Source organism: Marinobacterium nitratireducens (genome assembly GCF_014645375.1).
GTDB lineage: Bacteria > Pseudomonadota > Gammaproteobacteria > Pseudomonadales > Balneatricaceae > Marinobacterium_A > Marinobacterium_A nitratireducens.
In genome coordinates this window covers 284333-341723 of record NZ_BMLT01000005.1, presented here as the reverse complement: position 1 = coordinate 341723, position 57391 = coordinate 284333, and the positions used below count along the sequence as shown (strand labels likewise).

At 63.9% G+C, this 57391-nt stretch carries 50 protein-coding genes (1 of these 50 only partly in view); 23 read left to right on the top strand and 27 right to left on the bottom strand.

Annotation, left to right across the window (positions count from 1 at the left end; genetic code table 11):
• Nucleotides 1-424 precede the first annotated feature (424 nt).
• The 5 genes from adk (at nucleotide 425) to rlmB (ending at nucleotide 3961) form a co-directional block, all read left to right on the top strand.
• On the top strand, nucleotides 425-1075 hold the full coding sequence (adk, locus tag IEX85_RS11890) for an adenylate kinase (RefSeq protein WP_188860810.1): 651 nt from the start codon (nucleotides 425-427) through the stop codon (nucleotides 1073-1075).
• A gap of 251 nt (nucleotides 1076-1326) precedes the next feature.
• Nucleotides 1327-1794 (top strand): thiosulfate oxidation carrier protein SoxY, encoded by a 468-nt coding sequence (locus IEX85_RS11885; protein WP_188860809.1) that lies wholly within the window; start codon nucleotides 1327-1329, stop codon nucleotides 1792-1794.
• Entirely contained in the window at nucleotides 1791-2078 is a 288-nt protein-coding gene (locus tag IEX85_RS11880) for a thiosulfate oxidation carrier complex protein SoxZ (RefSeq protein WP_188860808.1), read from the top strand. The genes IEX85_RS11885 and IEX85_RS11880 overlap by 4 nt, the downstream gene beginning before the upstream one ends.
• Nucleotides 2079-2181: 103 nt before the next feature.
• On the top strand, nucleotides 2182-3210 hold the full coding sequence (gene hemH, locus IEX85_RS11875) for a ferrochelatase (RefSeq protein ID WP_188860807.1): 1029 nt from the start codon (nucleotides 2182-2184) through the stop codon (nucleotides 3208-3210).
• Nucleotides 3200-3961, top strand: coding sequence for a 23S rRNA (guanosine(2251)-2'-O)-methyltransferase RlmB (gene rlmB / locus IEX85_RS11870; protein WP_188860806.1), 762 nt, complete (start codon nucleotides 3200-3202; stop codon nucleotides 3959-3961). The genes hemH and rlmB overlap by 11 nt, the downstream gene beginning before the upstream one ends.
• 192 nt (nucleotides 3962-4153) lie before the next feature.
• Here rlmB and IEX85_RS11865 read toward each other — a convergent pair whose 3' ends face one another.
• The 3 genes from IEX85_RS11865 to IEX85_RS11855 form a co-directional block, all read right to left on the bottom strand.
• Nucleotides 4154-5332 (bottom strand): acetate/propionate family kinase, encoded by a 1179-nt coding sequence (locus tag IEX85_RS11865; protein WP_188860805.1) that lies wholly within the window; start codon nucleotides 5330-5332, stop codon nucleotides 4154-4156.
• On the bottom strand, nucleotides 5329-6279 hold the full coding sequence (locus tag IEX85_RS11860) for a bifunctional enoyl-CoA hydratase/phosphate acetyltransferase (RefSeq protein ID WP_188860804.1): 951 nt from the start codon (nucleotides 6277-6279) through the stop codon (nucleotides 5329-5331). Before IEX85_RS11860 ends, IEX85_RS11865 begins: the two co-directional genes overlap by 4 nt.
• A gap of 192 nt (nucleotides 6280-6471) precedes the next feature.
• Nucleotides 6472-7392: a LysR family transcriptional regulator ArgP gene (locus tag IEX85_RS11855; RefSeq protein WP_188860803.1), complete on the bottom strand. Its 921-nt coding sequence runs from the start codon at nucleotides 7390-7392 to the stop codon at nucleotides 6472-6474.
• A 130-nt stretch (nucleotides 7393-7522) separates the two neighbouring features.
• Here IEX85_RS11855 and IEX85_RS11850 point away from each other — a divergent pair, with 130 nt between their 5' ends.
• The 5 genes from IEX85_RS11850 to IEX85_RS11830 all read left to right on the top strand — a co-directional run bounded on the left by IEX85_RS11850 (nucleotide 7523) and on the right by IEX85_RS11830 (nucleotide 13955).
• On the top strand, nucleotides 7523-8137 hold the full coding sequence (locus IEX85_RS11850; protein ID WP_188860802.1) for a LysE/ArgO family amino acid transporter: 615 nt from the start codon (nucleotides 7523-7525) through the stop codon (nucleotides 8135-8137).
• 97 nt (nucleotides 8138-8234) lie between these two features.
• Entirely contained in the window at nucleotides 8235-8645 is a 411-nt protein-coding gene (locus IEX85_RS11845; RefSeq protein WP_188860801.1) for a VOC family protein, read from the top strand.
• 86 nt (nucleotides 8646-8731) lie between these two features.
• Nucleotides 8732-11431 carry an aconitate hydratase AcnA gene (acnA, locus tag IEX85_RS11840; protein ID WP_188860800.1) on the top strand — a complete coding sequence of 900 codons (2700 nt, stop codon included), beginning with the start codon at nucleotides 8732-8734 and terminating at the stop codon, nucleotides 11429-11431.
• 142 nt (nucleotides 11432-11573) lie between these two features.
• Entirely contained in the window at nucleotides 11574-13106 is a 1533-nt protein-coding gene (locus IEX85_RS11835) for an esterase/lipase family protein (RefSeq protein ID WP_188860799.1), read from the top strand.
• A 12-nt stretch (nucleotides 13107-13118) separates the two neighbouring features.
• Nucleotides 13119-13955 (top strand): hypothetical protein, encoded by an 837-nt coding sequence (locus IEX85_RS11830; protein ID WP_188860798.1) that lies wholly within the window; start codon nucleotides 13119-13121, stop codon nucleotides 13953-13955.
• Nucleotides 13956-14188: 233 nt separating this feature from the next.
• Here the strand turns inward: IEX85_RS11830 and IEX85_RS11825 are convergent, their stop codons facing one another.
• Nucleotides 14189-15409 (bottom strand): Bcr/CflA family multidrug efflux MFS transporter, encoded by a 1221-nt coding sequence (locus IEX85_RS11825; protein ID WP_188860797.1) that lies wholly within the window; start codon nucleotides 15407-15409, stop codon nucleotides 14189-14191.
• A gap of 307 nt (nucleotides 15410-15716) precedes the next feature.
• Here IEX85_RS11825 and IEX85_RS11820 point away from each other — a divergent pair, with 307 nt between their 5' ends.
• Nucleotides 15717-16457 (top strand): glycerophosphodiester phosphodiesterase family protein, encoded by a 741-nt coding sequence (locus tag IEX85_RS11820; RefSeq protein ID WP_188860796.1) that lies wholly within the window; start codon nucleotides 15717-15719, stop codon nucleotides 16455-16457.
• A gap of 82 nt (nucleotides 16458-16539) precedes the next feature.
• Here IEX85_RS11820 and IEX85_RS11815 read toward each other — a convergent pair whose 3' ends face one another.
• From IEX85_RS11815 to IEX85_RS11730, 18 genes are all read right to left on the bottom strand, one after another.
• Entirely contained in the window at nucleotides 16540-16905 is a 366-nt protein-coding gene (locus IEX85_RS11815; protein ID WP_188860795.1) for a histidine triad nucleotide-binding protein, read from the bottom strand.
• 399 nt (nucleotides 16906-17304) lie between these two features.
• A complete protein-coding gene (locus tag IEX85_RS11810; protein WP_188860794.1) occupies nucleotides 17305-18834 on the bottom strand; it encodes a SpoVR family protein in 1530 nt (509 codons plus the stop codon).
• On the bottom strand, nucleotides 18831-20117 hold the full coding sequence (locus tag IEX85_RS11805) for a YeaH/YhbH family protein (RefSeq protein WP_188860793.1): 1287 nt from the start codon (nucleotides 20115-20117) through the stop codon (nucleotides 18831-18833). The genes IEX85_RS11810 and IEX85_RS11805 overlap by 4 nt, the downstream gene beginning before the upstream one ends.
• A gap of 95 nt (nucleotides 20118-20212) precedes the next feature.
• Nucleotides 20213-22135: a PrkA family serine protein kinase gene (locus IEX85_RS11800; protein ID WP_188860792.1), complete on the bottom strand. Its 1923-nt coding sequence runs from the start codon at nucleotides 22133-22135 to the stop codon at nucleotides 20213-20215.
• 179 nt (nucleotides 22136-22314) lie between these two features.
• Nucleotides 22315-23436, bottom strand: coding sequence for a dihydrolipoamide acetyltransferase family protein (locus IEX85_RS11795; protein WP_188860791.1), 1122 nt, complete (start codon nucleotides 23434-23436; stop codon nucleotides 22315-22317).
• Complete coding sequence (locus IEX85_RS11790) at nucleotides 23433-24416, bottom strand: alpha-ketoacid dehydrogenase subunit beta (protein ID WP_188860790.1); 984 nt, start codon at nucleotides 24414-24416, stop codon at nucleotides 23433-23435. The genes IEX85_RS11795 and IEX85_RS11790 overlap by 4 nt, the downstream gene beginning before the upstream one ends.
• 17 nt (nucleotides 24417-24433) lie before the next feature.
• On the bottom strand, nucleotides 24434-25531 hold the full coding sequence (gene pdhA, locus IEX85_RS11785; RefSeq protein ID WP_188860789.1) for a pyruvate dehydrogenase (acetyl-transferring) E1 component subunit alpha: 1098 nt from the start codon (nucleotides 25529-25531) through the stop codon (nucleotides 24434-24436).
• Between the two features lie 30 nt (nucleotides 25532-25561).
• Nucleotides 25562-26620 carry a Leu/Phe/Val dehydrogenase gene (locus IEX85_RS11780; protein ID WP_188860788.1) on the bottom strand — a complete coding sequence of 353 codons (1059 nt, stop codon included), beginning with the start codon at nucleotides 26618-26620 and terminating at the stop codon, nucleotides 25562-25564.
• 321 nt (nucleotides 26621-26941) lie between these two features.
• Complete coding sequence (locus IEX85_RS11775) at nucleotides 26942-27982, bottom strand: tetratricopeptide repeat protein (protein WP_188860787.1); 1041 nt, start codon at nucleotides 27980-27982, stop codon at nucleotides 26942-26944.
• 58 nt (nucleotides 27983-28040) lie between these two features.
• Nucleotides 28041-28658 (bottom strand): homoserine/homoserine lactone efflux protein, encoded by a 618-nt coding sequence (rhtB, locus tag IEX85_RS11770; protein WP_188860786.1) that lies wholly within the window; start codon nucleotides 28656-28658, stop codon nucleotides 28041-28043.
• Nucleotides 28659-28846: 188 nt separating this feature from the next.
• Nucleotides 28847-30136, bottom strand: a complete 1290-nt coding sequence (purD, locus tag IEX85_RS11765; RefSeq protein ID WP_188860785.1) for a phosphoribosylamine--glycine ligase — start codon at nucleotides 30134-30136, stop codon at nucleotides 28847-28849.
• Nucleotides 30137-30157: 21 nt separating this feature from the next.
• A complete protein-coding gene (purH, locus tag IEX85_RS11760; protein ID WP_188860784.1) occupies nucleotides 30158-31747 on the bottom strand; it encodes a bifunctional phosphoribosylaminoimidazolecarboxamide formyltransferase/IMP cyclohydrolase in 1590 nt (529 codons plus the stop codon).
• Between the two features lie 35 nt (nucleotides 31748-31782).
• On the bottom strand, nucleotides 31783-32064 hold the full coding sequence (fis, locus tag IEX85_RS11755) for a DNA-binding transcriptional regulator Fis (RefSeq protein ID WP_188860917.1): 282 nt from the start codon (nucleotides 32062-32064) through the stop codon (nucleotides 31783-31785).
• A gap of 32 nt (nucleotides 32065-32096) precedes the next feature.
• Entirely contained in the window at nucleotides 32097-33083 is a 987-nt protein-coding gene (gene dusB, locus IEX85_RS11750; RefSeq protein WP_188860783.1) for a tRNA dihydrouridine synthase DusB, read from the bottom strand.
• Between the two features lie 162 nt (nucleotides 33084-33245).
• Nucleotides 33246-34205 carry a DUF3426 domain-containing protein gene (locus IEX85_RS11745; RefSeq protein WP_188860782.1) on the bottom strand — a complete coding sequence of 320 codons (960 nt, stop codon included), beginning with the start codon at nucleotides 34203-34205 and terminating at the stop codon, nucleotides 33246-33248.
• Nucleotides 34206-34231: 26 nt separating this feature from the next.
• Nucleotides 34232-35125: a 50S ribosomal protein L11 methyltransferase gene (gene prmA / locus IEX85_RS11740; RefSeq protein ID WP_188860781.1), complete on the bottom strand. Its 894-nt coding sequence runs from the start codon at nucleotides 35123-35125 to the stop codon at nucleotides 34232-34234.
• Nucleotides 35126-35236: 111 nt separating this feature from the next.
• Nucleotides 35237-36637: an FAD-dependent oxidoreductase gene (locus tag IEX85_RS11735; protein WP_188860780.1), complete on the bottom strand. Its 1401-nt coding sequence runs from the start codon at nucleotides 36635-36637 to the stop codon at nucleotides 35237-35239.
• Nucleotides 36638-36659: 22 nt separating this feature from the next.
• Nucleotides 36660-38027: an aspartate aminotransferase family protein gene (locus IEX85_RS11730; protein ID WP_188860779.1), complete on the bottom strand. Its 1368-nt coding sequence runs from the start codon at nucleotides 38025-38027 to the stop codon at nucleotides 36660-36662.
• Nucleotides 38028-38201: 174 nt separating this feature from the next.
• On the opposite strand from IEX85_RS11730, the gene IEX85_RS11725 reads away from it, so the two are divergent.
• From IEX85_RS11725 to phnX, 6 genes are all read left to right on the top strand, one after another.
• A complete protein-coding gene (locus IEX85_RS11725) occupies nucleotides 38202-38921 on the top strand; it encodes a UTRA domain-containing protein (RefSeq protein ID WP_188860778.1) in 720 nt (239 codons plus the stop codon).
• A 104-nt stretch (nucleotides 38922-39025) separates the two neighbouring features.
• Complete coding sequence (locus IEX85_RS11720; protein ID WP_188860777.1) at nucleotides 39026-40066, top strand: putative 2-aminoethylphosphonate ABC transporter substrate-binding protein; 1041 nt, start codon at nucleotides 39026-39028, stop codon at nucleotides 40064-40066.
• 62 nt (nucleotides 40067-40128) lie between these two features.
• Complete coding sequence (locus IEX85_RS11715; RefSeq protein ID WP_188860776.1) at nucleotides 40129-41193, top strand: putative 2-aminoethylphosphonate ABC transporter ATP-binding protein; 1065 nt, start codon at nucleotides 40129-40131, stop codon at nucleotides 41191-41193.
• 2 nt (nucleotides 41194-41195) lie between these two features.
• Nucleotides 41196-42911 carry a putative 2-aminoethylphosphonate ABC transporter permease subunit gene (locus tag IEX85_RS11710; protein WP_188860775.1) on the top strand — a complete coding sequence of 572 codons (1716 nt, stop codon included), beginning with the start codon at nucleotides 41196-41198 and terminating at the stop codon, nucleotides 42909-42911.
• Between the two features lie 155 nt (nucleotides 42912-43066).
• Entirely contained in the window at nucleotides 43067-44185 is a 1119-nt protein-coding gene (locus IEX85_RS11705) for a 2-aminoethylphosphonate--pyruvate transaminase (RefSeq protein ID WP_188860774.1), read from the top strand.
• A 51-nt stretch (nucleotides 44186-44236) separates the two neighbouring features.
• Nucleotides 44237-45067, top strand: coding sequence for a phosphonoacetaldehyde hydrolase (phnX, locus tag IEX85_RS11700; RefSeq protein WP_188860773.1), 831 nt, complete (start codon nucleotides 44237-44239; stop codon nucleotides 45065-45067).
• Between the two features lie 121 nt (nucleotides 45068-45188).
• On the opposite strand, the gene accC is transcribed toward phnX, so the two are convergent.
• Both accC and accB read right to left on the bottom strand, forming a co-directional pair.
• Complete coding sequence (accC, locus tag IEX85_RS11695; RefSeq protein WP_188860772.1) at nucleotides 45189-46529, bottom strand: acetyl-CoA carboxylase biotin carboxylase subunit; 1341 nt, start codon at nucleotides 46527-46529, stop codon at nucleotides 45189-45191.
• A 35-nt stretch (nucleotides 46530-46564) separates the two neighbouring features.
• Entirely contained in the window at nucleotides 46565-47035 is a 471-nt protein-coding gene (gene accB / locus IEX85_RS11690; protein WP_188860771.1) for an acetyl-CoA carboxylase biotin carboxyl carrier protein, read from the bottom strand.
• Between the two features lie 513 nt (nucleotides 47036-47548).
• Here accB and IEX85_RS11685 point away from each other — a divergent pair.
• Nucleotides 47549-48559 carry a DUF2333 family protein gene (locus tag IEX85_RS11685; RefSeq protein WP_188860770.1) on the top strand — a complete coding sequence of 337 codons (1011 nt, stop codon included), beginning with the start codon at nucleotides 47549-47551 and terminating at the stop codon, nucleotides 48557-48559.
• A 174-nt stretch (nucleotides 48560-48733) separates the two neighbouring features.
• The gene (locus IEX85_RS11680) at nucleotides 48734-49498 is read left to right on the top strand and encodes a ParA family protein (protein ID WP_188860769.1); all 765 of its coding nucleotides are present in this window, start codon (nucleotides 48734-48736) and stop codon (nucleotides 49496-49498) included.
• A gap of 185 nt (nucleotides 49499-49683) precedes the next feature.
• On the opposite strand, the gene IEX85_RS11675 is transcribed toward IEX85_RS11680, so the two are convergent.
• Nucleotides 49684-50244 (bottom strand): hypoxanthine-guanine phosphoribosyltransferase, encoded by a 561-nt coding sequence (locus IEX85_RS11675; protein ID WP_188860768.1) that lies wholly within the window; start codon nucleotides 50242-50244, stop codon nucleotides 49684-49686.
• 413 nt (nucleotides 50245-50657) lie between these two features.
• Between IEX85_RS11675 and upp the strand changes: the two genes are divergently transcribed.
• The 4 genes from upp to IEX85_RS11655 all read left to right on the top strand — a co-directional run bounded on the left by upp (nucleotide 50658) and on the right by IEX85_RS11655 (nucleotide 55296).
• Nucleotides 50658-51284: a uracil phosphoribosyltransferase gene (upp, locus tag IEX85_RS11670; RefSeq protein WP_188860767.1), complete on the top strand. Its 627-nt coding sequence runs from the start codon at nucleotides 50658-50660 to the stop codon at nucleotides 51282-51284.
• Nucleotides 51285-51293: 9 nt separating this feature from the next.
• Entirely contained in the window at nucleotides 51294-52592 is a 1299-nt protein-coding gene (locus IEX85_RS11665) for a uracil-xanthine permease family protein (RefSeq protein WP_188860766.1), read from the top strand.
• 271 nt (nucleotides 52593-52863) lie between these two features.
• Nucleotides 52864-54342 carry a SulP family inorganic anion transporter gene (locus tag IEX85_RS11660; RefSeq protein ID WP_188860765.1) on the top strand — a complete coding sequence of 493 codons (1479 nt, stop codon included), beginning with the start codon at nucleotides 52864-52866 and terminating at the stop codon, nucleotides 54340-54342.
• Nucleotides 54343-54444: 102 nt separating this feature from the next.
• Nucleotides 54445-55296 carry a universal stress protein gene (locus IEX85_RS11655; protein ID WP_188860764.1) on the top strand — a complete coding sequence of 284 codons (852 nt, stop codon included), beginning with the start codon at nucleotides 54445-54447 and terminating at the stop codon, nucleotides 55294-55296.
• 202 nt (nucleotides 55297-55498) lie between these two features.
• Here the strand turns inward: IEX85_RS11655 and IEX85_RS11650 are convergent, their stop codons facing one another.
• Both IEX85_RS11650 and IEX85_RS11645 read right to left on the bottom strand, forming a co-directional pair.
• Complete coding sequence (locus IEX85_RS11650; RefSeq protein WP_188860763.1) at nucleotides 55499-56674, bottom strand: vWA domain-containing protein; 1176 nt, start codon at nucleotides 56672-56674, stop codon at nucleotides 55499-55501.
• Nucleotides 56674-57391: the 3' portion of an AAA family ATPase gene (locus tag IEX85_RS11645; protein WP_188860762.1), read on the bottom strand. The gene runs 128 nt beyond the window's last position; 718 of the gene's 846 nt are visible here — the last part of the coding sequence; its start codon lies off the right edge, out of view; its stop codon occupies nucleotides 56674-56676. Before IEX85_RS11645 ends, IEX85_RS11650 begins: the two co-directional genes overlap by 1 nt.

The window sequence follows — 57391 nt, the reverse complement described above, 5'->3', positions numbered from 1 at the left end:
GGTCCATTCGCGGCGAGACGCCGCTCCCACAGCCAGTTTCGCGTAGGAGCCGCGCCCCGTGGCGAAGTCTTGTCGGGCTCCATGCCGGGTCCATTCGCGGCGAGGCGCCGCTCCCATCGCCGGCTGTTCACTCGTTAGTCAGCTCCGGGCTTGATGCCAACCCTGTTTATAGCGTAACCTCAGTACCCTTTTGCGCTCTGCGTCCGGCCGCAAGCCTGGCGCTCTCGTAGCGTGCTGACGAAAAATCGCGTGGGTTAGCGCCCGATCTGCCGCCTTTTTCCTCAGTGCGTTAGGGCTAATGTCCAATTGTGACCTCGCTTCCGGCCCGTTACCGTGCGGAACAAGGGTTAGCAATCGCCTTTGGCCACGCCGCCTACGCGAACAGTTTTTTACAATTACAACTTGAAACTTAGGAGTAAATTCCATGCGTATTATCCTTCTGGGCGCTCCGGGCGCCGGTAAAGGTACTCAGGCGCAGTACATCACCGAGAAGTACGGCATCCCGCAGATCTCCACCGGCGACATGCTGCGTGCAGCGGTCAAGGCGGGCACCCCGCTGGGTATCAAGGCCAAGGAAGTCATGGATGCCGGTCAGCTGGTTTCCGACGAGATCATCATCGGCCTGGTGAAGGAACGCATCGCCCAGGACGACTGCGCCAAAGGTTTTCTGTTCGATGGTTTTCCGCGCACCATTCCGCAGGCCGACGCGCTCAAGGAAGCCGGTGTCAAGATTGACGCTGTGGTCGAGATCGACGTAGCTGATGAAGAAATCATCAAGCGCATGAGCGGTCGTCGCGTGCACCCGGGTTCGGGGCGTACCTACCACGTCGTTTTCAACCCGCCGAAGACCGAAGGCAAGGACGACGTCACCGGTGAAGACCTGATCCAGCGCGACGACGACCAGGAAGACACCGTACGTGCCCGCCTGAAGGTCTACCACGACCAGACCGCGCCGCTGGTCAGCTACTACAAGGGCTGGGCGGAAGAAGACGCGGGCGCGGCGCCGCGCTACGTATACATTCCGGGTGTGGGTTCCGTCGAAGACATTCGCGACAGCATCTTCGCCGCACTCTGAGCCGGCACTGATGCCTATGGGGGCCGCTGTCGCACAGCGGCCCTTATTTTTTGTTCCACCAGAAATCAGAGTGAAACAGGGCGCTAAACCTTAGGATGGGTGGAGCCGCCATAGGTACTGCCTTGCCGCCAGGCAGGGGCCCGGGGGCGGCGCAACCCATCGAAGATACCGCAAAGCTCATTTTGACTCGCATGCCAGGTCAGTTGGGATATCCTTTCAGCCTGGCCGATATGCAACAGCAGGAACACGGAATGAAGCGTCGGGTACTGATCAGTCGACTGGCAACCACCGCCGCATTGTTGCTGGCGCCGTTGCGTGCACTGGCGACCTGGAACCGCTCGGCCTTCGAGAGCGCCCTGCCGGATGAGGCCCTGCGGGCGGCGTTCGGCAGAAGCGACACCCAGCCTGCAGTCGAAATTGAACTGAAACTGCCAACCAATGCGTATCACGGCGACCTGGTTCCGGTCATGGTGTCGACGCGCCTGCCGCAGGTGACCCGCATGGCCCTGCTGGTGCACGACAACCCCAGGCCGCTGGCGGCGCTGGTGGTATTCGGGCCGCGGGCGCTGCCGGAGCTGGCCACCCGTCTGCGCCTGACGGGGTCGAGCCTGGTGTCGGTGGTGGTGGAGTCCAATGGCAGTCTCTATCGCAACAGCCAGCCGGTTCGGGTGATACTCGATGGCTGTCGCGGTGAGCCATTCGAGGCGGCGCGTTCGTGAAGATCAAGGCGTCGGAAGAGAACGGTATCGTTACGGTGCAGCTGTTCCTGAATCATCCGATGGTGCCCGGTCGCATCTGTGGCCCCGGAGCCGGGGAGGCGGATTTCATCCAGCAGCTGGAAGTGCGTTACGACGGCGAGCGTATCTTCAGTGCGGACCTGTCGGACGCACTGTCCCGGGATCCATTCCTGCGCTTTCGCTTCAACGGCGCCCGGGGCGGTCAGCTGGAAGTGCTCTGGCGCGACAATCAGGGGCGGGACCGGCGCGAACTGCACCGGCTCTGACCGGGCCGGCAGTTGGGGTTTGGCGCGGAGCCTGGTCGCAGGCGCCGGCAGACCATTCGAACAGGGGACCGGCCGACAGGGGCCGGAGACAGCAAGGGCAGGCATGAAGCAGCAAAAGACAGCGATTATCCTGGTCAATCTGGGTACGCCGGACGCGCCGGAACCGGGCGCGGTGCGCCGGTATCTGAAGCAGTTTCTCTCCGATCCGCGGGTGGTCGAAGGGCGTGGACCGCGACGCTGGCTGTGGCTGGCGGTGCTCAATCTGATCATTCTCAATCTGCGCCCCCGCCGGGTGGCGCGCCTTTATGCGTCGATCTGGGATGGGGATTCGCCGATGCGGCGCATCCTCAACGGCCAGGTCGCGGCACTGGGGCGCGAGCTGCAAAAGCGCTTCGCGGACCGGAGTCCCGATGTGTTCGCCGCCATGACCTACGGTGCGCCGGGACTTGAGTCGCGGCTGCGGGAGTTGGCTGACAGCGGCTACGGCCGGGTGCTGGTGATTCCGCTCTATCCGCAGTATTCGGGCACCACCACGGCGCCGATCTACGATGTGCTGGCGCGTTTTCAGCAGCAGCGCAGGGAAGTGCTCGATATCCGCGTGGTGAAGCAGTTTTACGACCACCCCGCCTATATAGAAGCGCTGGCGCAGAGCGTTCGCGAGCATCGCAGCCGGCATGGCGACGCTGACCGGCTGATCCTGTCCTATCACGGTATTCCTCAGGAGTACGTCGATCGCGGCGACCCCTACGGCGACCAGTGCCTGGCAACCAGCGAGGGGCTCAGGCAGGCGCTCGGCCTGTCGTCGGAGCAGTGCCTGACGACCTTCCAGTCCCGCTTCGGTCCCAAGGCCTGGCTGCAGCCCTACACGGACAAGACCCTGGAGTCGCTGCCGGCAAAGGGCATCAAACGGGTGGATATCATTTCGCCGGCCTTCACCGCCGATTGCCTGGAAACACTGGAAGAGATCGCGGTCGAGAACCGGGATATCTTCCTCGGGGCCGGCGGCAGTGAATATCGCTATATTGCGGCGCTGAACGAGGCGCCTGCCTTTATTGGACTGCTGGCGCAGCTGGTATCAGAGCAGGCGGGCGACTGGATCGGTGTCAACAAGGAGCTGCGTGATGCAGGATGAAATTCTATTCGGTCAGCATGCGGTTCGCACCGCACTGAAAAAGGACGCCCGGCGCATCAAGCGTCTGCTGGTGCAGAAGGGTCGCCGCGACGAGCGCATGCAGCAGCTGCTCTCTCTGGCCGCAGAGGTGCATATCCGGCCGCAGGAAGTCGACCGGCGGGAGCTGGAGCGTCTTGCCGGCGACGGAGTCCATCAGGGCGTGCTGGTGGTCTGCGAGCCGATGCGCTCGCACGACGAATCCTTCCTCGAGCAGCTGCTCGACAGCCTCGAAGGTCAGCCGCTGCTGCTGGTGCTCGATGGTGTCACCGACCCGCACAATCTCGGCGCCTGTCTGCGTACCGCCGACGCGGCCGGGGTGCAGGCGGTGATTGCGCCCAAGGACAAATCGGCGCCGCTCAATGCCACGGTGTCCAAGGTCGCCTGCGGCGCTGCGGAAGTGGTGCCCTACGTCCAGGTCACAAACCTGGCGCGAACCCTGCAGTCGTTGCAGCAGCGCGGTATCTGGATCACCGGTACCGCCGGCGAGGCCGAGCAGCTGGTGTACGAGGCCGATCTGAAGGGCCCCATGGCGCTGGTTATGGGGGCCGAGGGCAAGGGCATGCGGCGTCTGACCCGCGAGCACTGCGACCAGTTGGTGAAGATCCCGATGGCCGGCGAGGTCAGCAGCCTCAACGTCTCGGTCGCGACCGGCGTGTGCCTGTTCGAGGCGGTGCGCCAGCGGTGCGTAGGAGCGGCGCCTCGCCGCGAATGAGGGTTGGCTCCTGGCAGGGGTAGTTGTGGGCCGCGCCCCGCTCGGGCATCCTGCAACCCATCTGGCGTCACTGCGCCCGTCAGGGGGGGCGAACGGATCCAATCCAGGTCGCCTGCGACGCCCATGACGGGTTTCGCCGCCAAAGGTGCCGTGCGCTTCTGAAACTACGCGGTATTGGCGGCTCCACCCATCCTACAACAGTTGCTCCAGCACATGCTGCGCGATCATCGCGCCCTCGTGGGTATGGATGACGAACGCCCGTACCGGGCTGTCAGGCAGACTGATCAGCTCGTCGCCGCGGGCGTTGGCGTCCTCGTCCAGGCGTACACCAAGCCAGCCCAGCCGCCTGAGCATACGGGCGCGTACATCGGCATCGTTCTCACCGACTCCGCCGGTAAACAATATCCGGTCGCAGCCTTCCAGCGCCGCGCTCAGCCGTCCCGCCTCCAGCGCCGCGCGGTAGGCGAACATCTCGATCGCTTCATCGGCGCGGGGATCCGGGCTCCGGTGAAGTTCCAGCATTTCGGCGCTGACGCCGGAGACGCCGAGCCAGCCGCTTTCCTTGTACAGCAGGCGCTCCAGAGCGTCGGGGTCGAGGCCATGCTGGCGCATCAGGTAGATCAGAACACCGGGGTCGATATTGCCGCAACGACTGCCCATGGGCAGGCCTTCGAGGGCGGTAAAGCCCATGCTCGAGGCGATCGAGCGTCCATCCTGGACCGCGCACATGCTGGCGCCGGCGCCGAAGTGGCATAGCAGCGAGCGGCCGCGGCCCTCGTTCCGCTGTTCCAGCCGGCGCTGTACGTATTCGTAGGACAGACCGTGGAAGCCGTAGCGCTGCACGCCCTCGTCGGCGAAATGCCGGGGCAGGGCATAGCGCCGCTCCAGTGGGCTCTGGCCGACGTGGAACATGGTGTCGAAGCAGGCGACCTGCAGCAATGCCGGCAGACGCCGGCGGCAGGCCTGGATCAGCTCCAGGTTGAACGGCTGGTGCAGCGGGGCCAGCGGGTTGAAGCCGCGCAGCCTTTCCATCAGGTCGTCGTCGACCGGCATCGGTCGCGCCAGCTCGGCGCCGCCGTGCACCACCCGGTGGCCGACCGCGAGCAGTTCGCAGTGGGACAGCTCCGACCCGATCCAGTCCAGCACCAGGTTGAGCGCCGCCACCAGGCGTCGTCCCGGTTCGATACGGCTGAAATCGGGCGCCCGCTGCTCGAGCGCGGCGCCGTCGCCGTGCCGTATTTCCAGTCGGGCGGCGCCGAGCGCATCCTTGAGCTGCAGCCGGTAGCGCAGCTGCGGCACGCCGTCGACGGGCTCGTAAAGGCCGCACTTGAGACTGGATGAACCGCCGTTGACCGCCAGTACCAGCTTCATTCGTCACCCCGTGCGGTCAGCGGCTGATGCACCTGGTGGGATGCCAGGGCGCAGGATGCCAGCCGGGTCAGCAGTTTGTCGGAACGGCTGGTGAGAATGATCGGCACGCGGGCGCCGAGGGCAAGGCCGGCGGACTTGGCGTTGGCCAGATAAACCAGCTGCTTGGCGATCATGTTGGCGGCTTCGAGGTCAGGCGCCAGCAGGATATCGGCGTCGCCCGACACCGGCGATGTGATGTGCTTGTCATCCGCCGCCTCGCGGGAGATGGCATTGTCGAAGGCCAGGGGGCCGTCGACGATGCCACCGCTGATCTGGCCCCGGTCCGCCATTTTGCACAGCGCCGCGGCATCGAGGGTGCTCTGCATGCTCGATTTCACCTTTTCCACCGCGGCGAGCACCGCCACCTTTGGCATCTGGATGCCGAGGCCGCGGCAGAAGTCGATGGCGTTCTGGACGATATGACGCTTGATATCCAGATCCGGCGTCACGTTGATCGCCGCATCGGTGATCACCAGCGGCTTCGGATAGCTGGGGATATCGAATACGAAAACATGGCTCAAACGCCGTTCCGTGCGGATGCCGCGGGTCTTGTGCAGCACGGCCCCGAGCAGCTCGGAAGTGCCGAGCCCGCCCTTCATCAGCGCATCGGCGCTGCCGCTGCGTATCCGATCGCAGGCTATTTCGGCGGCCGCGTGGCTGTGGGGGCTGTCGATGATCTCTGTATCGTCAAGGTTCAGGTCCAGCTCCTCGGCGGTGGCGCGGATACGGGCTTCGGGGCCGACCAGCGTCGGTGTGATCAGTCCCTGGGCTGCGGCTTCCAGTGCGCCGCAGAGACTGTTGGCGTCCACCGGATGCACGACCAGAGTGCGAATCGGGCGCACCCTGCGTGCCTGTTCGATGAAGAACTCGAGCTGATCGTGCGGCGGTGGCGTTGGCGTCTCGGGCATTGGATACCTCTGTGGTTAAGTTCCGTCTTCAATATAGGGGTATAGCAGTATTATGTTGCAGTGCAACAGCGGCGGCGCTGACGCCGGTCAACTCGGGCGTCGTATTGACCGGCCGGTGCGAATCATCGCGCCTCGCGGCGCGAGCCCCTGCAAAAAAGTGATGGTCCGCTCGCGGAGGGAGCTCCTGCGAGCTCACGGATGCGTCAGTACCGGGTGTGCGGCGAAGGGCTCGAGAAACTGCTCGGCGCCCCGCAGCAGGGCGTCAGTCAGGCGCCGTGCCAGCGGTGTTTTCAGGTTCCAGACGTGCCAGTAAAGCGGCACGGCCAGATAGTTGCCGGGTGCCATGTCGACCACAAGTCCACGTTCGATAAAGGGTCTGCTCTGCTGGTCCGGCACCATGCCGCCGCCGAAGCCGCGCACGATCAGATCGAGAAAGGCCTCGGGCGAGGGCACCCGGTGGCGCGGAAAGTCGCCGGGTGCAAGTCCGTAGAAACGCTCTAGGTAGCGGCAGTGCAGCGCATCCTTGTGGTTGTACTCGACCGCCGGGGCCTGACGCAGCGCCTCGGCGCTGACGCCGTCTGCGAGGTAGGTGCGGATGTAGCGGGCCGAGACCAGGCAGCGGTACGACATCACGCCCAGCGGGATGCAGTTGCAGCCCTGCATCGCCTCGGGGCTCGCCGTGATGCAGCCGATGACCTCGCCGGTGCGCAGCAGATGGTGGGTCTGGTCCTGGTCGTCGACCTTGAGCTCCAGCAGCAGCTGCTCCTGCTCCAGCAGGCTGTTCAGGGCCGGCAGGAACCAGGTGCTGAGGCTGTCGGCGTTGAGACCGATGGCCAGGCGGGTGAAACCGCCATCGCCACCATCGTAGATTTCCTGCAACAACTCCTTTTGCAGCAGGCTGACCTGACGATAGTGCTTGAGCAGCTGCTGTCCGGCGGGCGTCGCGCGGACCGGGCTGGAGCGAATGACCAGCGCCTGGCCCAGACGCTCCTCCAGCTGCTTCAGGCGCTGCGATACCGCGGACTGGGTGATATGCAGCTTGGTGGCGGCGCGCTCGAAGCTCTGCTCTTCGATCACGGCGGCCAGCGCCTGAATTTGACGATAATCGAGCATGATCAGTTTCGCTAATGGATTATCAAAATCATTAGTTTCACTTTAGGTTCCGCCGGGGTCAAGATGGCCGCCTCGATTCGCTTGCCGTCGTCAAAAACGCCAACCGCCACTATAGGGAGACTTGCCGAAGATGATCAGCGCACTTCAATCCACCGTCATGCTGCAGGGCTTCCTGACCGGGGGCGGCCTGATCATCGCGATCGGCGCGCAGAATGCCTTTCTGCTCGCCCAGGGGGTACGACGCCAGTATCACTGGCCGGTGGCGCTGCTGTGCAGTCTCAGCGATGCCCTGCTGATCTGCCTGGGGGTGCTGGGCATGGGGGCGCTGATCAGCGACTCGCCGCTGCTGATGCAGATCGCCCGTGGCGGTGGTGCGCTGTTCCTGTTCTGCTACGGGTATCGCGCGCTGCGCTCGGCGCTGAAGCCGGTCGGCATGGAAAGCGGGGGCGGTGGCGCCCGGTCGCTGAAATCGGCGCTGCTGACGACCCTGGCGGTGAGCCTGCTCAATCCCCATGCCTATCTCGATACCGTGGTGCTGGTCGGTGGCATCGCCACCCAGCACGGCGAGCAGCTGCGCTACTGGTTCGGCGCCGGCGCGGTGGTCGCATCCTGCTGCTGGTTCATGCTGCTGGGCTTCGGCGCCCCGAGGCTGGCGCCGTTGCTCCGCGAGCCGCGCGCCTGGCGCGTACTCGACGGCTTCATCTGCCTGGTGATGTGGTCGATCGCTATCGGTCTGCTGATCTGAAGCCGGCGCCGGGCTGCTATCCTTTAGTGATTGCAATTCAAGCGAGCAGGCGTTTGGGTAACTTCGGACCCGGCTCGCCGCGTTTACTGGAGGCGACATGATCCATATCACCGCGCTCGACCACCTGGTTCTGAGGGTCGAACGTCTCGAGCCGATGCTGGCTTTCTACCGCGATATTCTCGGCTGTACGCTGGAGCGGGTGAAGGAAGATCTCGGTCTCTACCAGCTTCGCGCCGGCAGCAGCCTGATCGATCTGGTCACGCTGGACGGCCCCCTGGGGCGGGCCGGCGGCGGTGTGCCGGATCCCGAGGCCCGCAATCTCGACCACTTCTGCCTGCGCCTGAATCCTTTCGATGCCGACGGCATCCGGCGTTACCTGGCGGCCAGGGGCGTCGAGGCCGGGCCTGTGGAACGGCGCTATGGCGCCGAGGGTGAGGGCCCCTCCATCTACATCAGCGACCCCGAGGGCAACACCGTCGAACTCAAGGGGCCTGCAGAGGCTTCCTGAAAGACTGAACGGGCCGCCGCATTCGCGGTCACTTTTCGAAAGCCTGCCAGTCGAACCCACCACGCCAGGCTGCAACGGAGGGAATCATGCACGACAGTTTCGACGCCCTGGATACGTTCGAAGTCGCCGGTCGCGAATACCGGTTGTACCGCCTCGATGCGCTCGAGCACCTGTACGACATCGAACGGCTGCCTTATGCGATGAAAATTCTGCTTGAGAACCTGTTGCGCTGCGAGGACGGCGTGACGGTTCGGCGCGAGGATATCGACGCACTGTGCCGCTGGGATCCGGATTATGATCCCACGGTACAGATCGCCTTCACCCCGGCAAGGGTGGTGCTGCAGGACTTTACCGGCGTACCGGCGGTGGTGGATCTGGCGGCGATGCGGGACGCCATGCGCGAGCTTGGCGGCGACCCCGAGCTGATCAATCCGCAGGAGCCGGTCGACCTGGTGATCGACCACTCGGTGATGGTCGACCACTACGGCAGCAGGGAGGCGCTGGATCTCAACACCCGCATCGAGTTCGAGCGCAACGCCGAGCGATACAAGTTTCTGCGCTGGGGCCAGAAGGCCTTCGCCAACTTCCGCGTGGTGCCACCGGGCACCGGTATCGTGCATCAGGTCAACCTCGAGTATCTGGCCTCGGTGGTGACTGCGCGCGAAACGGAGGGGGAGCCGCCGCTGGTCTATCCCGATACCCTGGTCGGCACCGACTCCCATACCACCATGATCAACGGGCTCGGCGTGCTGGGCTGGGGCGTTGGCGGCATCGAGGCGGAAGCGGCGATGCTGGGCCAGCCGGTGACCATGCTGCTGCCGCAGGTGGTGGGGTTTCGCCTCGAAGGCCGTCTGTCGGAAGGCGCCACCGCCACCGACCTGGTGTTGACCGTCACCCAGATGCTGCGCCGCCACGGAGTGGTGGGCAAGTTCGTCGAGTTCTTCGGCGACGGTCTGGACGAACTGCCGCTGGCGGATCGCGCCACCATCGCCAACATGGCGCCCGAGTATGGCGCCACCTGCGGTATTTTTCCGATCGATGCCGAAACCCTGCGTTACCTCGAACAGACCGGCCGCAGCGAGGAGCAGCGGGCGCTGGTCGAAGCCTATGCCCGGCGTCAGGGGCTGTGGCGCGAAAGCGGCGCCAGGGTGGCCGAATACAGCGATATCCTCGAGCTCGATCTGAGCCAGGTGGTGCCGAGCCTGGCCGGACCCCGGCGTCCCCAGGACCGGGTGCCGCTGGCGGATTCGAAACGCTCCTTCCTGGCCGCGCTGCGGCAGGAGCGCGGCCAGGGCGATGCCGCTGCCGTGCTTCACAACGGCGGCGAAGCCTTCGAACTCGATGGCGAGCAGCACATGCTGCGCGATGGCGATGTGGTGATCGCCGCGATCACCTCCTGCACCAATACCTCCAACCCGGCGGTAATGCTGGCCGCCGGCCTGGTGGCGCAGAAGGCGGTGGCGCTGGGGCTGAAGACCCGGCCCTGGGTCAAGACGTCGCTGGCGCCGGGCTCCCAGGTGGTAACCGCCTACCTGGAACGCTCGGGGCTGCTCGAGCCGCTGGCGGCGCTGGGTTTCAACCTGGTGGGCTACGGCTGCACCACCTGTATCGGCAACTCGGGCCCGCTGCGGGCGCCGATCGGCGAGGCGATTCGCAAGGGCTCGCTGGTGGTCGGCTCGGTACTGTCCGGCAATCGCAATTTCGAGGGGCGCATCCACCCCGACGTGCGCCTCAACTATCTGGCGTCGCCACCGCTGGTGGTGGCCTTCGCGCTTGCCGGCACGCTGGCGTTCGATCCCTACGTCGACCCGATCGGGCGTGACGGCCAGGGGCGCGATGTCTATCTCAAGGACCTCTGGCCCCGCCAGCAGGAGGTGCAGGCGCTGATGGCGCGCTGCATCGACTCCGAAATGTACCGAAGCCGCTATGCCGAGGTGTTCACCGGGCCCGAGTTCTGGCGCCAGCTGCCGCTGCCGGACGGCAAAACCTACGACTGGCCGGAGTCGAGCTATATCCGGCATCCACCCTATTTCGAGGGCATGGGGAAGCAGCCGCAGCCGCTGCAGCCCATCGCCGCGGCGCGTTGTCTGGTCAAGGTGGGGGACTCCATTACCACCGACCATATCTCGCCGGCCGGCAGTATCAAGCCCGACAGCCCGGCCGGAGTCTACCTCCAGGAACAGGGCGTGGAGCCCGGCGACTTCAACAGCTATGGTTCGCGGCGCGGCAATCACGAAGTCATGATGCGGGGGACCTTCGCCAACGTGCGGCTGCGCAACGAGCTCGCGCCGGGTACCGAGGGCAGCTGGACCACCCACTATCCTTCCGGTGAGCGGCTGAGCATCTTCGATGCGGCCATGCGCTACCGAGACGAGCAGGTGCCGCTGGTGGTGCTGGCCGGCGAGGAATACGGTACCGGCTCGAGCCGGGACTGGGCGGCCAAGGGCACCCGCCTGCTCGGCGTTGGTGCCGTTATCGCCCGCAGCTTCGAGCGCATACACCGCTCCAACCTGGTCGGTTTCGGCGTCTTGCCGCTGCAGTTCCTCGACGGCGAGTCGGCCGAAAGCCTGGGACTCAGCGGCGAGGAGAGCTTCGATCTCGGCACGCTGGACGATCAGCCGGACGAACTCGAGGTGACCGTGACGGCTCCCGATGGCGGCAAGACGGCTTTCCGGGTGAAGGTGCGCATCGATACGCCGGTAGAGTGGGATTACTACCGCCATGGCGGCATCCTGCATTATGTGCTGCGCCAACTGGCGTCCGGGACTGCCGCAGTCGATGAGTAAAATTCAAACGAATGTTTATCGCCGGGTCTACACTTAGGCTCAGCGGGCGCCGGTCGCGCTGCCAAGGCGCGCCGGCGTTTATTTGGTCTTGCTGTCGTCCGGGGTGCCGGGCGAAGACCTCCATCGGCACGGAGGCCCTTGCATGGCTGAGCGTATCGAAGCACCCCATTATCCCATCATCTATGTGCGCGGCTATGCCGCCACCATGCAGGAAGTGGAAGACACCACAGCCGATCCCTACATGGGCTTCAACCTGGGTTCCACCCTGCTGCGGCAGGATTACAGCAAGCGGCCGCGCAAGTTCATTTTCGAATCACCGTTGCTGCGACTGATCAAGGATCATCATTACCAGGACGCCTACCGTCAGGGCAACGACGAATACGAGCCCGGAACCGCGCCGGCGCGCTCGATCTGGGTGTTCCGTTATTACGAGAAAGTCTCCGAGTCACTGGGCAGTGGCGGACGGCGCAGCATGGAGCAGTTCGGCGCCGATCTGCGTGCCTTCATTCTGCGGGTACGCGATGCCGTCTGTGCCGGCGACGCGGCGAAGAAGGCGTTTCGTGTGCACCTGGTGGCGCACTCGATGGGAGGCCTGGTGTGCCGCTGCTACCTGCAGCGGACCTGTCGTGCCGGGGCGCCGGACCCGGCCGACAACGTTGCGCTCGAACTGGTGCCGGGAAAGCAAAACGACAGTCTGGTCGAGAAAGTGTTTACCTATGCGACGCCGCACAACGGTATCGACATCTTCGGCATCAACGTCCCGAATCTCGGCGACTTCGACCGGCTGCAACTGGGCAACTTCGACCGCGACCGTATCCGCGAGTACCTCGGACTGCCCGAAGGCAGTCCCGCCAATGACCTGGGCGGCGCTTTCCCGCCGCAGCGCTTCTTTTCCTTTATCGGCTCGAATTACCGCGACTACAAGGCATTCTTCGGGCTGGCGCGGCATACCACCGGGCCGCTGAGCGACGGCCTGGTGCTGATGGAAAACGCCTGGGTGCGGAATACGCCCCGCGCGGTGGCCCATCGCAGCCACTCCGGGCACTACGGTATCGTCAACTCCGAGTCCGGCTACCAGAACCTGCAACGCTTTCTGTTTGGCGACCTGAGGGTCAGCGCAACGCTGGAATTTCGCGAACTGCTGCTGCCAAAGGCGGTGCAGGAGCATAAAGACCGGGGGCGCAAAATTCGCGGCTCCTATTATATCGACGCCACGACACGGGTCAGGGGCGCGGCGACCTATGTGCTGAACGAGCGTCGCTTCGACCAGGAGTCGGCGATTCTCAAGACCTACGATGAACTCATCGGCGAGGGCAAGGCGGTGTACCTGTTCAGCGGCTACCTGTCCCGCGCCGCCATCACGCACGGCACCGGCCTGACGTTCGGGCTGGATCTGGCGGTAAGGGTGCCGCAGTTCGAGATCGACAACCGTTTCTGGTTCGACGAGCACGTCGAGGGCTTTCTGTTCAGCGAAAGCTATACCTTTGCGGTGCGGGACAGCACGGTGCGCTACGGCAGCGCCAGGGAGCAGGGGCACGGCGTGGCAACGCGCCTGCTGAAGATCAGGGATCTCGGCCAGGGCTGTCGCGAGGTGCGGGTACCGGTTGCCACCGGCGCCCGGGTACGGCCGGGCCTGCGTGCGGAGCTGGTGCTGCGCATCGATCCCTGGAACTGATCGGAGAAGGGTATGACAGTCAAACTGAGCGAGGCACTGGCGGCGGAGTACCGGCGCCTGTTCGACGAGTGCCGTATCCGGCCCGAGCGGCAGGCTGCGGTCGACGCCACCGTCGACAAGCTGATTGCCAATCGTGGCCGCTACGAGGCCGCGGTCGAGGGTCTGGGCATTCCCTGGGCGTTCGTGGCGGTGATACACAATATGGAATCGTCGCTCAACTTCAGCCGCCATCTTCATAATGGCGACAGTCTCAAGCGCCGTACCGTCAGAGTGCCCAAGGGGCGGCCGTCAGAGGGCTCGCCACCTTTTACCTGGGAAGAAAGCGCTCACGATGCACTGACGTTCAAGGGGCTGGACGACTGGCACGACTGGAGTCTTGCAGGCACCCTTTACCAGATCGAGCGCTACAACGGCTGGGGTTATCGCAAATATCATCCGGACGTACTGAGCCCGTACCTCTGGAGCGGCTCGCAGCTCTACAGCGCGGGCAAGTATGTTGCCGATGGACGCTGGTCGGACAGCGCGGTGTCGCAACAGCTTGGGGCTGCCGTGCTGCTGCGGCGTCTCGAGGAACGTGAAGCCGGTTCGGCGATGGCGACGGCAGCCGGCGCCGGCGCCGAAGCCGAGGCGGTGCCCGCCGTCGCTGCCAAACCGAAGGGGCCGGCAGGGCCGCTGGTGGTCTGGGGGCCAGAGGCCTACGACGACAAGGCCCTGTTGCTGCAGCAGGGGCTCAATCGCTTTCCCGGCGTTTTTCTGCGTGAAGACGGCCTGGCCGGCCGTCATACCTCGGATGCGGCTTTTCGCGTGCTGGGGGCGTACCTGCAAGGCGACCCCGACCATCCCGCCTGATTTGGGGACGAATTTTGCGATGGGTGCAGTGTATTGTCGCAGGATGGGGGCAGCCGCCGATGTCACCGAATTGCAGGGTCGCACGTCCTGTATGACGGCGTAACCCATCTTGGGCGCCGCAGACGACCTCGGTTGGAGTCTTGCGAGCGCCGGTTTCACGATGGGTTACAGGATGCCCGGGTTACGCAGAAACCGGCCGGGCTTTCAGCTGGCATCCTTTCACCCACCCTGCGTCAGATACCGCCGCAACCCTCTTCCTTCGCGGCCTCGGTGCTGCGCGCGGGCGCCGCTTGCAACGCGCAGACAAACGACAGCAGCGCCAGGATGCCGCATGCCGCCATTGCCAGGGTCATGGCCGAGGCGCTGTCGTCGTGCAGCAGCCCGACCGCAGCGCCGCCGAATGAGCCGGTACCGAAGCGCAGGGTGCCGCCGAGCGCCGAGACGCTGCCGGAAATGGCGGGGAAGCGGTTCATCACCACCGACAGGGTGTGCGCGCTGATAACGCCGTAGGTACCGATGAACAGCATCGAGGCGATGACCAGGGCCGCGAGCGGCGGGCGCGACAGCAGGGAGAGCGAAAGCAGCAGCACCACCACCAGCGCGATCAGGCCGAAGGCGATGGTCAGAATGCGACGGGAGCCCAGCGTGATAAACCGGTTGGCCAGCATGGACAGCGACATCAGCGTCAGTACATTGAGCCCGAACAGCAGGCCGTAGTACTGCGCGGGCACAGCGTAGAGTTCGATATAGACAAAAGGAGAGGCCGCGACAAAGGCCATCATGCCGGCGAACATGAAGCCGGCGCTGAGCATGTGGCAGAAGGCGTGGCGGTCGCACAGCAGTTGGCGATAGTTGCGCAGCTGCGGGCGAATACGCAGCGGCGTGCGCTTCTGCCGTTGCAGGGTTTCGGGTATCGAGCCACAGAACAGCAGCAATCCGATGACGGCGATCAGCGTCAGGGTGCCGAACACCAGGCGCCAGGAGCCGAAGTTCAGTACCAGTCCGCCGAGCAGCGGCGCCAGCAGCGGCGCCACGGCCATCACCATCATGATGAAGCTCATGGTACGGGCGAAGGCCTCGTTGCTGTATCGGTCCTTGACCAGCGCCGGTACCGAGACGGCAATCGCCGCCGCGCCTGCGGCCTGCACCGCCCGGGCTGCCAGCAACCAGCCGATGCCCGGGGCCATCGCGCAGAGCAGGCTGCCGCCGACGAACAGCACCAGTCCGAGCATGATCACCGGTCGCCGGCCGAGGGCATCCGACAGCGGTCCGAACAGCAGTTGCGGCAGCGAAAAGGCGATCAGGAACACCGTCAGCGTCTGTTGCACGGCTTCGGCCGAGGCACCCAGACCGGCGGCGATGGCAGGCATGCTGGGCAGATACATGTCGATGGCCAGCGGCGTCAGGCCGATCAGCAGGCCGAGTATGGGGATAAAGGCTTTTTCCGTTTTCATCGATATCATTCCGGAAGTTCGGGTCGCAGCGCAATCCGCCGTCGGGTTGTATTTTCGCCGGCCCGGTGGGCAGGTTCGGTTATTCGGGGGCAGAGACCGAAAGAGTGGGTCCGGAATACGGCGGCAGTTCGCGGTAACAGAAGGCGGCACCGGAATGGTCAGCGAAAACAGAACTATGCTGGAAGACGGTCCGGGCGATCGACACCGATATTACCATTGCCGCCTTGTATCGGGGGGATGCGTTCGAGCAATTGACTGTTGCGTATTTTGTTCTAATTGGCATGATTTCGGATTGGAGAGTCCTAACTTGGAACCAACTATCGCGGCACCGGCGGAGCGTCTGGTGGCCCACAGGGGATACGCTGCACGGTATCCGGAGAATACGCTACTGGCCGTTAAAGAGGCGCTGAAGGCGGGGGCCCACTATGTCGAGGTGGATATTCAGCTGACGGCGGATAGGGTCGCGGTGGTGTTTCACGACTCTGACCTCGGGCGCCTGTGCGGACGGTCGGAGAGCATACATAGCTTTCACAGTGACCGGCTCGATTCGCTTAGCTGCAGTTATCCGTCCCGCTTTGGCGAGCGCTACCGGAACGAGCCGCTGGCGACGCTGGCGGCACTGGCTGAGCTGATCGCGGACTGGCCGCAGGTACAGTTCTTTATCGAACTCAAACCCGAGTCCATCGGGCATTTCGGTGTCGAAGCCATGCTGGCGGCGGTTGCTGCACCGCTGGAAGGCTGTCGGGAGCAGGTGGTGCTGATCAGTTACGATCGTGCGGTGCTGCACCTGGCCAGCCAGAGCGGCTGGCGTATCGGCGCCGTCGAACATCACTGGCCGGACCCGGCGGATGACGAATGGCGACAGCTGGACCCGGAGTATCTGTTTCTGGACTTTCGAGAACTGCCGAATGGCGCGCTGGAACTTGGCAACACCCGGCTGGCGCTGTTCGAGATTGCCGAACCCGGGCTTGCCAGGACGCTGATGGCGCGCGGCGCCGACCTGATCGAGACCTTCGAGATCGGCACCATGCTTACGGCGTTGCGGTGAAAGTTGATCGATATTTCCCTGCGCAGGGCACCTTGAGTGAAACGAAACGTGCCACCCCTCGGTGCCGTTCGCTCAGGGCACCCTACACCGGCGTTTTGAGCACATCGGTATAGGGCGGCCAGCCCATCGGCTTGCCGCCGAGCACGTGCAGGTGAATGTGGTAGACGGTCTGGCCGCCGTGGCTGTTGCAGTTGAACAGGGTACGGTAGCCTTGCTCGGCGAAGCCGTGCTCCTCGGCCAGTTTCGACGCCACCATCACCAGGTGGCCGACGGTTTCGCGGTCGTCCGGCTGCAGCTCGTTGAGGCTGTGGATATGGCGGCGCGGAATCACCAGCGCGTGGAAGGGGGCCTGGGGATTGATGTCACGGAATGCGATGGCCTGATCGTCTTCGTAGATCACTTCGGCCGGTATCTCTTTATCCAGTATCTTGCAGAACAGACAGTCCATGGGGTCCTCTCAATGAATCCGTTAACAGGCTGTTGAAAATCTATCTGCGTTGCCGAATGCTGCGTTCAACACAGGTTTCAGACAGGGTATCACGCTCAGGGCAAATCGTAGGATGGGTGGAGCCGCGGTGGCACTTCATATCGGGATGCTCCTGGTTCGATGCGGCGAAACCGCCACGGACGGCGGAAATCCTGATATTGCAGGAGCCAATATCAGGAAACCCATCAACAGCGTCCGATGTTCTCGTGGTGTTCTGAGAGCACGCGATGGGTTCCACGACGCTCTGGGCCGAGTCAGCATCGGGTGCCCCGTACCAAGCGTCGTTTCACCCATCCTACTACTGCGCTTTTCGCCTGCTTTGGTCTAGGCGGCGTTCCGTCGGGCGGCGCTGTGACACGATCAGAGCGTTTCCAGTACTTCCCGTGGCGGGCAGTGATGCTGGGCACAGACGGTGCCGTCCGGCTTGACCGATTCCAGGTGCACGTCGAAACCCCAGAGGCGGTGCAGGTGCTTGAGCACCTCGTCGGCGCTCTCGCCCAGCGGCTGGTTATTGTACATGTAGTGACGCAGGGTCAGCGAGCGGTCACCACGCACATTGACGTTGTAAACCTGGATATTGGGCTCGCGGTTACCGAGGTTGTACTGCGCCGAAAGATCCTCGCGGATACGCTGGTAACCGGACTCGTTGTGGATCGCGGACACCTTGAGCGTCGGGCTCTCGGAATCATCCATTATGGTGAACAGCTTGAGTTCGCGGATCAGCGTCGGCGACAGGTACTGCTGGATAAAGCTTTCGTCCTTGAAGTTGTGCATGGCGTAGTGCATCGCGTCGAGCCAGGGCTTGCCGGCCAGCTCCGGGAACCATTCGCGGTCTTCGTCGGTCGGCCTTTCGCAGATGCGACGTATGTCCTGCATCATGTTGTAGCCCAGGGTATAGGGGTTGATACCGTTGAAGTAGGGCGAGTCGAATGGCGGCTGATAGACCACGCTCGAGTGGCTGTGCAGGAACTCCATCATGAAGCCGTCGGTGACCAGGCCCTCGTCGTACAGACCGTGCAACAGGTTGTAGTGCCAGAAGCATGCCCAGCCCTCGTTCATCACCTGGGTCTGTTTCTGCGGATAGAAATATTGCGAGACCTTGCGCACGATCCTCACGATTTCGCGCTGCCAGGGTTCCAGCAGCGGGGCATTTTTCTCGACAAAGTAGAGAATATTTTCTTCCGGTTCCTTCGGGAAGTGGATCTCCTGTGCCTCCTCGTGTGTGTCTTTCTGCGGAATAGTGTTCCACAGCTGGTTGAGGTGGCGCTGGATGTACTCTTCCCGCGCCCGCTGACGCTTGCGCTCCTCGTCGGCGGTGATCGGCTTGGGGCGCTTGTAGCGGTTGACGCCGTAGTTCATCAGCGCGTGGCAGGAGTCCAGCAATTCCTCGACATTTTCGGCGCCGTAGCGCTCCTCGCAGTCGGTGATGTACTTCTTGGCGAACAGCAGATAATCGATGATCGCGGTGGCGTCGGTCCAGGTCTGGAACAGGTAATTGCCCTTGAAGAAGGAGTTGTGACCGTAGCAGGCATGGGCGATCACCAGCGCCTGCATCGTCATGGTGTTCTCCTCCATCAGATAGGCGATGCAGGGATTGGAGTTGATGACGATCTCGTACGCCAGCCCCATCTGGCCGCGCTTGTAGCGCTGCTCGGTTTCGACGAACTGCTTGCCGAACGACCAGTGGTTGTAGTTGAGCGGCATGCCGATGGACGAGTAGGCGTCCATCATCTGCTCCGAGGTGATCACTTCGATCTGATTGGGGTAGGTATCGAGCCCGAACCCGTTCGCGATGCGCCCGATTTCACGATCGTAGGCTTCGATCAGCTCGAAGGTCCACTCGGATCCCGTCGACAGTGGCTGCTTTCGTTTCTTCTTGGTCGCGCTCATGCAGCACCCTCCATCTTGCGGGCGAAGAGCTTGCGGAACACTGGATAGATATCCGAGGCATCTTCTATCTGATGCATCGCGAAGGTTTCCGGGAAGGCTTCGCGCACCCGTTCGTATTCGAGCCACAGATTCTGGTGCGGACCTGTGGTGATCTCGACGTAGGCGAAATACTGAACGTGGGGGAGTACCCGGTTGATCAGGATTTGTCGGCAGGCGTCGGAATCGCCGTCCCAGTTGTCGCCGTCCGAGGCCTGGGCGACGTAGATGTTCCAGTCGCCGGCCGGATAGCGGTCGCGTATGACGTCGCCGGTCAGCGTCAGGGCGCTGGAGACGATGGTGCCGCCGGTTTCGCGGGAGTAGAAGAACTCCTCCTCGTCCACTTCCTTGGCATGGGTATGATGGCGAATGAAAACCACTTCAATCTGCTTGTAGTTGCGGGTCAGGAACAGGTAGAGCAGCAGGAAGAAGCGCTTGGCCATGTCCTTGATGGCCTGGGTCATCGAGCCCGACACGTCCATGACGCAGAACATCACGGCCTTGCTCGACGGTACCGGAATCCGCACCAGGTTGTTGAACTTGAGGTCGAAGTCGTCGATGAAGGGCATGCGACGCACCTTCTTCTCGAGGGCCTCGATCTCGGCCCGCAGGGCGTCGGCCCGGGCCTTGGTCTCGAGGTCGGTGGTGGCCTCCTCGAGCGCCCAGAGTTCTTTCTTGAGCTCGCGAATCAGCTTGCGGTCCGAGCCCGAAAGCGCGATGCGGCGGGCGTGTGCGGCACGCAGCGAGCGCACGATATGAAGCTTTTCCGGCGAGCCGGAGTTGGTGAAGCCGGCGCGCCGGGTTTCGAACTGGGTGGCGTCGCGCAGTTTCTTCTTGACCATATAGGGCAGTTCGAGCCCTTCGAACAGGAAATCGAGAAATTCGTCCTGGTTGATGCTGAAGGTGAAGTCGTCCATGCCATCACCCTGGTTGCTGGCTTTGCCCTTGCCGGCACCGCCACCACCACCGCCCTGGGGGCGGCGAAACTCGTCGCCTTCAACAAACTCCTTGTTACCGGGATAGACGCGCTTGCGCTGGCCGCCGTCGCCGTGGTGGAACACAGGCTCCGAAATGTCCCGGCTCGGGATCGTTACCTGGCCACCCTGGTCGATATCCCGGATTGAGCGCTGATTGACCGCCTCTTCGACAGCACGCTTGATATGCTTGCGATAGCGACGCAGGAAGCGCTGCCGGTTGACGGTGCTCTTCTTCTTTGCGTTCAGGCGACGATCAATGATGTAGCTCATACCCTACTCCTTAACCGGTCGAGGCCCTGACGCCGGAGGATACGGCGTCGGTGGAGCGGGCCCCGACACGACCGGACAGAACGCGTCCGGTACTGTTACTGGGATTTACGTACCCGGATGTACCATTCGCACAGCAGCCGCACCTGCTTCTCGGTGTAGCCGCGGTTGATCATGCGCTTGACGAACTCTCCGTGCTTGCGCTGGTCCTCCGAGGAGGCCTTGGCGTTGAAGGAAATGACCGGCAGAAGATCCTCGGTATTGGAGAACATCTTCTTCTCGATGACCGTACGCATTTTCTCGTAGCTCATCCAGGTCGGGTTCTTGCCGTTGTTGTTGGCGCGGGCGCGCAGCACGAAGTTGACGATCTCGTGGCGGAAGTCCTTCGGGTTGCTGATGCCGGCCGGTTTTTCGATCTTCTCGAGCTCCTCATTGATGGCCTGACGGTCGAGAATGTCGCCGGTTTCGGGATCCCGGTACTCCTGATCCTGAATCCAGAAGTCGGCGTAGGTGCAGTAGCGGTCGAAGATGTTCTGACCGTACTCCGAATAGGACTCGAGGTAGGCGGTCTGGATTTCCTTGCCCAGGAAGTCGATGTACTTCGGTGCGATATACTCCTTGAGGAAGCCGATATAGCGGTCCTGGGTTTCCGTCGGGAACTGCTGCTGTTCGATTTCCTTCTCCAGCACATAAAGCAGGTGGACAGGGTTCGCCGACACTTCGGTCGGGTCGAAGTTGAACACCTTGGACAGGATCTTGAATGCGAAACGGGTCGAGAGGCCGTTCATGCCCTCGTCGACGCCGGCGGAGTCCTTGTATTCCTGCAGCGACTTGGCCTTGGGGTCCGTGTCCTTGAGATTTTCGCCGTCGTAGATGCGCATCTTGGAGTAGATGCTGGAGTTTTCCGGTTCCTTGATGCGCGAGAGGGTGGTGAACTGCGCCAGCATGTTCAGGGTGTCCGGCGCGCAGGGCGATTCGTTCAGCGAGCTGTTCTCGAGCAGTTTTTCGTAAATGCGGACCTCTTCCGAGACGCGGGTGCAGTAGGGCACCTTGACGATGTAGACGCGGTCGATGAAGGCCTCGTTGGTCTTGTTGTTCTTGAAGGTCTGCCACTCGGATTCGTTCGAGTGCGCCAGCACGATGCCGTCGTAGGGTATGGCCCCCATGCCTTCGGTGCTGTTGTAGTTGGCTTCCTGGGTCGCGGTCAGCAGCGGGTGCAGGACCTTGATCGGCGCCTTGAACATCTCGACGAATTCCATCATGCCCTGGTTGGCGCGGCACAGGGCGCCGGAGAAGCTGTAGGCATCGGGATCGTGCTGCGGGAATTCTTCCAGCTTGCGGATATCCACCTTGCCCACCAGGCTCGAAATGTCCTGGTTGTTCTCGTCGCCCGGTTCGGTCTTGGCGATGGCGATCTGGTTCAGGATCGAGGGGTAGAGCTTGACCACGCGGAACTGGCCGATGTCGCCGCCGAACTCGCGCAGGCGCTTGACGGCCCAGGGCGACATGATGCCCTTGAGGTAGCGGCGCGGAATGCCGTATTCCTGCTCCAGGATATCGGCGTCCTCTTCGGGATTGAAAAGGCCGAGCGGGGACTCGAACACCGGCGAGCCCTTGATGGCGTAGAAGGGGACATGCTCCATCAGGTGCTTGAGTTTTTCCGCCAGCGAGGACTTGCCGCCGCCGACCGGGCCGAGCAGGTAAAGAATCTGCTTGCGTTCCTCGAGACCCTGGGCGGCATGCCTGAAGTAGGAAACGATGTTTTCGATCGCCTCCTCCATGCCATAGAAATCGCAGAAGGCCGGATAGCGCTTGATCACTTTGTTGGAAAAGATGCGGCTAAGGCGTGAATCCCTCGAGGTATCCACTGTTTCCGGCTCCCCGATCGCCTTGAGCATGCGTTCGGCGGCGTTGGCGTAAGCCAGCGAATCCGTCTTGCACAGTGCCAGGTACTCATGCAGGCTCATCTCTTCCTGCTGCGTCGCTGAATAGCGCGCTTTGAAGTGCTCAAAAATACTCATATTGGCTACCTTCCTGTCTCATTACCACTTGATTGGCAAGGTTTTTACAGCTCCGTTCGGTCCCGAGTGCCCTCCTTTGTTTCAAGTGTAGCCCAGCTTTGGTGAGCTCATGCGGGTCCGCCCGATAAAAGCGAAATCCGTTTTTCTTCAACCCTTTGATACGATGCGCCGGAGCAAGTTCAGGAGGCGTTTGCCCCCAGTGTCTCGATAATGGCCTGCATAAATCGGGCCGCCTCACCGCCGGTGGCCGCGCGATGATCGAAAGTCACTGACAGCGGCAGTAGCCGGTGGCCTTCGACGTGGTCGCCCAGCCACACCGGTTCGCAGCGGATTTTGCCGGCGCCGACGATGGCGACCTGGGGGGGCACCACCACCGGAGTTGCATAGCGTCCGCAGAAGGTACCGAAGTTGCTGAGGGTGATGGTGGCGCCCTGCAGCTCCGACGGCGGTATGGTGCGGGCCCTGACATCGGCCCGCATCCGGTCGAGACCGGCCCGCAGGTCATCGCTGCCGCGATTGCCGATATCGCGCAGCACCGGCACGAACAGCCCCTGCTCGGTATCCACGGCGACACCCAGGTGTACGCTGTCCTGCAGGCGCCGGTTCAGGTGCTGACCGTCGAACCGGGCATTGAGTGACGGCTCGCGCGCGCAGGCCACGGCGATAGCCAGTGCCAGGCGCATGGTAATGTCGGTGCCCTCCGGCCAGTGGTGGATGTCGACGTCGTCGAACAGGGTGACCGGCACCACCTGGGCGTGGGCCTCGGCCATATTGCGGGCCATCTGTTTGCGCACGCCGCGCAGCGGCTCTGGCGCGCCCAGGTCGCGGTTCATCCGGGCGGCCTGCTCGACGTCGTCGACGGTGATCAGGCCGTTGCGACCGCTGCCGCTGATGCTGCCGATATCCACCTCGAGTCGCTGCGCCAGACTGCGCACAGCCGGCGTGGCGCGGCCGGACTGGTGCGCGCGGGTGCTCGGCGATGCGCCGATGATGAAGTCATCGCGGCTGCTGTCGTCGCGGGCGCGCGCAATCGAGCCGACCACGGTGCCGGCATCGCCCGAGGCGTCATCGCCCTCGAACTCGATCAGCGGCTCGCCGGTATGAATGGTGTCGCCGGGAGCACCAAAAAGGTGCGCTATGGTGCCGTCCTGGGGCGAGGGCACCTCGATGATGGCCTTGGCGGTTTCGACGGAGACGACGACCTGGTCCGTCTTGACGCTGTCGCCCTCCTTGACGTGCCATTCCAGGATTTCGGCCTCGGGCAGGCCTTCGCCCAGGTCCGGTAACTTGAAATATTTCATGCGAACTCCAGGGTCTGGCGGGCGGCATCGACAATGTCACTCGCCTGCGGCATGTAATGGTCTTCCATTCGGTAATACGGCATGACCGTGTCATAGCCGGTCACCCGGGCAATGGGGGCCTGCAGGTCGAGCAGGCCGCGTTCGGACAGCGTGGCGGCGATCTCTGCGCCCATGGCGCCGTGGCGTGGCGCTTCATGAATGATGACGGCGCGGCCGGTCTTGCTGACCGATGCCAGCAGGGTGTCGCGGTCCAGCAGGTTAAGGGTGGCGACATCGATCACTTCGCAGCTGACGCCGTCGCCTGCGAGCGTATCGGCCGCTTCCAGGGTTTCTTTCACCATTGCGCCCCAGCTGATCAGGGTGATGTCGCTGCCTTCGCGCAGGGTGAAGCAGGTGTCGAGGGGAAGGGCCTGGCCGTTGTCCTCGACCGGTTGCTTCACGGCGCGGTAGATGCGCTTGGGCTCGAGGAAGATCACCGGGTCCGGCGAGCGGATCGCCGCCAGCAGCAGTCCGTAGGCCCGCGCCGGCGAGGAGGGTATGACCACCCGCAGTCCCGGGATCTGCGCCAGCAGTGCTTCGGTGCTTTCGGAGTGGTGCTCCGGCGCATGGATGCCGCCGCCGAAAGGCGCGCGCAGCACCAGCGGACAGCTCAGCCGGCCGCGGGTGCGATTGCGCATGCGCGCGGCGTGGCCGATGATCTGCTCCATGACCGGGAAGATAAAGCCCATGAACTGAATCTCCGCGACCGGTTTGAGGCCCTGGGTGGCCATGCCGACGGCGAGGCCGGCGATCAGGTTCTCGGCCAGCGGCGTATCCATGACGCGGCGCGGGCCGAACCGCTCCAGCAGGCCGACGGTGGCGCGGAAGACGCCGCCATTGACGCCAACATCCTCGCCCAGCAGAACGACATTCTCATCGGCGCCCATTTCGTGCATCAGTGCAAGGTTGACGGCTTCGACGAGGGTAATTGACTGACTCATGCCGCTTTCCTCCTGTCTCAGTCCTGTTCCCGCCGTGCGGCCCGGGCAGCCGCCCGGGCGCGAACCTGCTCGCGCTGCGCCTCGAGCGATGCGGGCAGTTCGGCGTAAAGGTGGTCGAACATGGCGCCGGGATCGTCGGGCGCGGTGGCGAGATAGGCGTCGACGGCCTGCTGGACGCGCCGGCTGATATCGGCCTGCCAGGCCTGCTCCTGTTCCTCGTTCCACCAGCCGCGACCGTGCAGGAAGTTGCGCAGCCGCTTGACCGGTTCGTGTTCCCAGCCGGCTCTGAGCTCGTCGCTGCTGCGATAGCGGGTGGCATCGTCGGCGGTGGTGTGGTCCGACAGGCGATAGCTGACGGCTTCGATCAGGCTAGGCCCCTTGCCACCGCGGGCGCGCTCCAGGGCCAGCGCAACCGCCTCATGCACCGCGATGACATCGTTGCCGTCGACCTGCTCGCCGCGGATGCCCGCGCCGATCGCTTTCTGCGCCAGCGTCGGCGCGCCGCACTGCATCGCCCGCGGTACCGAAATCGCCCACTGATTGTTGTTGACGATGAACACCAGCGGCAGTTGCCAGGTGCCGGCGACGTTGAGCGCCTCGAGAAAGTCGCCCTTGGAGGTGGCGCCATCGCCGCACAGGGTCACGGCGACGCGTTTCTCACCGCGGATGCGAAAGGCCGCCGCGACGCCGCAGGCATGCAGGCACTGGGTCGCGATCGGCACGCAGTTGGGCAGGTCCTGACGCAGCGCCGGGCTGGCGCTGCCGCGTTCGTCGCCGCCCCAGTACAGCAGTACGTCGCGCCAGTCGCAGCCGCGCATCACCTGCATGGCGTGATTGCGGTAGTAGGGCACCAGCACGTCCTCGTCATCCATCAGGCTGGCGGTGGGTATATCGATGGCTTCGCCCCCGAGCAGCGACGGGTAGGTGCCGAGCTGTCCGGTGCGCTGCAGCGCGATGGCCTTGGTATCGAACTGGCGCGCCAGGGTCATCTGGCGGTAGTACTCGACCAGGGTGTCGGGTTTCCCGGCCCAGTCCGGCAGCTCGCCGACCGGTTGGCCGGCGGCATCGAGATAGCGGCAAAAGCGGATCTCTCCCTGGTAGGCAATGGTCGTCATCTGCGTTTCCTCCGGTAGCGGTCGGATCGTTCACAGGGTCTCGAGAGGGTGCTGGCCGGCATGACGGCCGGCCCGGGCGATAATCGCTTCGGCACGGCTGTCGGCGACTTCGCTGGTGGGCCGGCCCTCCCGGTCGGCCTGCTCGAACAGTGCGGTCAGCTGGTTGCCGATACCCTGGACCTTGGCGGCAATGGCGCTGGCCGGGGCCCCGGCATGGTGCAGTGCAACGAAGATCAGACCGCCGGCATTGATCAGGTAGTCGGGGGCGTAGAGGATGCCGCGTTGGCGCAGCAGCTCGCCGTGTCGTGCCTCCGCCAGCTGGTTGTTGGCGGAGCCGGCGACGATGGCGCAGTTGAGCTGCGCGATGCTGTCATCGTTGATGATCGCACCGAGGCCGCAGGGGCAGAAAACATCGGCCGGAGCTGCATAGATCTCTTCCGGCGCCAGGGCGCGGGCGCCGAAGGCCTGCACCGCCTGGCCGACCCGGGTCCGGTCGAGGTCGCTGACCAGCAGCTGCGCGCCGGCGGCATGAAGCTGCCGCGCCAGTGCAAGGCCGACATGACCGAGCCCCTGCAGCGCAATCCTGACGCCGGTCAGACGGTCGCGCTCGAGACGGTGGTGCACGGCGGCGCAGATGCCCTCGAACACGCCCTGAGCGGTGTAGGGCGAGGGATCGCCGGCCTGGCTGGTGCAGCTCACCCAGCGGGTCTGGGTGGCGATGGCGTCCATATCGGTCACCTGGGTACCGCTGTCCATTGCCGTGATGTAGCGACCGCCGAGGCTGTCGACGAAGCGGCCGAAGCTCTGCATCAGCGCACTGCGGTCGAAATTCCCCGCAGGCTTGAGTACCACCGCCTTGCCGCCACCGTGGGGCAGGTCCGCCAGTGCCGCTTTGTAACTCATGCCGCGGGCCAGCCGTATGGCGTCGGTGATGGCCTCGTCGTCGGAGGCATATTCGATGAAGCGACAGCCGCCGATGGCGGGGCCGCGCTTGGTGGAGTGGATGGCGACAATGGCCCTGAGGCCGGTTTCGGGATCGGATGCGAAATGAAGATCGGCCAGACCTGCGTTTTCCAGCTGTCTGAACATGACGGGGTCCTCCGTATGCCTGGGGTGCCCGTTGCACCTGGTCAATCGGGCCTTGTGAGCCCGCGGCGCCGTCGGCTCGTCACCCGGGGTATGGGTGACGCAAAATGCGATGGCGCCCGTCCGCAACTTGCGATTGCTGTACCTTTTGGATAGCACAGCTTTTGCTAAAGTTCAGGGGCGAAATCGAAAATAAGTGTTTGATTTTGCAAGTGCGAAATGAACCGGGCGCGGGGAGTTGGCGGGCCGGAGCGGCGTCGGAGAAGATGCGCGGGAGGGCTGGCGCGGCCCGAAGGCCGGCCGGTGTACGGGCGTTCTGGAGAGTTATCGTTCGGAGCTGATAAGCCAGCGACTGCCGTTTCGCACCAGCGTCAGGACATGCTGCTCGGGCTTGTCGGAACCGGGCCGGGTGGCGCTCACCCGTACCTCGATCCAGTCGGGACTCATGATCGCCAGCTCGTATTCCTGCAGCCGGAAGGTACGGTCGTCCTGCGCCAGCGACTCCAGCCAGAGGCGGTGGCTGGTTTCGTCGTCGGGGCGGTATCCGGGCAGGTACAGCGATGCCTGCTGCTCGGGCGTATAGCCGGGCGCCTCGGCCCAGAGTTCGATCTGGGCGCCGACGCGGGCGGCGATGCTGTCGTCGTCCCCGGCGTCCTGCGCTGCATCCAGGGTCTGCAGTTGCGGCGGCGCCCTGCGGCGGCGCATGCCCATTGCGTCGGTGTAGGTGCTGTCGGCAATGGCGCCGTAGAGGTCGCGCAGGTTTTCGTGAATGCGGGCATAGTGGGGGTGGGTTGCCAGCGCGAGCTGCAGCTGCTCGATGGCCTCGCTGTACTGGCCGTTGGCGGCGAGCATCACGCCGAGATTGTTGTAGGCCTCGGGGCGGCGCGGATACTGCTGGCTGAGCTGGCGCAGCAGCTGTCGGGCGTGCTCCGGGTAGCCCCGTCGCTCCAGTTCGGCGGCTTTCGCCAGCGCCTCGCGGTAGGGCGTATCGGGCAGCAGGCTCGGCAGCGGTGGCGCGACCTTCTCGGTCGCGGGAGCCGGCTCCGGGGTGGGGGGAGGCAGGCGTACGTCCGACTCGTCGCCGTTGCCCGGCTGGCTCTGCAGCGCGGCTTTTTCGCTGCGTAGCCAGCTCTTGATTTCAGCCAGCCGTGCATCCAGATCGGCCCGGGCGTAGTCCGGTTGCTGCCCGGTGCTGTCGAGCGGTTCCCGGCTGGCCTCGTCGCAGCTGTAGACGTCGTCGCTGCCGCCGCGCAGGCAGTACGGAGACTGCGGCGCTGGAACCTCGTCACGCCGCGCATCGCTGCTGCAGGCGGCGAGCGTAAGGGCCAGAAGTATGGAAAGCGAGCTTCGTACCGCGGTCAACATTGCGATTACATCCCTGTCGGCTTGTCGATCTTTCGCAAAGCCCCGATTGTACAAAAGTTCAGGCGTGCTGCGCACCGGACAGCACCAGCCCCGCGCCGATCAGGGCGCTGCCGGTGACCCGGTTCTGCGCGCGGCGGGCGCGGGCGTCGCGCATCCAGGCGCGCAGACGCGAAGCCAGCAGGCTGTAGCCGGTCATCACGCACCAGTCCACCGCCACCAGGGTGGTACCGATAATCAGCAGCTGCGGCGCCTGGGGGGCGTGCGGATCGAGGAACTGCGGAATGAGCGCCACCAGGAACACCAGACCCTTGGGGTTGGTGATATTGATCAGCAGGCTCTGCAGATAGGCGCGGCGCCAGTGTACCGGTTTGGCCTCGCCGAGCTGGAAGTCGCCCTTTTCGCGCCACTTCTGGATGCCGAGCCAGACCAGGTAGCCGACCCCGATCCATTTGATGACGGTAAACAGCGTCACCGAGGCGGCGACCAGGCTGCCGAGGCCGACACCGACCACGACGATCTGGGTGCCGTAGCCGCTGATCAGGCCGAGAATCGCGGGCTGGGCACGGCGTACGCCCTGGCTGAGGCCGTAGCTCATGGCCGTCACCGCGCCCGCGCCGGGGGACAGACTGATCAGGGTGGCGGCTGCCAGCAGGGTCAGCCAGATACTCAGGGTCATGGGGTTATTCCCTCGAAATGAAAACAGCCACCCTAAGGTGGCTGTTGGCAATTTGGTTGTCAATCATTGGAAGACTGAGCGTGGGAGCGGCGCACCCAAACTTACGGGCACTTCCTCGCCGCGAATAATCTGGCACCCTGTGCAAAAAGCTTCGCGGCGGGGCGCCGCTCCCACGGTTGGTGGAGCGCTTAAGCCTCGGCTTTTTCCCGTGCAATGGCCCGATAGGCGATATCGGTACGGTAGAAGGCGCCGTTCCAGCTGACCTGCCCGACCAGTTCGTAGGCGCGGCGCTGGGCTTCGGTGACGCTGTCGCCGAGCGCGGTGACGCAGAGCACGCGACCGCCGGCGGTGACCACCTGGCCGTCGACCAGCCTGGTGCCGGCGTGGAAGATCTTGCTGTCGGCCGGGGTTTCGGCAGGCTCGCTGATCACATCGCCCTTGGCGTAGTCGCCCGGATAGCCGCCGGCCGCCATGACCACGCCGACGGATGGACGCGGATCCCAGTCGGCACTGACCTGGTCGAGACGACGCTCGATCGCGGCCTGGCACAGTTCGACCAGGCTCGACTTGAGGCGCAGCATGATCGGCTGGGTTTCCGGATCGCCGAAGCGGCAGTTGTACTCGATCACCTTGGGGGTGCCGTCGGCCATGATCATCAGGCCGGCGTAAAGGAAACCGGTGTACTCGTTGCCTTCGCTGGCCATGCCGCGCACCGTCGGCATGATGACTTCGTTCATCACGCGCTGGTGGATGTCGGGCGTGACCACCGGAGCGGGGGAGTAGGCGCCCATGCCGCCGGTGTTGGGGCCGGTGTCGCCGTCGCCGACGCGCTTGTGGTCCTGGCTGGTCGCCATCGCCAGCACGTGCTCGCCGTCGACCATCACGATGAAGGACGCTTCCTCGCCGTCGAGGAACTCCTCGACCACGACGCGGCTGCCGGCGTCGCCGAAGGCGTTGCCCGCGAGCATGTCGCGAATGGCCGCTTCCGCTTCCTCAAGCGTCATCGCCACGATCACGCCCTTGCCGGCGGCCAGGCCGTCGGCCTTGATCACGATCGGCGCGCCCTTCTCGCGCACGTAGGCGATGGCCGGATCGATCTCGGTGAAGTTTTGGTATTCGGCGGTGGGGATGGCGTGACGCGCCAGGAAATCCTTGGTGAAGGCCTTGGAGCCTTCCAGCTGGGCGGCCGCCGCGGTCGGGCCGAAGATCGGCAGACCGGCTTCGCGGAAACGGTCGACGACACCGGCGACCAGCGGCGCTTCGGGGCCGACGATGGTCAGGTCGATGGCGTTGTCGCGGGCGAAGTTCACCAGAGCGTCGAGGTCGAGCACGTCGATGGCGACGTTTTCCAGCTTCGCTTCGGTCGCGGTGGCGGCGTTGCCCGGCGCGACGAAGACCTTTTCGACCGCCGCGTCACGGGCTGCGGACCAGGCCAGGGCGTGCTCGCGTCCGCCGGATCCGATAACCAGTACTTTCATCAGTTTCTCCTACGGTTCCGCTTAGTGACGGAAGTGGCGCATGCCGGTGAAGACCATGGCGATGCCGGCTTCATCGGCGGCCTGGATCACCTCTTCATCGCGCATCGAGCCGCCCGGCTGGATGACGGCGGAGATGCCGACCTTGACGGCGTTGTCGATACCGTCGCGGAACGGGAAGAAGGCGTCGGATGCCATTACCGCGCCCTTGACCTCGAGACCGGCGTGCTCGGCCTTGATGGCGGCGATGCGGGCCGAGTTGACGCGGCTCATCTGGCCGGCGCCGACACCGATGGTCTGGCGGTTCCTGGCGTAGACGATGGCGTTGGACTTGACGAACTTGGCCACTTTCCAGGCGAAGATCAGGTCGTGGATTTCCTGCTCGGTCGGCGCGCGCTGGGTGACGATCTTGAGATCGGCTTCGGTGATCATGCCGATGTCACGGCTCTGCACCAGCAGACCGCCGTTGACGCGCTTGTAGTCGAGATCGGCGTGACGTTCGGCCGGCCACTCGCCGCATTCGAGCAGGCGCACGTTGGCCTTGGCGGAAACCGCTTCGCGGGCGGCGTCGCTGATGCGCGGCGCGATGATCACCTCGACGAACTGGCGCTCGACGATGGCGCGGGCGGTATCGCCGTCCAGCTCGCGGTTGAAGGCGATGATGCCGCCGAAGGCGGATTCGGTGTCGGTGGCGTAGGCCAGTTCGTAGGCCTGGCGGATGCCGCCTTCCGGGCTCACGCCGACGCCGCACGGGTTGGCGTGCTTGACGATGACGCAGGCCGGCTTGGTGAAGCTCTTGACGCACTCCAGCGCCGCATCGGTGTCGGCGACGTTGTTGTAGGACAGCTCCTTGCCCTGCAGCTGACGTGCGGTGGCGATGCTGGCCTCGGCCGGATTCGCCTCGACGTAGAACGCCGCCTTCTGATGCGGGTTCTCGCCGTAGCGCATTTCCTGCGCCTTGACGAACTGGGTGTTGAAGGTGCGCGGGAAGTCGGCCGGCTGCTGTTCGCTGCCGTCGACGATGGTGCCGAGGTAGTTGGCGATCATGCCGTCGTAAGCGGCGGTGTGTTCGAACGCCTTGACCGCCAGATCGAAGCGGGTCCTGTAGCTGAGACCGTTGCCGGCTTCGAGTTCGGCGAGGATGGCGTCATAGTCGCTGGCGTTGACGACGATGGCGACGTCCTTGTGGTTCTTGGCGGCAGAGCGGACCATGGTCGGGCCGCCGATATCGATATTCTCGATCGCCAGCGGCAGGTCGCAGTCGGGGCGGGCGATGGTGGCGGCGAAGGGGTAGAGATTGACCACGACCATGTCGATCGGCGCGATGCCGTGTTCGCTCATCACCGCGTCGTCGGTGCCGCGGCGGCCAAGGATGCCACCGTGGATCTTCGGGTGCAGGGTCTTGACCCGACCGTCCATCATTTCCGGGAAGCCGGTGTGGTCGGACACTTCGACCGCGTCTATGTTCTGCTCGCGCAGCAGCTTGAAGGTGCCGCCGGTGGAGAGGATTTCGACACCGCGCGCAGCCAGTGCGCGGGCGAATTCGACGATGCCGGTCTTGTCCGAGACGCTGATCAGCGCACGGCGGACCTGGGTACTCTGTTGCTCTGCCATCTTGATTCGGGGTTCCGTTTGACGAAGGAAATCGGTTACAGCAGTCCGTACTGCTTCAGCTTCTTGCGCAGGGTGCCACGGTTCAGACCGAGCAACTGAGAGGCCTTGGTCTGGTTGTCCTTGGTGTAGGCCATGACCGTTTCGAACAGCGGTGCCTCGATCTCGGCCAGCACCATCTGGTAGACATCGGTGACCGGTTGACCGTCCAGCTGCTTGAAGTAGTTCGTCAGCGACTGGTGAACGTTGTCACGCAGTGTCTGGTTCGGAGCGTCCTGCGGCTGTTGCGCGGCGAGAGTCGGCTGCTTGATTTCTTTAATATCCACTTTGGGTGTCTGTCCATTGCCTGTGATCAGGCCGCCGCGCCGGCGTTTGCGTCCTGCGCAAAAAAGCCGTCTATGGCGGCAAACTGATCGTCTGCTGTTTCCAACTGATTGAAAGCCTGTCTAAAGAGACGGCCACCCGGTTCGGCCTGCAGGTACCAGCCCACATGCTTGCGCGCGATGCGCACACCCATGTACTCACCGTAGAACTGGTGCAAGGCCTGCACGTGCTCGACCAGGATTTCCCTGATTTCCTGTCGGGACGGGGCCACGAGCAGATGCCCGTGGCGCAGGTAGTGATCGATCTCCCGCAACAGCCAGGGATGGCCCTGGGCCGCGCGCCCGATCATCACGGCGTCGGCACCGGTAAAGTCCAGTACCTCTCGCGCCTTCTGCGGCGAGTCGATATCGCCGTTGGCGAACACCGGGATCTCTACCGCCCGCTTGATTTCTCTGATGGTGTCGTATTCCACCGCACCTTTGTATCCGCAGGCGCGGGTGCGGCCGTGAACGGCCAGCGCCCGGATGCCGGCGTCCTGTGCAATGCCGGCAACGCGCAGGCCATTGCGGTTGTCCGGATTCCAGCCGGTGCGTATCTTCAGCGTGACCGGCACCTCGACCGCCTCGACCACCGCCTGCAGGATATCCCGAACCAGGGGCTCGTCCTGCAAAAGCGCGGAGCCTGCGGCCTTGTTGCAGACCTTCTTGGCCGGGCAACCCATGTTGATATCGATGATCTGGGCGCCGCGTGCCGCGTTCATGCGCGCGGCCTCGGCCATCATCTCGGGGTCGCCGCCGGCGATCTGCACGGAACGGGGTTCCGGCTCACCCTCGTGATCGAGTCGGAGCGCGGACTTGCGGCTGTTCCATAGCCGGGTATCGGAGGTCACCATTTCGGAAACGACCATGCCGGCCCCGAGCCGTCTGCAGAGCTGACGGAAAGGCCTGTCGGTAACGCCTGCCATCGGCGCCAGAACAACCTGACTGTCAATGGTGTAGGGTCCGATCTGGAACATGGCTGACCTTAATTCAGAGAAAACAACACCGCGCAGCCGCAAGGGCTACGTATCGGTTCACTCAAGGAAGGCGGCCAATGATACCCCTTCGCACCTGCCTCTCCAACCCGTAAGTGATGAAAAAATGAGCAAAAACGCTCTTGCGCGAAGGGCGTCCTGGTGCTAATTGGAGGCGAGGGTGGCGGGTGCGAGTTCGACTTCGTAGCTCACCGCGCGGCGGCCCGGATCCAGCACCTCCAGGTTGATCTGGTAGGGCTCGCGGTGGCGCATGCGCAGCGGGTTGAGCGCCGGATCCAGATAGTCGCCCGGTTGCAGCCGCCGTTCGGCTACGGTGCGGCCGCGGATATCGGCGAAGGTGAGGTCGATCGCCGGAAACGGCTGATCGAAACCGGCATCGTTTTCCAGCAGCAGGTGTACGCTCAGCGCTTCCTGGTATTGCGGATGCGCCCGCACGACCAGCTGCAGGTTGCGGATACTGTCGATATCCCGGCGCGGCGGGATATTGCAGCGAACCTGATTGCAGAGAATCTCGTAGAAGCCGGCGAGCCGCTCCTGCTGTGACCACTCCAGGCGGTTGAACCAGACCAGCTGCGATGCCAGCAGAGCCAGGGCGAAAAGGCAGCCCAGGGACCAGCCCAGGATTGCGGTGGGGGATGCCGGCTCCGGCTCGCGCTGCAGCTGCAGCGGTTCGGCGTGCAGGTCATCGACCGAAAGCCGTGGCGGCAGCGGCGCGGGCTGGGGCGGTGGCGGCCTGTCAGCTTGGGGGGGCGCTGGTCGCAGCGGTGGGCTGTCCTGTTGCGGCGGCGTCCACTGCTGAACGACTGGCGAGGCCTGCGCTGCCTGCTCCATGATCGTCGGTGTCGGCCCGCCCGGTGCCTTGTCGCCGATCTCGACCGGCGTCTCGGTGTCGAAGCGAAAGTCGGCCACGGTGGCGGCGTCGCTCGCCGGCGCATGGGACGTCACCTCGTCGGAGCCCTGTGGCAGAGGCTGGTGGGCACGCGCATCGAATACGGTGAGACAGGCGCCGCAACGCACCTTGCCGCCGGCCAGCCGAAGCTGGCCGTCGCTGACGTTGAAGCGGGTCTGGCATTCGGGGCATTCGGTGATCAGGCCGTCCTGCATGGCTCAATCCGCAGTTGTCGTGGCAATCAGAGCCGGGTGCCGGAAATCCGGATCCAGCCTTCGCGTTCGGCCACGGGGTCGAGGCGGAACCAGGGGCTGTAGGCGGCCTGAATCTCCCCGGCCTGCTGTTCCAGCAGACCGGACAGCGCGATGCGGCCGCCGCTGCGGACCCTTTTGGCCAGGGTCGGCGCCAGTTCCACCAGGGGGCCTGCGAGGATGTTGGCGACCAGGACATCGGACTCGCGCTCAGGCGCCTGCTCGGGCAGGCAGGCCTCAAGCCGTGCGGCGGCCAGCTGGTTGCGCTCCAGATTGCTGCGGGTGGCCTGCAGAGCCTGCGGGTCGATATCCACCGCCAGTACCGAGTCGGCGCCAAGCAGCAGGGCGGCGATGCCGAGGATGCCGGAACCGCAGCCGTAGTCGGTCACGCCCTTGCCGGCGAGGGGCTCGGCGTCCAGCCACTCCAGGCACAGTGCTGTGGTCGGGTGGGTGCCGGTACCGAACGCCAGGCCCGGGTCCAGCATCAGGTTGACGGCATCAGGCTCCGGCGCCTCGCGCCAGCTCGGGCATACCCACAGGCGCTGGCCGAAACGCATCGGGTGATAGTTGCTCATCCACTCCCGTTCCCAGTCCTTGTCTTCCAGAATCTCGGCACGAAACTCCGGCATGGGCTGGTCCGGGAACAGCTGCTCGTGTGCCTGGCGCACGACCTTCTCGGTTTCCTTGAGGTCGTGCTCGGCCGCGAAAAGACCGGTAATGGTGGTATCGGACCACAGTGGCGTGGTGCCGAGATCCGGCTCGAAGATCGGCTCGTCCGCCGAGTCCTGGTAGGTGACCGCCGCGCAGCCTGCCGCCAGCAGTATATCTTCATACTGCTCGGCGACGTCGGGTTTGATCGAGAGCTTGATTTGTAGCCAGGGCATAGCGCGTCCGTATTGCTTCTGTATAAGTGGAATAGGCTCCAGTATCGCCGATTCGGCGCGGCCAGAAAACCTCGCCGCGCCGGTGCCGGTCTCCGATGGGCGTCCGGGACGCTACTTGTCGGCCTTGCCGGCGGCGGCAGCGAGCCGTGCCAGCCGGCAGTCGAGCCTGCCGGGTCTGCGGTTTGCGTCCTCGGCGGCTTCCTTGCGTCGGATCGCCTGGCGTACGGTCATGGCGCCGATCCAGCGCAGCGGCTCCGGGGGAAAGTACCCTCGCGGCCCCTGCGCCAGCCCGGAACGGCTCCAGACGTCGTCGTTGCCGAGCAGCAGTGAGCGGATGATTTCACCGCCGAGCCAGGTCTGCACCACGCCGTTGCCGGAGTAGCCGAAGCCATAGACTATGTTGCGTCGGCCGCGCAGGTGGCCAAAGAACGGCAGGCCGGTCACAGATCGGTCCGAGGGGCCTGTCCAGGTGCGCTCGATGGCATCGCTGTCGAGGGTCGGGAAGAAGCGGTGCAGGGCGTTGCGCAGCATCGGCTGGTAGCGGCTGGGTTCGTCGAACGCCGGCAGCACCCGGTTGCCGAAGGCGAAAAGGTTACCGCCCTTGCCCAGCATCAGGCGGCCGTCCGGTGTGCTGCGGTAGTAGTGTACGAAGGTACGCGAGTCCACCACGGCACAGCCGTTGCCGAGGTCCGACTCCGCCAGCAGCTCGGGGACCGGGTGGGTGATCAGCATGTCGGACGAGACCAGCGTGATACTGTTGGCGAACTCCCGGAACTGTCGGGCCATCCAGGCGTTGGTGGCCAGCACCACCTGGCGCGCGCGGATGCGCGCCCGGGGCGTCAGGATCTCGGCGGGCTCGCCTTCGATCAGCCGATCCATGGGGGTGCGCTCGTGGATCTCGACGCCCAGGCTTTCCGCCACCGCTTTGAGCCCCCGCACCAGTAAGCCGGGTTGCAGGCTGCCGGCGGCGGGCGAGAAGTAGCCTTCCAGGTGTGCTGCGGAACCTGCCCGGCGTTGTACCTCGGCCGGTGTCAGCGAGCGCCAGCTGTTGAGTCCGAGCCGCTCCAGCTCGGCGACCAGCGGAGTCATGCTGCCCCGTTGTGCCTCACTGGTGGCGGTGTAAAGCGTGCCGCCGGGTCGCAGCTCGCAGTCGATCTCATGCCGGTCACAGAAGTCGGCGATATCCCATACCGCCTGCTCCGATGCCTGCACCAGGCGGCGGGCCTCGGTGTCGCCGAACAGCCGCCTGAGGGTCGGATACTTGGTCGACCAGGTCAGCATGCAGCCGCCATTGCGTCCGGATGCGCCGCTGCCGCAGCGATCCGCCTCGATCAGCAGGATGCGGCTGTGCGGGCACGCCTGCCTGAGCTTGATGGCACTCCAGAGCCCGGTGAAGCCGCCGCCCACAATACAGATGTCGACATCGAGATCCTGTGTCAGCGGCACGGGAGCCGCCGGCCGTTCGCGCTGTAGGGCCTGGTCGAACCAGAAGGGCTGATAATTGTCGGTCATGGTTTCTTCGCCTGTGTGGGAATCAGTGGGAGTAGCCGAAGCGGTGTGAGACCTGTTCCAGCGCCCGCTCCAGCATCGCGATGGCCTGGCCCAGCTGGTCACGGGTGATGATCAGCGGCGGCGACAGCTGCAGCACGTTGCCCTGGGAAACCTTGAAGCTGAGGCCGGCATCGAGACAGGCGTACATCACGGCATCGGCCTCGTCGCTTGCGCGCTCGCGGGTTTTTCTGTCCTTTACCAGCTCCAGGCCCCACAGCAGACCGACCCCCCGGACGTCGCCGATCAGGGCAAAGCGCCGTGCCAGCCGCTTAAGCTCGACGGCCATGAACTGTTCGTGGTCCTGCACCTTGGCGAGCAGATCCTCCTGCTCGATCACGTCCAGGGTCGCCAGCGCCGCGGCGCAGCCGAGCGGGCTTTTCTCGTGGGTGTAATGACCGAGCGAGACGTCCTCGGCGATATTGAGGCCATCTCTCGCCAGCATGGCAGCAAAGGGCACGATACCGCCGCCGAGCCCTTTGCCGATGCAGAGGATATCCGGCTCGATGCCGTATCGTTCACAGGCAAAGAGGGTGCCGGTACGCCCCAGGGCGATCGGTATTTCGTCGAGCACCAGCAGTACGCCGTGGCGGTCACAGATTTCTCGCACCCGCTGCCAGTAGGCGCGAGACGGAATCTGGGCATCGGTATTGCGTACGGTCTCGGCGAGAAAAACACCCACTTGCGGATCTTTTTCGAGCACGTATTCGAGGTAGTCCGCGTAGGCGAGGTCGTCATCCTGCGAGGCGAACGGGCCGCGGTAGCGGGTCGGCGGGGGGATCCGTTCGACGCCCGGCAATAGCGGGCCCAGGCCCTTTTCGAAGGAATGAGTACCGCCCACTGCGATGGCATCCATCGAGGCACCGTGGAAGGAGTCCCAGAGCGACACCACCTTGTGACGCCCGGTAACCAGGCGCGCCAGCTTCAGCGCCATGCCGATGACCGAGGTGCCGCCGGGGGCGAACAGCACCCGGTTCAGGTCTCCCGGCGCGAGCTCCGTGAGTCTGCGGGCGCAGTCGACCGCAACCTGGCTGGTGTATCGGCGCGGACAGAAGGGCAGTTCGTCGAGCTGCTGCCGCAGGCGGGCGACCAGGTGAGGGTGGCCATATCCGAGCTGGTGCACGTTGTTGCCGTGAAAGTCCATGTAGCGCCGGCCCTGCAGATCCTGGAGGTAGATGCCGTCGCAGCCCTCGAGGGCGTTGAGGCAGGGAGTCGACATCGCCTGGTGCAGAAAATACCGGGCATCCGCCTCGAGCAGGTCGCGGCTGGCCCGGTCGAGGCGCTCAGCCTGCCAGCGCTGCCGTTCGTCGCTCTGGTTGATATCACCTTCTTTCTTGAGTTCCAGCTGCTGCATCTTGTTTCCGACTCCGTGATATCTTTTTCTGGTATATACCAGATATTTAATTGCAGACGGGACCGACTGTCAATCGTGCGTCTGGGTGGTTCATAAATGCTTCATCGGTCTGTAACCTTGCAGCTGGTTAATGGCGGCTTTTTCTGTGCTCGGGGATCTTTGAAGGAGGCAAGCGTGGCAGCAGGCAGGGGTGTGACGTCAGCCCGGGTGGCGGCAGAATTGCGATCGCGGATCGAGCGTGGTGAGCTGCTGCCGGAGGACCGGCTGCCTTCCGAGCGTGAGCTCAGCGAGTCGCTGCATACCACGCGGGTGACCTCGCGCGAAGCCCTCAAGCAGCTCGAGGCCGAAGGACTCATATACCGCTCCAACCGCCGCGGCTGGTTCGTCACGTCGCAGCGCATCAACTACAACCCCAGCCGGGCGGCTTTCTTCATGGACTACGTCGCCGATCAGGGGTTGGTGCCATTCAGCCGTCAACTGCTGAAAAAGCGAATCGTCGCCGACGACCGGCTGGCGTCGATGCTCGAGGTGTCCGTCAAGGCGCCGCTGGTCGAGTTGCAGCGCCTGCGCGGCGCCAACGGCCGGCCCGCCTACATCGAGACCATCTATCTGCCGGAGGGGCGTCTTCCCGGTATTTACGAGTGCGATCTCGAGCGCTCCGTCAGCGCCGTAATGCTGGGTGATTACGATCAGCAATATGCCGTGGTCGAGCTCGATATTACCGTCGGCGCACTGAGCGCCGGACAGGCGGCGTTGCTCGACGCGCCCCCGGGCTACACCTGCCTGTGCGTGCGGCGGGTGGTTCGCAATGCCGCCGGCGAAGTGGTGGAGTACGATCTCGAGCACTGGCGCCATGATTCCCTGAACATTCAGGTCCGTCTCGACAACTCCTGATGCGTCACGGGAGTTTCTTTTTTCTGTAACCGAATCGTCAAACTCCACACTTAATCTGTGCGCATTCATTGGTATACACCAGATTGAAGTCGAGGACTTGGACGATGAACCTGAAAAAACTGTTTTACAAACTGGCTGCGGCCGGTGCCCTGGCTGCGGCCGGTGCCCTGGCTGCGGCTGTGCAGGCCAATGCCGCTACCGAACTGACCGTCTATACGGCTTTCGAGGCGGAAGACCTCAAGCGCTACGCCGGTGAGTTCGAGAACGCGAACCCGGATATCAAGGTGAACTGGGTGCGCGACTCCACCGGTATCGTCACCGCCAAGCTGCTGGCTGAAAAGAGCAATCCGCAGGCCGACGTGGTCTGGGGCCTGGCGGCGACCTCGCTGCTGGTGCTAAAGGGTGAAGGCATGCTGCAGCCATACGCGCCGGCAGGCCTGGAGGCGCTGTCGCCGAAATTCCGCGACGCTGACGCAGTGCCGTCCTGGATCGGGCTCGATGCCTGGGTGGCGGGCATCTGCGTCAACACTGTCGAAGCCGAGAAGCTTGGCCTGCCGATGCCGTCCTCCTGGGAAGATCTGACCAAGCCGGTTTATCGGGGCCACCTTATCATGCCGAACCCGAACTCCTCCGGCACCGGCTTCCTCGACGTCTCGTCCTGGCTGCAGATGTTCGGCGAAGAAAAGGGCTGGGACTACATGGACCGTCTACACACCAATATCTCCCGCTACACCCATTCCGGCTCCAAACCATGCAAGCTGACGGCGACCGGCGAAACGCCGATCGGTATCTCCTTTGCCTACCAGGGCGCCAAACTGAAGAAGAAGGGGGCGCCGCTTGAGCTGGTGTTCCCGCGCGAAGGCATGGGCTGGGACATGGAAGCGGCGGCCATCGTCAAGGGCACGGACAAACTGGACGCGGCGAAAAAACTGCTGGACTTCGCGGCGTCTCGCAAGGCCAACGAAATGTACAACCAGGGCTATGCGGTCGTCGCCATCCCGGGTGTCGCCCAGCCGGTGGAGTTCTACCCCGAGAACCCCGAGTCGCTGATGATCGACAACGACTTTGTCTGGGCTGCGGGTAATCGCGACGCCATCCTTACCGAGTGGCAGCGTCGTTACGACAGCAAGTCCGAAGCCAAGTAACGCCGATCTGGCAAAGGGCGCGCCGTTCGGGGGCGCGCCGTTTCTATTCAAAGAGGCCGAGCATGAGTGAAAGTTATCTGTCGATCCGGCGTCTGCATCAGGTGTTCGGCGACTTTGTCGCACTGCGCGATATCAGTCTGGATATCCGCGAAGGCGAGTTCGTCTGCTTCCTGGGGCCTTCCGGCTGTGGCAAGACCACCCTGCTGCGGGCCGTCGCCGGCCTGCAGCTGCAAACCGGGGGCGATATCTTCCAGGCCGGTCAGAGGATTTCCTGGCTGCCGCCCGAACAGCGCGATTTTGGCATCGTGTTCCAGTCCTACGCATTGTTTCCGAACCTGAATGTGGCCGACAACATTGCCTACGGTCTGCGTAACCGGCGCACCGGGCGTTCCGAGGTGCGGGCCAGGGTCGCGGAGTTGCTGGAGCTGATCGGTCTGCCGGATGCCGGCAAAAAGTACCCGTCGCAGCTCTCCGGCGGTCAGCAGCAGCGGGTCGCGCTGGCCCGGGCGATCGCCACCCGGCCGGGGCTGCTGTTACTGGATGAGCCGCTGTCGGCGCTCGATGCCCGGGTTCGCGTTCACCTGCGGCACGAGATCAAGGAACTGCAGCGTCGGCTCGGCGTTACCACCATCATGGTTACCCATGATCAGGAGGAGGCGCTGGCCATGGCCGATCGCATCGTGGTGATGAATCACGGTTGCATCGAGCAGGTGGGAACGCCGCAACAGATCTATGCAGAGCCGGCCAGCGCCTTTGTTGCTTCGTTCGTCGGCACCATGAACTTTCTGCCCGCCATCCGAATCGGCGAGGGCCGGGTCCGGATCGGCGAGCGAACCCTGAATTGCCGTACCCTGTCGCCTCACGGCAATGGCGAGGTGCGTGTCGCCATTCGCCCGGAGGACGTGCGCACGCGTTACAACGGTGACGCCAGTAACCTGATTTCGGCACGCGTCAGGGGACTCGAGTTCCTCGGCGCCTTCGTGCGCAGCGAGCTGGAGATCGACGGCGTTGATGAACCCCTGGTTGCCGATTTTTCCGCCAACGATGTCCGCGACCTGGGTATCGAGGCCGGTAATGTCCTGAATCTGGACCTGCCGGCGCAGCGTCTGCACCTGTTCGAGCACTGATCATGGATACCCTATTGAACCCGCCGGGATTCCTGGCGAAGAAGCGGGCGCGACTGCTCGGTATCGACTGCAGCCTGCCGATCCTCTGTTTGCTGGTCGCGATCGCCATGCTGGCGATCGCGCTGGTGCTGCCGCTTTACAGTCTGCTGTCCAAGTCGCTCGAGGACCGCCACGGGCAGTTTGTCGGGCTCGCCAACTTCCGCGCCTATGTTGCCGACCCGAGTCTGATGCACTCGATAACCAACTCGCTTTGGGTTGCATCGCTCACCACGCTGATCGTGGTGTCACTGGCACTGATGACGGCCTTCGCCCTGACGCGCTCCCGCATGCCGGGTCGGGGCCTGCTGAAGGTGCTGGTTATGGGGCCTATCTTCGCGCCTTCGCTGCTGCCGGCGATTTCGATGGTGTACCTGTTTGGCAACCAGGGCGTGCTCAAGGACCTGTTGATGGGGCACAGCATTTACGGCCCGATCGGCATCGTCGTCAGCATGTCGTTCTGGTGCTTTCCCCATGCGGTGATGATCCTCTGCACGGCGCTCGAGAACAGCGATGCGCGTCTTTACGAGTCCGCCAGGGCGCTGCGTACCAGCCCGCTGAGGGCTTTCATGACGGTCACGCTGCCGTCCATCAAGTACGGCCTGATCAGCGCGGCTTTTGTCGTCTTCACCCTGGCGATTACCGATTTCGGCGCGCCCAAGGTGATCGGCGGGCAGTACAACGTACTGGCGACCGATATCTACAAGCAGGTGATCGGTCTGCAGAACTTCCAGATGGGCTCGGTGGTGTCGGTGATCCTGCTGCTGCCGGCGGTGCTGGCCTTCGCGGTGGATCGCTGGGTGCAGCGTCGTCAGGTGGCGTTGCTGACAGCCCGTGCTGAGCCACTGCGCGTGAAGCCGCATCGCGCTCGGGACTGGTCGCTGCTGCTGCTCTGTACACCGGTAGCCGTGGTGATACTGGGCGTGCTGGGGATGGCGGTCTACGCGTCGCTGGTGACCTTCTGGCCCTACAATCTGGACCTGAGCTTCAACAACTACCGTTTCGACCTGATGGACGGCGGTGGCTGGGGTGCCTATTTCAACTCCCTGCAGATGGCAGGCTGGACTGCGGTCATCGGCACCCTGGTGATATTCGCCAATGCCTATCTGGTCGAGAAGGTACCGGGCCTTGGCCCGCTGCGCACTCTGGTGCATCTGATGGCGATGGTGCCGCTGGCGGTTCCGGGAATGGTGCTGGGGCTTTCCTACATCTTCTTCTTCAACGAGCCGGGCAATCCGCTGAACGGTATCTACGGCACCCTGGCAATTCTGGTGCTCTGTACCATTGCCCACTATTACACCGTCTGTCACCTGACTCTGGTGACGGCGTTGAAGCAGATCGACGGCGAGTTCGAAGCGGTGTCGGCGTCGCTCAAGGTGCCTTTCTATGTCACTTGCTGGCGTGTGACGCTGCCGGTGTGTCTGCCGGCGCTGCTCGAGGTCGCGCTCTATCTTTTCGTCAATGCCCTGAATACGGTTTCGGCGGTGGTGTTCCTCTATTCGAGTCAAACCGCTCTGGCGTCGGTGGCGGTGCTGAATATGGACGATGCAGGCGATATCGCACCGGCGGCGGCCATGGGTGTCGTGCTGATGCTGACCTGCATCGGGGTCAAGGGGCTTCACTGGGGGCTGTCGCGCCTGCTGCTTGGCCGCAGTCAGTGCTGGCGACAGGCCAGGGCATGAAGTCGGCGTAGCCGAATTGCAGCCGGGCGGGTACAGGACCCAGCCCCGGGCAAAATCTGGCTCTATTCTCTGGTGTATACCAGATATGGCGTCTACTAACGTACGCAGGGCGCTTGTACGCCGGCCCTGCCTGAATTCTTGAAAGTGAGTGAACCATGCGTAACGAAACTGTCGATCCCTATCTGCTGACACCGGGACCGATCACCACGAGCCTGACGACCAAGCAGGCCATGCTGCATGACTGGGGCTCCTGGGATGCGGACTTCAATGCCATGACCGGGGAGCTGTGCCGGCGCCTGCTGGCGCTGGCCAATGCCGAAGACAGCCACGTCTGCGTGCCGGTGCAGGGGAGCGGTTCCTTCGCGGTGGAAGCGACCCTGGGCACCCTGGTACCGCGAGATGGCAAGGTATTGGTGCTGATGAACGGCGCCTACGGTCAGCGTATCGGCAAGTCCCTGTCGTACATGGGACGCGGGTACGTCGCCATCGACAAGGGCGATTATGCGCCGCCGAGCCCGGAGGAAGTGGCCGAAGCGCTGGCCGCGGACTCTGCAATCAGCCATGTCGCCCTGGTGTTCTGCGAAACCAGCTCCGGCATTCTCAATCCGGTGGCGGAGATTGCCGAGGTGGTGAAGGCCGCCGGCCGGAGCCTGATTATCGACGCCATGAGTGCGTTCGGCGCGCTGCCGGTCGACGCCGGCGAGTTAGAGTTCGATGCGCTGATCTCGGCGGCCAACAAGTGCATCGAAGGCGTGCCGGGTTTCGGTTATGCGCTGATTCGTCGTCCGATACTGGAAGGCGCCGAGGGCAATGCCCATTCACTGTGCCTGGATCTTTACGACCAGTGGCGCTACATGGAGCGTACCGGTCAATGGCGCTTCACACCGCCGACCCATGTGGTGGCGGCCTTTCTGCAGGCGCTGCGCGAACACGAGGCCGAAGGCGGCGTGGCAGGGCGGCTGGCGCGCTATACCCGCAACCGCGATCGCACCGTGGCCGGACTGCGGGACCTCGGCTTCAGGACGCTGCTCGAAGACCGCTGGTTTTCTCCGGTGATTACCACCTTTCTGAGCCCGACCCATGCCAACTTTGACTTCAGGTCGTTCTACGACCGGCTGAAGGCCAAAGGCTACATCATCTACCCCGGCAAGCTGACCCAGGCCGAAAGCTTCCGTATCGGACATATCGGTCAGCTGCATGATGTGCAGATTGACGGTCTGCTGGCGGCGGTGACCGAAACCCTCGACGAACTGCAGGTCGACCTGCACCTCTGACCCGAATGAACCTATCGCCACATCCGTCCGGCGACCCGACAGGAGACTAGTATGAGCTTTGGATACACCCGTTTTTACGCAGGCCCGGTACAGGCCGTGATCTTCGACTGGGCAGGCACCACCATCGACTTCGGTTCGATGGCGCCGATTCACGCCTTCTGCAGCCTGTTCGAGGTCAATGGCGTACCGATCACCCTGGCCGAGGCCCGCGAGCCGATGGGGACCGAGAAGCGCGAGCATATTTCCCGCCTGCTGGCGCTGCCGCGCATTCGCGACGCCTGGGCCACGGCCCATGGTCAGGCGCCGAACGAATCGGACATCGACCGCCTCTATGCGGACTTCGTGCCGATGCAGATTGCGAGCATCGCCGAGCGGGCGCAGCTGATTCCGGGCGCGAAGGCCACCTTCGATTATCTGGATGAGCGCGGTATCGCTATCGGCGCCAATACCGGCTATAGCCAGGAGATGATCGCGGAGCTGCTGCCGCTCGCCGCCGCCCAGGGTTACCGCCCGTCCTCCAATGTCTGTGCTACCGACGTGCCGCGCGGGCGTCCCTTTCCGCACATGACGCTGAAGAACATGCTCGATCTCGAAATCGAGGCGGTACAGGGCGTGGTCAAGGTCGACGATACGCTGACCGGTATCGAGGAAGGCCTCAATGCCGGCTGCTGGACCGTCGGCGTGGCGATCTCCGGCAACGAGGTCGGTCTCGACCTGGCTGCATGGGAGGCGCTGGACGCGGGGGAGCAGGAGCTAAGGCGTACTGCCGCCTGCCAGCGCTTTCGCAGCGCCGGCGCGCACTATGTGATCGACAGCGTGGCCGAGCTGCCGTCGGTGATCGAGGATATCGAGGCCCGTCTGGCGCAGGGTGAACAACCCTAGGATTCGAGTCGACAGTTTAGAGTTGAATCCTTGTGGCCACTGGCGCCAAGCTGTCAACTCGCAACTCACCATTAAAAAAGCCCGCGATGCGGGCTTTTCGGTGGGAAGTCGCCGCTGGTTGTTACAACCCGAGCTTCTTCTCCAGGTAGTGGATGTTGACGCCGCCTTCGCCGAAGCGGGTATCACGCACGATTTCCTGGTGCAGCGGGATGTTGGTGCGGATACCTTCGACCAGCATCTCGTCCAGCGCGTTGCGCATGCGCGTCAGCGCGATTTCCCGGTCCTCGCCGTAGGTGATCAGCTTGGCGACCAGCGAGTCGTAGTGCGGCGGCACGGTATAGCCGCTGTACAGGTGCGAGTCCACCCGCACGCCGAAGCCACCCGGGGCATGGAAGTGCTTGACGTTGCCGGGGCTCGGCATGAAGGTCTTCGGATCCTCGGCGTTGATGCGGCACTCGAAGGCGTGGCCGTGACAGACGATGTCGTCCTGGGTCAGCGACAGCTTCTCGCCGGAGGCGATGCGCAGCTGCTCCTTGACGATGTCGACGCCGGTGACCATTTCGGTGACCGGGTGCTCCACCTGAACGCGGGTGTTCATCTCGATGAAGTAGAAACGGCCGTCCTCATACAGGAACTCGAAGGTGCCTGCGCCGCGGTAGTTGATGGTGATGCAGGCGTCGATGCACGACTGCAGCACGTGGCGGCGGGCGTCCTCGTCGATGCCCGGCGCGGGTGCTTCCTCGACCACCTTCTGGTGACGGCGCTGCAGCGAGCAGTCGCGGTCGTAGAGGTGGATGGCGTTGCCCTGGCCATCGGCCAGCACCTGAACCTCGACGTGGCGCGGGTTCTCGAGGAACTTCTCCATGTACACGGTATCATCGCCAAAGGCGGCGGCCGCTTCGGAGCGGGTGATATGGATGGAGTTCAGCAGCGCTGCCTCGGTGTGCACCACGCGCATCCCACGACCGCCGCCGCCGGCGGCGGCCTTGATGATCACCGGGTAGCCGATACGCTGGGCGACGGCGTGGATCTCGTCGGCGTCTTCCGGCAGCGGGCCGTCCGAACCGGGTACGGTCGGCACGCCGGCTTTTTTCATGGCCTCGATGGCGGATACCTTGTCACCCATCAGGCGGATAACATCGGCGGTCGGGCCGATGAACTTGAACCCGGAGCGCTCGACCTGCTCGGCGAAGTTGGCGTTCTCGGCGAGGAAGCCGTAGCCCGGGTGAATGCCGCTGGCATCGGTGACTTCGGCGGCGCTGATGATCGCCGGAATGTTCAGGTAGCTTGCCGGCGAGGGCGCCGGACCGATACAGACGGCCTCATCGGCCATGCGCACATGCATCAGGTCGCGGTCCGCGACGGAGTGGACCGCCACGGTTTTGATGCCCAGCTCCTTGCAGGCCCGCAGAATGCGCAGTGCGATTTCGCCCCGGTTGGCTATGACGACTTTTTCAAGCATCTGGTGTTGGTTCCTTGATCTGATGCGAAGGCCTGTTAGACGATGGTAACCAGCGGCTGGTCGAATTCGACCGGCTGGCCGTCATCGACCAGGATGGCCTCGATGACGCCGGACTTGTCGGCTTCGATCTGGTTCATCATCTTCATGGCCTCGACGATGCAGATGACGTCACCGGCCTTGACGCTCTTGCCGACTTCGATGAACGCCGGCGAGCTGGGGGAGGGAGAGCGGTAGAAGGTGCCGACCATCGGCGAGCGCACGACGTGACCGTTGGGCTCATCAGCGGCGGCAGGCTCGGCGGCAGGCGCTGCCGGAGCGGGGGCCGCTACCGGTGCTGCAGCAGCCGGCGCTGGCTGCATGTATGCCTGCGGCATCAACATCTGCGGGTTGCCGTTGTGAGACAGGCGGCTGATGCGAACGGACTCCTCGCCCTCCTTGATCTCGATTTCGTTGATGTTGGATTCTTCCAGCAGTTCGATCAGTTTCTTGACTTTGCGGATATCCATTCTGTTCTCGTCTTAAATTCGTGGTGACAATGGTTTACTGATTTCGCGCCCGCTGCAGCGTGACGTACACGCCCCCCGGGAGCGAATACCGATGTTCGGTGCTAACGGCAGGGCGTCTGATACATCGCCGCTGTCCCGCCACAGAATAACGCCACAGGCTCCGGACTTTTGCGTGCCGGACCATTTCGCGCCGGTGTCGTGCAGGATCAGGATTCTGGCCATCCGGATGCCCCGAAAATCAGCGGTAAAAGGGAATTGACCGCCTAGTGTGCATGAAACTGTGAAGTGTGTCTATCAAAACCCCGTCCTGTGTGCTGTTAGCGTCCATTTCAAAGAAGTTACGGCTGATTTCCTGCTTTGTTGCCACCTTGCCAGGTGCCGGTTGAGCATGATTTGGCCCCGCGCCCGGGCCCGGGGCGCCATTGACCCTGCGGGGTAAATCGGAGATAGTCCCTTGCAGCATTTACAGCCGTGGCGGACGACGGCGCGACGGCCCGGAAAAAGGGAAGCATTTTGGAAAAACTGCAGCGTTGGTGGCTCTCGCGCTGGGACCGGCTGAGTGCCCGTTTCGGCTCCAGTGGCTGGTTCAAGTGGGTGCTGGCTCTGGTGGGGTTGTACCTGCTGGTGTGCGTTATTCTGGGCATGTTCTGGAGCTGGGAGCCGGGCCGCTTCGATGTCAGGGAAACGGTGCAGGACAAGGCCAGTGCGCCAGTCGGAGCCCATACCACGGGGGCGTTGATCCAGATCGTCGAAACGCTGCTCGACAAGCCCGGCGGCTATCTGCGCAACGACCGCATGCCGCCCGGCGTCTGGCTCGACAACGTGCCGCGCTGGGAGTACGGCGCCCTGGTGCAGGCGCGTGACGCCAGCCGCGCCATGCGCAAGGCGTTCAGCCGCTCGCAGTCGCAGTCCACCGAAGACCCGGATCTTATCGAGGCCGAGCCGCTGCTGCACTTCAATAACAACAGCTGGCTGCTGCCGCCAACCGAACGGGAATACCGCAAGGCGCTGACCCACCTCCGTGCCTATCAGTCGCGTATGCTGAAGGGCTCCGGAGACGCCGAGTTCCATGCCCGTGCCGACAATTTGCGCGAGTGGCTGGCGGACGTCTCGACGCGCCTCGGCAGCCTGTCACAGCGGCTCAGCGCCAGTGTCGGGCGTCAGGCGCTCGGTGCCGTCGAGGCATCGTCAGGGCAGGCTTCCAACCAGATCGATTTCCAGACGCCCTGGATGGAGATCGACAACGTTTTCTACGAAGCCCGCGGCACCGCCTGGGCGCTGCTTCACCTTCTCGAAGGCGTGGAGCTGGATTTCGCCGCAACCCTGGAGAAAAAGGAAGCGCTGGTGAGTCTGCAGCAGATCATCCGGGAGCTGGAGGCGACCCAGAACACCATCTGGAGTCCGTTTATCCTCAATGGCACCGGCTTTGGCCTGGTCGCCAACCATTCCCTGGTAATGGCCTCCTACATTTCCCGGGCCAACGCAGGGATCATCGACCTGCGCGACCTGCTGTCTGAAGGCTGATCCGGCCGCAGCAGCGCAGCGGCACAGAACGGAAGCAGCAGAACCTCCACCCTGCGGGGCTCGGGACGGGTGCCGGAGTTAGCCCCGGTAGCCGTCCCGGCAAGTCCGGTGTGCTGAAGCAGGGGGGGGCCGGTTAAATGCCAAGATAATAATGAAAGCGATCGGAGAGCATCGATGAAGCGTGTCGTATTCAACCAGAAAGGTGGTGTCGGCAAATCCAGTATCGCCACCAACCTCGCGGCTATCAGTGCCTCCCGCGGCTTGCGGACGCTGGTGATCGACCTCGACCCCCAGTGCAACTCGACCCAGTATCTGCTGGGCGAGAATGCGGCCCATACCCAGACCGATATCCGTGACCTCTTCGAACAGATGCTCGGTGTGCAATTCAAGCCGATCGCGGCCGATGAGTACGTGCACGAGACACCCTACGAGAACCTTTTCCTGATTCCGTCGAACCCGGATGTTGGCGACCTGCAGGCCAAGCTCGAGTCCAGGCACAAGATCTACAAGCTGCGCGACGCGCTGAACCGTCTTGACGATTACGACGCGATTTACATCGACACGCCGCCGGCGTTCAACTTCTTCACGCTGTCGGCGCTGGTGGCGGCCGAGCGCTGTCTGATTCCGTTCGACTGCGACGAGTTCGCGCGCCAGGCCCTGTACAGTCTGCTGGACAATGTTCGCGAAACCCAGATCGACCATAACGAGTCGCTGAGCGTCGAGGGCATCATCGTCAACCAGTTCCAGCCGCGGGCGTCGTTGCCGCAGCGCATGGTGGCACGGCTGACCGAAGAGGACCTGCCGCTTCTGAAGACCCGTATCTCGTCATCGGTGAAAATGCGCGAGTCCCACGACGAGGCCCGGCCTCTGATCCACCTGGCACCCAATCACAAGCTGACCCAGGAATTCATCGCCCTGTTCGACGAACTGCATCCGTAACGCGGGTACGGTTTTGCGCGGTACAGGAGTCTTCGCGGCGAGGGCGCCACTCCTACGGGCGTTTTCCTGGCCCGTAGGAGCCACGCCCTCGTGGCGAACGCGGCGGGCAGCGAGGTCAACACTACATTCTCGGCGGGGATGTGCCCTTCGGGTAATGTGCCCCTCTGGCGAGCTACTCCTGTCGATCAAAGTCCCTTGACGGCGAAGATTCCCGGCGCGTTGCGCCAGTATCCCTTGTAGTCCATGCCGTAGCCGAAGACGTAGCGGTCCTCGGTCTCGAGGCCGACGAAGTCGGCCTTCAGGTCCGGGCGAGCCTTGCGGTCGTGAACTTTGTCGATCAGCACCGCGGTGTACACCTCGCTGGCGCCTTCGCGTCGGAAATGGTCGATGATTGCGGCCAGGGTGTGACCTTCGTCGAGGATGTCGTCGATGATCAGGACCGGGCGGTCGCGGAACCCGACCATCGGCGGTACCTTCCATTCCAGTTCATGACCGCTGGTCGTGTTGCGATAGCGGGTCGCGTGGAGGTAGCTCGACTCCAGCGGAAACTCGAGGCGGGTAAGCAACTTGCCGCCGATAACGAGGCCGCCGTTCATGATGCTGAACAGCACCGGGTTGCGATCGCCCAGCCTGGCGCTGATGGCCGCGGCCATGGTGTCGATGGCGGCCTCGACTTCGTCGGCGCTGTGCAGCAGATCGGCTTCGGCATATACCTGTCGGATATGGTCCAGATTGATATCGGTCATCGGATTGTCGGTCGGATTGGTTGGGTTGGAATGCGTGCTGGCCGGGCGCCGGATCCGGGCCGCGGCATGATTTCGGCACTGCGCCGGAATAGTATAGCGCCCGGGATTTCATTGAATGGCGGAAACCCTGAATCCGCAGGAGCAGGCTTCAGGATACCGTTCATCCTGAACATGCCCTGCTCCCCGGTTTGGGCATCCTGCGTCACTCTAACTCCCACGTCCCTGTGGTCGTGCGCATCCCTGCGCTCGCAGGATACCGTTCATCCTGAACATAAAATCGGCCAAAATACTGACTGTCCGGTCAAAAAGCAAGATGACAAAACGTTTGGCTTTGACTAGGATTCACCCGATTTTGCCATACTGAGGGGCTCGTATACCCGGCGAGCCGCCACTGCCATTACAGAGGGATACCGATGAGCGTCCATGAAATCCGCCATCCATTGGTTCGCCACAAGCTGGGCCTGATGCGGTCCAGGGATCTGAGCACCCGCAGCTTCCGTCAGCTGGCGTCGGAAGTGGCCTGTCTGCTCACCTACGAGGGCACCAAGGATCTGGAGCTCGAAACTTACGAGGTCGAGGGCTGGTGCGGCCCCATCCAGGCCGAGCGGATCAAGGGCAAGAAGATCACCGTGGTACCGATTCTGCGTGCCGGCCTCGGCATGCTGGACGGGGTGCTGGAGCTGGTGCCCAGCGCCAAGATTTCGGTGGTGGGGCTCTATCGCGACGAGGAAACGCTGGAACCGGTGCCGTACTTCGAAAAGCTGGCCCATGACATCGACGAGCGTATCGCCCTTATCATCGATCCGATGCTGGCGACCGGCGGTACCCTGGTAGCGACCATCGACATGCTCAAGAAAGCCGGCTGCAGCAGCATTCGCGTGCTGGTGCTGGTGGCTGCGCCCGAAGGTATCCGCAAGGTCGAGGAGGCCCATCCGGACGTCGATATCTTTACCGCCTCGGTGGATGAGCGCCTCAACGAAAAGGGCTACATTCTGCCCGGGCTCGGCGACGCCGGCGACAAGATCTTCGGTACCCAGTAGGAGCGACGAATGGCCAACGCAACCGAATACCAGGTTTCCGGCTGGCGCAGCGCCCTGGCCGGCTCGCAGATGCTGTTCGTCGCCTTCGGCGCGCTGGTGCTGGTGCCGCTGCTGACCGGGCTCGATCCCAGCGTCGCGCTGTTCACCGCCGGGGTGGGCACCCTGCTGTTTCAGCTCACCACCGGGCGCAGCGTGCCGGTGTTCCTGGCATCATCGTTCGCCTTTATCGCGCCGATCATCTACGGCGTGCAGACCTGGGGCGTGCCGGCGACCATGGGCGGGCTGATGGCGGCCGGCTGTCTGTATCTGCTGCTGTCGCTGGCCGTGCGCCTGCGTGGTGTCGGCTTTATCCATCACCTGATGCCGCCGGTGGTCACCGGTCCCATCATCATGGTGATTGGGCTGGGACTGGCGCCGGTGGCGGTCAACATGGCGATGGGCAAGACCGGCGACGGCGGCGCCGAGCTGTTCGCTTACGGCGACGCGATGGTGGTGTCGATGGCCTCGCTGGCGACCACGCTGCTGGTTGCGGTGTTCGCCCACGGTATTTTTCGGCTGGTGCCGATCCTTTCGGGGGTGCTGGTGGGGTACCTGGTGGCGCTGGCGATGGGGATGGTGGACTTTGCCCCGGTGCGCGAGGCGGCCTGGTTCTCGGTGCCGGCCTTCGTGACGCCGGAATTCAACTGGCAGGCGATTCTGTTCATGCTGCCGGTGGCGATCGCGCCGGCGATCGAGCATGTCGGCGACGTGCTGGCGATCAGCAACGTCACCGGGCGCGACTACCTGAAAAAGCCGGGTCTGCACCGGACGCTGCTGGGCGACGGCCTGGCGACGACCACCGCTTCGATGCTCGGCGGTCCGCCCAACACCACCTATTCGGAAGTGACCGGTGCGGTGATGCTGACCCGCGCCTTCAACCCGGTGGTGATGACCTGGGCGGCGGTATTCGCCATCGCGCTGGCGTTCGTCGCCAAGATCGGCATACTGCTGCAGACCATTCCGACGCCGGTGATGGGCGGTATCCTGATTCTGCTGTTCGGCTCCATTGCCGCGGTGGGCATGAATACGCTGATCAAGGCCCATGTCGACCTGTCGGCGCAACGCAATCTGGTCATCGTGGCGACGGTACTGGTATTCGGTATCGGCGGCATGGTGGTCGGCGACGGCGCATCCGGTCTGCAGGGCGTGGCGCTGTGTGGCGTTGCGGCGATCGTTCTCAACCTGGTGCTGCCGCGACAGCGACCGGATCGCGACGACCTCGACGAGGAGAAGGAAGTCGTCGACGATATTATCGAGCACAGTCGATGAGCGGCGGCCGGAGCGCCTTGACGCTCCGGCCGCAAATCGCTAGGGTACGCGCGGTTCTCCCTATGAATTTTCTGTACTCAGCCCCGCTAGTCCGGGGCTGAGTCGTCTATGCGGCTGCCGTGGACACCGCGCTGTCGCCTGCCGGCGGCGCGGTTACGCCGTATTAGGGGCCGGATGCAATATATCATGACCGGGCAACCTTCGCCGCGGCCCGCGGATGCCTGGCCGGGCCTTGCAGTGGCCCCGAACCTGACGACCCAACGGACTCCAGATGATTGATTCGATAAAACGCCAGTGGTTTTCCAATACCCGCGGCGACCTGCTTTCCGGCGCCGTGGTGGCGCTGGCCCTGATCCCGGAGGCGATTGCCTTCTCGATTATCGCCGGCGTCGACCCCAAGGTCGGCCTCTATGCCTCGTTCTGTATCGCGGTGATCATCGCCTTCACCGGCGGCCGTCCCGGTATGATCTCGGCGGCCACCGGCGCCATGGCGCTGCTGATGGTCACCCTGGTCAAGGATCACGGCCTGCAGTACCTGCTGGCGGCGACGCTGCTGACCGGGGTGTTCCAGATCATCGCCGGCTATCTCAGGCTAGGGAGTCTGATGCGCTTCGTCTCGCGCTCGGTGGTGACCGGCTTCGTCAATGCCCTGGCGATCCTGATCTTCATGGCGCAGCTGCCGGAGCTCACCGGCGTGACCTGGCACGTCTATGCCATGACGGCCGCAGGCCTTGGCATCATCTACCTGTTCCCGTATATCACCAAGGCCGTGCCGTCGCCGCTGGTCTGCATTCTGCTGCTGACGGTGGTGTCGATGGTACTGGGTCTGGACATCCGCACCGTCGGCGATATGGGCGAGCTGCCCGATACCCTGCCGATCTTCCTCTGGCCCGAGGTGCCGCTGAACCTGGAAACGCTCTGGATCATCCTGCCCTATTCGCTGTCGCTGGCGGCGGTAGGCCTGCTGGAGTCGCTGATGACCGCGACCATCGTCGATGACCTTACCGATACCGCCAGTGACAAGAACCGCGAGTGCAAGGGGCAGGGTATCGCCAATATCGGCGCCGGCCTGCTCGGCGGCATGGCGGGTTGCGCCATGATCGGCCAGTCGGTGATCAACGTGAAGTCCGGCGGCCGTACCCGTCTGTCGACACTGACCGCCGGTGTGCTGCTGCTGATTCTGGTGGTGTTCCTCGACGAGTGGGTGGCGCAGATTCCGATGGCGGCGCTGGTCGCGGTGATGATCATGGTATCGATCGGTACTTTCAGCTGGGATTCGCTGCGTAACCTCAAGAAGCACCCGCTGTCGACCAATATCGTCATGGTCGCCACCGTGGTGGTGGTGGTGGCGACCCACAACCTGGCCTACGGCGTCTTCGTCGGCGTGCTGCTGGCGGCGATGTTCTTCGCCAACAAGGTCGGCCATTTCATGCGTATCGACGCCAGCATCGATAGCGACGGCCGGGTGCGTGAGTACCGGGTTGCCGGCCAGGTGTTCTTCGCCTCGGCGGATAAGTTCATCGCGGCCTTTGACTTCAAGGAAGTGGTCGATAAAGTGGTGATAGACCTGACGCAGGCGCACTTCTGGGATATCACCGCGGTATCGTCGCTGGACAAGGTGGTGATCAAGTTCCGCCGCGAGGGTACCGAGGTGGAGGTCTTCGGGCTCAACGAGGCCAGCGCGACCATCGTCGACCGCTTTGGCGTCTACGACAAGCCGGAAGGTGCGGCGGATCTGATCGGGCATTGAAATCCGGTTAGCAGCGGACAGAATACAGTTAACAGAAGAGCCTGAAGCTCAGCGCTTGCCACTTGCGGGCCGGGGCTCACCGCTCGAGATAGAGGGATCGCGATGAAGCAAGTACTGGCCTGTATCGGTGCCACCCAGTCATCCGCGGCGGTATGCGATTGCGCCGCCTGGGCAAGTCGTCGACTGGAGGTGCCGCTGACGCTGCTGCATGTACTCGATCGCAGCGAGTATCCGACCGAACTGGACCTGAGCGGCAATATTGGCCTGGGCAGCCGGGAGCACCTGCTGGAGGAGCTGGCGTCGCTCGACGAGAAGCGCGGCAAGGTCGCCATCGAGGCCGGTCGCGCGATGCTGGATGCCGCCGCAGAGCGGGTGCAGTCCGCCGGCGGCGAGGCGCCCGCGCTGCTGCAGCGTCACGGCGATCTGGCCGAGACCCTGGCCGGGCTGGAACAGGATATCCGCCTGCTGGTCATTGGCCTGCACCGTACCCAGGTACACAGTCCCGGCATGCCGGTCGGCGGTCACGTCGAGAATGTGGTCCGGACCATGCACAGACCCATCCTGGTGATCCCCGGCGAGTTCAGCGCGCCGAAGAGCCTGATGCTGGCGTTCGACGGCAGCGAAACCACCCGCAAGGGGGCGCAGATGCTGGCTGACAGTCCACTGTTCCTCGGCCTGCCGCTGCATCTTGTCATGGTCGGGCAGGGCAACGCCGAACGTCAGGCGGCACTGGTGGAAGCGCGCAGCAGCCTCGAGAAGTCCGGGCACCATGTCGAGGTGGCGACGCTCGAGGGCGAGGTGGAGCCGGCCCTGCACGCCTACCAGCAGGAGAACGGCGTCGATCTGCTGGTCATGGGCGCCTACGGCCACTCCCGCATCCGCCAGCTGCTGGTGGGCAGCACCACCCGCAATATGCTCAACAACACCGCCAGCCCGGTGCTGCTGCTGCGCTGACAGCTTGCCGCTTCGCCGGCCTTTGCAGGTTGGGTCTAGGCCCGAAGGGCCGTAACCCAACATGCGCGAGTATCCGCCTTCCGCTGCCAGCTGTGCCGGGGTGATGGTTTACACGGCGCCTTTCGCGCAGAGCGCCCGCAGATCCGCTGCGATGCGCCGTTGCACTGCTCCTACTTTACGAGAGACCCCGCATTCGCGAATGCTACCGTGACAGTTCCCGAATACCCCGTTCGATGCCGTCCAGCGTCAGCGGATACATGCGGTCCTCGAACTGCTGGCGGATCATCTGGGTGCTGCGGGTGTAATCCCAGGCGCGGGTCGGCATCGGGTTGAGCCAGATGCAGCGCTGCCAGGTATCGAGGATGCGCTTGAGCCAGAGCTGGCCCGGTTCCTCGTTCATATGCTCGACGCTGCCGAAGCGTTCGCTGAGCTCGTAGGGCGACATCGCCGCATCGCCGACGAAGATCACCCGGTAGTCCGAGCCGTAGGTGTGCAGCACGTCCAGGGTCGGAATGCGCTCATCGAAACGGCGGCGGTTGTCGCGCCAGAGGCCTTCGTAGACGCAGTTGTGGAAGTAGTAGTACTCCAGATGCTTGAACTCGCTGCGCGCCGCCGAAAACAGCTCCTCGCAGGTGCGGATGTGCGGGTCCATCGAACCGCCGACGTCGAGGAACAGCAGAACCTTGACGGCGTTATGCCGCTCCGGCACCAGCTTCAGATCCAGGAGGCCTGCATTGCGCGCGGTGGAGCGAATGGTGTCGTCGAGATCGAGCTGATCGGCAGCGCCCGAGCGGGCGAACTTGCGCAGCTTGCGCAGCGCCACCTTGATGTTGCGTGTGCCGAGCTCGACGCTGTCGTCGAGATTGCGGAACTGACGCTGTTCCCAGACCTTGACCGCGCGCTTGTGCCGGCTCGGGCCGCCGATGCGGACGCCCTCGGGGTTGTAGCCGCTGTGGCCGAACGGCGAGGTGCCGCCGGTGCCGATCCACTTGTTGCCGCCGGCGTGGCGCTCGTCCTGTTCCTCGAGGCGCTGGCGCAGCGTTTCGAGCAGCTTGTCGAGGCCGCCCAGTGCCTCGATCTGCGCCTTGTCCTCGTCGGACAGCTGACGCAGAAAGTCGGCTTCGAGCCAGTGCTCGGGAATCAGCGCGTCGCGCAGGTCCGCCGATGCCGGCAGGCCGGCGAAATACTCGCCGAAGGCGCGGTCGAAGCGGTCGTAGTGACGCTCGTCCTTCACCAGCAGCGTGCGCGAGAGCCGGTAGAACTCGTCGGCATCGCAGAATGCCAGCCGTTCCTCGAGCGCCCCCAGCAGATCCAGCAGCTCCCTGAGGGTCACCGGAACCTGCGCGCGGCGCAGGCTCGAGAAGAAGTCGACCAGCATCAGCGTGACTCGCGACGCGCCAGGAAGGCCAGGCGCTGCAGCATGTGCACGTCCTGCTCGTTCTTGAGCAGGGCGCCGTACAGCGGCGGCATGGCGCTGCTCGGGTCCTGCTGCGCCAGCACTGCCGGGTCGATGCGGTCCGCCAGCAGCAGCTTGAGCCAGTCGATCAGCTCAGAGGTGGAGGGCTTCTTCTTCAGCTGGGAGACGTCTCGCAACTGGAAGAAGATTTCCAGCGCCTCGTGCACCAGCCGGCGCTCGATATCGGGGAAGTGAACGGCCACGATCTGCTGCATCGTCTCCCGGTCCGGGAAGGCGATGTAGTGGAAGAAGCAACGGCGCAGGAAAGCATCCGGCAGCTCCTTTTCGTTGTTGCTGGTGATGATCACCACCGGTCGCTGCTTGGCCTGGATACGCTCGCCGGTTTCGTAAACGTCGAACTCCATCTTGTCGAGTTCGGTGAGCAGGTCGTTGGGGAATTCGATGTCGGCCTTGTCGATCTCGTCGATCAGCAGCACCGACCGCTGCTCCGACTCGAACGCCTGCCACAGCATGCCCTTGCGGATGTAGTTGCCGATGTCGTGGACGCGTTCGTCACCCAGCTGGGAGTCGCGCAGGCGTGAAACGGCATCGTACTCGTACAGACCCTGCTGCGCCTTGGTGGTCGACTTGACGTGCCAGCGCAGCAGCGGCATGCCCAGCGCATCGGCGACCTCTTCG

Coding starts and splice junctions, on each gene's coding strand:
- IEX85_RS11805 (WP_188860793.1), bottom strand. CDS start 20,117: ATGAGCTACATCATTGATCGTCGCCTGAACGCAAAGAAGAAGAGCACC.
- IEX85_RS11835 (WP_188860799.1), top strand. CDS start 11,574: ATGGCTGAGCGTATCGAAGCACCCCATTATCCCATCATCTATGTGCGC.
- IEX85_RS11850 (WP_188860802.1), top strand. CDS start 7,523: ATGATCAGCGCACTTCAATCCACCGTCATGCTGCAGGGCTTCCTGACC.
- IEX85_RS11860 (WP_188860804.1), bottom strand. CDS start 6,279: ATGCCCGAGACGCCAACGCCACCGCCGCACGATCAGCTCGAGTTCTTC.
- IEX85_RS11680 (WP_188860769.1), top strand. CDS start 48,734: ATGAAGCGTGTCGTATTCAACCAGAAAGGTGGTGTCGGCAAATCCAGT.
- IEX85_RS11795 (WP_188860791.1), bottom strand. CDS start 23,436: ATGAAATATTTCAAGTTACCGGACCTGGGCGAAGGCCTGCCCGAGGCC.
- rlmB (WP_188860806.1), top strand. CDS start 3,200: ATGCAGGATGAAATTCTATTCGGTCAGCATGCGGTTCGCACCGCACTG.
- IEX85_RS11830 (WP_188860798.1), top strand. CDS start 13,119: ATGACAGTCAAACTGAGCGAGGCACTGGCGGCGGAGTACCGGCGCCTG.
- IEX85_RS11705 (WP_188860774.1), top strand. CDS start 43,067: ATGCGTAACGAAACTGTCGATCCCTATCTGCTGACACCGGGACCGATC.
- IEX85_RS11730 (WP_188860779.1), bottom strand. CDS start 38,027: ATGCAGCAGCTGGAACTCAAGAAAGAAGGTGATATCAACCAGAGCGAC.
- adk (WP_188860810.1), top strand. CDS start 425: ATGCGTATTATCCTTCTGGGCGCTCCGGGCGCCGGTAAAGGTACTCAG.
- accC (WP_188860772.1), bottom strand. CDS start 46,529: ATGCTTGAAAAAGTCGTCATAGCCAACCGGGGCGAAATCGCACTGCGC.
- IEX85_RS11720 (WP_188860777.1), top strand. CDS start 39,026: ATGAACCTGAAAAAACTGTTTTACAAACTGGCTGCGGCCGGTGCCCTG.
- accB (WP_188860771.1), bottom strand. CDS start 47,035: ATGGATATCCGCAAAGTCAAGAAACTGATCGAACTGCTGGAAGAATCC.
- prmA (WP_188860781.1), bottom strand. CDS start 35,125: ATGCCCTGGCTACAAATCAAGCTCTCGATCAAACCCGACGTCGCCGAG.
- dusB (WP_188860783.1), bottom strand. CDS start 33,083: ATGTTCCAGATCGGACCCTACACCATTGACAGTCAGGTTGTTCTGGCG.
- IEX85_RS11780 (WP_188860788.1), bottom strand. CDS start 26,620: ATGTTCAGACAGCTGGAAAACGCAGGTCTGGCCGATCTTCATTTCGCA.
- purD (WP_188860785.1), bottom strand. CDS start 30,136: ATGAAAGTACTGGTTATCGGATCCGGCGGACGCGAGCACGCCCTGGCC.
- rhtB (WP_188860786.1), bottom strand. CDS start 28,658: ATGACCCTGAGTATCTGGCTGACCCTGCTGGCAGCCGCCACCCTGATC.
- IEX85_RS11790 (WP_188860790.1), bottom strand. CDS start 24,416: ATGAGTCAGTCAATTACCCTCGTCGAAGCCGTCAACCTTGCACTGATG.
- IEX85_RS11815 (WP_188860795.1), bottom strand. CDS start 16,905: ATGGACTGTCTGTTCTGCAAGATACTGGATAAAGAGATACCGGCCGAA.
- IEX85_RS11655 (WP_188860764.1), top strand. CDS start 54,445: ATGAAGCAAGTACTGGCCTGTATCGGTGCCACCCAGTCATCCGCGGCG.
- IEX85_RS11775 (WP_188860787.1), bottom strand. CDS start 27,982: ATGTTGACCGCGGTACGAAGCTCGCTTTCCATACTTCTGGCCCTTACG.
- IEX85_RS11865 (WP_188860805.1), bottom strand. CDS start 5,332: ATGAAGCTGGTACTGGCGGTCAACGGCGGTTCATCCAGTCTCAAGTGC.
- upp (WP_188860767.1), top strand. CDS start 50,658: ATGAGCGTCCATGAAATCCGCCATCCATTGGTTCGCCACAAGCTGGGC.
- IEX85_RS11800 (WP_188860792.1), bottom strand. CDS start 22,135: ATGAGTATTTTTGAGCACTTCAAAGCGCGCTATTCAGCGACGCAGCAG.
- IEX85_RS11745 (WP_188860782.1), bottom strand. CDS start 34,205: ATGCAGGACGGCCTGATCACCGAATGCCCCGAATGCCAGACCCGCTTC.
- purH (WP_188860784.1), bottom strand. CDS start 31,747: ATGGCAGAGCAACAGAGTACCCAGGTCCGCCGTGCGCTGATCAGCGTC.
- IEX85_RS11660 (WP_188860765.1), top strand. CDS start 52,864: ATGATTGATTCGATAAAACGCCAGTGGTTTTCCAATACCCGCGGCGAC.
- IEX85_RS11665 (WP_188860766.1), top strand. CDS start 51,294: ATGGCCAACGCAACCGAATACCAGGTTTCCGGCTGGCGCAGCGCCCTG.
- IEX85_RS11675 (WP_188860768.1), bottom strand. CDS start 50,244: ATGACCGATATCAATCTGGACCATATCCGACAGGTATATGCCGAAGCC.
- hemH (WP_188860807.1), top strand. CDS start 2,182: ATGAAGCAGCAAAAGACAGCGATTATCCTGGTCAATCTGGGTACGCCG.
- phnX (WP_188860773.1), top strand. CDS start 44,237: ATGAGCTTTGGATACACCCGTTTTTACGCAGGCCCGGTACAGGCCGTG.
- pdhA (WP_188860789.1), bottom strand. CDS start 25,531: ATGACGACCATTGCCTACCAGGGAGAGATCCGCTTTTGCCGCTATCTC.
- IEX85_RS11825 (WP_188860797.1), bottom strand. CDS start 15,409: ATGAAAACGGAAAAAGCCTTTATCCCCATACTCGGCCTGCTGATCGGC.
- IEX85_RS11855 (WP_188860803.1), bottom strand. CDS start 7,392: ATGCTCGATTATCGTCAAATTCAGGCGCTGGCCGCCGTGATCGAAGAG.
- acnA (WP_188860800.1), top strand. CDS start 8,732: ATGCACGACAGTTTCGACGCCCTGGATACGTTCGAAGTCGCCGGTCGC.
- IEX85_RS11715 (WP_188860776.1), top strand. CDS start 40,129: ATGAGTGAAAGTTATCTGTCGATCCGGCGTCTGCATCAGGTGTTCGGC.
- IEX85_RS11810 (WP_188860794.1), bottom strand. CDS start 18,834: ATGAGCGCGACCAAGAAGAAACGAAAGCAGCCACTGTCGACGGGATCC.
- IEX85_RS11845 (WP_188860801.1), top strand. CDS start 8,235: ATGATCCATATCACCGCGCTCGACCACCTGGTTCTGAGGGTCGAACGT.
- IEX85_RS11735 (WP_188860780.1), bottom strand. CDS start 36,637: ATGACCGACAATTATCAGCCCTTCTGGTTCGACCAGGCCCTACAGCGC.
- IEX85_RS11710 (WP_188860775.1), top strand. CDS start 41,196: ATGGATACCCTATTGAACCCGCCGGGATTCCTGGCGAAGAAGCGGGCG.
- IEX85_RS11650 (WP_188860763.1), bottom strand. CDS start 56,674: ATGCTGGTCGACTTCTTCTCGAGCCTGCGCCGCGCGCAGGTTCCGGTG.
- IEX85_RS11885 (WP_188860809.1), top strand. CDS start 1,327: ATGAAGCGTCGGGTACTGATCAGTCGACTGGCAACCACCGCCGCATTG.